A 57,671-nucleotide genomic window follows, 5' to 3' on the forward strand; every position below is an offset into this window, starting at 1 on the left:
TTGTATTTTACTTGTCATTAAAGAATTAATAACTAGAAAATAATGGGAGCAAGATGCTCCCACGAAGAAGAATTTTCCTCTTTTAAGATTAGCGGACAGAAGCGATCGCGTCTTTGGTCATGGCAGCGATCGCGCGATCGGTGGCTTTGGGTAAATGATAGTATTTACCTCCGGCTTGTTTTGCCAATTCTTTCGCAAAGCCCGTAGACACGAACTTATTTTCGGTGTCGATGACTAACATTTGCATTCCTAAAGCCCGAATTCTCGCCGCAATGTCTAACAATTCTCCTTTGATATCCGGTTTCTCTCCTTCTGGGAGCGTGTCAACATCGCCGAGAGAACGAGCTAAGGGAATATTACCGCGTCCATCAGTAATCGCGACAATGACAACTTGACCGATATCTCCCGACATTTGAGCATTTGTCCCGACGTGAACTGCACTGGAAAGTCCGTGTGCGAGAGGTGAACCGCCTCCACAAGGCATTTTTTCCAAACGCGATCGCGCCATTGTAATCGAACGAGTTGGAGGTAACAAAACTTCCGCTTGTTCCCCCCGAAAGGGAATTAACGCCACCATGTCGCGATTTTCGTAAGCTTCGGTAAGTAAGCGCAAAACAGCGCCTTTGGCTGACTGCATCCGATTTAACGCCATCGAACCCGAAGCATCCACCACAAAGATAATCAACGCCCCGGCTTTTCTGGCTAGGCGTTTTGAGCGAATATCACCCGTTTCCACAATCACCTGGCGATTTGGATAACGCTGACGACGTGCTTTCTGATAAGGTGCAGCCGCGCGTAACGTAGCATCCACGGCGATTCGGCGTACTTTGCCTTTCGGTAACATCGGCTTCACGTAACGTCCCCGATCTTCCGAGAAAATAATGCTGCGACTGCCTGATTTTCCTTGGCGTTTCGCCATTTGCGCGAAATACAACACGCTGGGATCGAGAATTACCCCTTCCGAATCAAAGACAAATTCTTCAGGAATTCCCGGCGGTTCTTGTTCCGGCTCCTCATTATTTTCCTCTTCTTGCTCGTCTTGTTCTTGTTCAGACTCATTTTGAGGTTCTTCCTCTTGGGGAGGCGGTGGTGGCGGCGGTGGCGGCTCCTCTGGAGGCGTTTCGATGAGGGTGGAGCGCGGCACGATTACCAATTCTACTGCTCTGCGTAAATCTTCCGCGTTAACGCTGTTGCGTCCTTCTAAAGCTGCGGCTGCTTTCGCTACTCGCACCGCAAATAATTCAGCCCGATGTCCTTGTACGCCACCACGAATGGCTTCTTGGACTAAATAGCTAATTTGTTCTCGGTTAATTTGGACATCTTTGAGCCATTCTCTAGCTAAGATAATTTGGGTTCTCAGGTCGTCAATTTCTTCATCATACTTGCGGAGGAAGTCTTGAGCCGAGGTAGCAAATTCGATCGCTTGCGTCACTGCTTGGACTCGCCGATCTAAAGATAAAATGCCATCAGCCGAGAGGGTAATAGCAATTCTGTCGAGTAAATGTTCTCGCAGGGGACCTTCTTCGGGGTTGTAGGTAGCGATAAGTAAAGGTTTGCAGGGATGTTCGATGCTAATCCCTTCTCTTTCAATACGGTTGCGTCCCTCGGTAAGTACAGTTAGCAATTGATTGGCGATTTGGTCGTCGAGGAGGTTAATTTCATCGACATACAAAACGCCTCGATGGGCTTGGGCTAACAATCCTGGTTGAAAGACCGATTCGCCTTGTTGAACCGATTTTTCGACATCTACGGAACCTAAAAGTCGGTCTTCGGTGACTCCGAGGGGTACTTGGACGAAAGGGGCGGGAATAATTTCCGTGGAGTAAGTTGGTGGTTCGGTAGTAGCGCTAGAACCATTTTGCGTACCATCTCTTGACAACTGCGCCCTTTCCTGTTCCCATTCTGCCACCGAACAGTTAAAAGGCGACTCACAGACAACTTCAATCGGCGGTAACAAAGAATGGATCGCCCGCGCCATTACTGATTTTGCCGTACCGCGACGACCAGCGATCGCTACTCCTCCCAATCCGGGATCGATTGCGGCTAACAACAAAGCGAGTTTGATCGCTTCTTGTCCCACTACAGCCGTCAGGGGAAAACTTGGTTTGGCAGTCAATGTATTTGCAGGCATAGGATTTCGCACTTAGCACCTCAGCTTTCTCAGCTTACCAAAGTTTGTGGTGCGCGCGATCGCCCGCTTCCTCTCGGCAATCTTCATCAAAACTTCATCAAACTAGTCTTTATTTTAAGTTAATTTATATAGTTGTTTGGGTAAATCAGCAAATTTACTGACAAAAATCTGTAAATAGAAAATTTTTTGTGTATTTAATATCTAATTAATAAGCTGTACTTATCTCAAAAAAACGATCTAGGTAAGCAGCAATCAGCTTGTAATTCAGCATTTACCTCGTTTTCGGAGTTCAATATCTATGAGTGTATTTCGCACAGCCAAAAACTTAGTCCAGTTTTCGGTAACTGTCACTGGTTTAACTCTCTTAGGACTAGCAATCTCTGAGTCGGCTCGGGCAGCTAGTTTCACCGTGGGCGGTTATACTTGGGACGAAGCTAATACCGTCACTACCGCAGAAGTAGTTGAAGGTGATTTAGCTTTTGACCTCGGTTTCCGAACTGCATTTAATCCTGGATCTAGCTTCGATCCTAGTAAAAGTATCGGTCAATTGTTAGGATTTGAATCTGGTGGTCCGAGTGCTACTTCTGTACCCTTTCCTGACTCGAATAGCACTGAAGCATTACCAAATGTTGACCGCGCAACCATCGAACTAAGTTGGGGAGGACTACTGTTACCTAACTTCGATGGCGAAGATTTTGTCATTTATGAAGCTGGTAGCGCTACTTCTCCAGAAGGTTTTAGTGTCTCAGTATTTAACACTTTAACTAATGAATGGACGAACAAACGTTACGAATTTTTCGATAGTTTCGATCAACCAAATGGCGTTCTCGCGACAGCTTTCGACTTCGATGATTTTGGCTTGGATAGCGATGCGTTAATTTCCGCTATTCGCATTACTAATTTGTTTAACTCGGAAGCTGCTAATGGTGCAGATAAAGTTGACGATCCTTCCGGAGAAGGTAATGTTTTATTTGCTGGAGATGCGGGTTATGAAGATGGTTTTGCCTTGCTAAATACAGCAAATGGAAGCGAATATCCTACGGGTTCTTTGGATACAGATTTGGTTTACTTAGCAGGTTTACACGATATAATTTCTTCTGAACCAACTGACCCCACTGACCCCACACCAGTTCCCGAACCAACTTCTGTTTTGAGTTTACTCGCTTTTGGTTTGGTTAGTGTTAGTTCATTTTGGCAGCGTAAAAAGTGATCGGTTGTAGAGACGTTGTCAGCAACGTCTCTACTTCGTAGTATGTTCAGGTCTCGTTTGAAAACACTATCAATGGCTGTTTAGACAAATTCTAACTTTTGGCTGTTGTCAGACAAAACCGAGCCATCGGAAACTAAAGTTGAGAGCGATCGATCGCTGTGAGGCGATCGCCAACAGCTAGTGGAAAAGGTGGCAAGTGAAGATTAAAACTATATTTGAGCTACTTAAGGAAACATTTCAAGAGTGGCAGGAAGATAAAACACCGCGACTGGCGGCAGCTTTAGCTTATTATACGGTTTTCTCGTTAGCACCCTTGTTAATTATTGCGATCGCGATCGCGGGCGCAATTTTCGGCGAAGAAGCTGCTAGAGGCGAAATTGTCGGACAAATTCAAGGTTTAGTCGGACAAAATGGCGCAGAAGTAATTCAAACAGCGATCGAAAATGCTAATCAACCCGATTTGCGTAATACGGCTTCTTTAATTAGTATAATCGTGCTTTTGTTTGGTGCTTCTGGTGTTTTTGCTCAACTTCAAGATGCACTTAATACTGTTTGGGAAGTTAAACCTAAACCGGGACGAGGGATAAAGAATTTTATTAGAAAGCGGTTATTATCTTTCTCTGCGGTGCTAGGAATTGGTTTTTTATTAATGGTATCTCTCATAGTTAATGCGGCTTTAGCTGGTTTAAGCACTTATCTGAGCGAATTAGTTCCCGGCATAGATCTTCTCTGGCAAATTCTCAATTTTTTGCTTTCTTTTGCAATTATTACCTTTCTCTTTGCGTTACTTTATAAATATCTTCCCGATGTAAAAATTCAATGGAGTGATGTTTGGATTGGTGCGGCAATCACTTCTTTACTATTTACCATTGGTAAATTTATTTTAGGAGCATATTTAGGTAGAGGTAGTTTTGGCTCAACTTACGGTGCGGCTGGTTCGTTAGTAATTGTTTTAGCTTGGGTTTACTATTCAGCCCAAATTCTCTTTTTCGGTGCAGAATTTACTCAAGTATATGCGAGAAGATATGGTTCGCAAATTGTTCCTGACGAACATTCGATGCGCGTAACTGAAGCAGAAAGGGCAAAACAAGGAATGCACCGCGATCGCTGAAAACTTAGAGCAAATTTTGTGATTGAGCTAAGTGAATCAAATTGGGGAAATTTAACCCGAAAATTAGCTAATTTTTTCGCTCGGAACCAGACAAATTTATCTTAAGAAAATGGGGTGCAATCAAAGTATAGTCAAAAAAGTATAGGGAAAGAATAATGAGTCCAAAAAATATTTTCGGACTATTAAAAGAAGCATTCAGTGAATGGCAAAAAGATAAAGCCTCCAGGCTAGCAGCAGCTTTAGCCTATTATACCGTGTTTTCTCTCGCACCAGTGGTAATTATCGCCGTGGCGATCGCGGGTTCGATTTTTGGTGCAGAAGCCGCTAGAGGCGAAATTGTCGGGCAAATTCAAGGGTTAGTTGGTGAAGCTGGTGCAGAGGTAATTGAAACCGCCATTGAAAATGCTAACCAACCCGATCTTAAAAATGTTGCCTCATTTTTTAGCATTATTTTACTTTTATTTGGTGCTTCAGGCGTATTTGCCGAATTACAAGATTCGCTCAATACTGTTTGGAATGTTAAAGCTAAACCGGGGCGGGGTATTACTAATTTCGTGAGAAAGCGAATTTTGTCTTTTGCAATGGTTTTAGGAATCGGTTTTTTGCTGTTAGTATCTTTGGTGATTAGTGCGGCTATATCTGCTTTGAGTAATTATCCGCAAAGTTTACTAACAGGCTTTGAATTTATGGGGCAATTTATCAATATAATAGTTTCTTTTGGCGTAATTACACTTTTGTTTGCGCTAATTTATAAATACCTACCTGATGTGAAAATTAAATGGAGCGATGTCAGAATTGGTGCAATTATTACTGCTTTGTTATTTACTCTCGGTAAATATATAATTGGTTTGTATTTAGGCAGAGGAAGTTTTGCTTCAACTTACGGTGCGGCTGGTTCGGTAATTATTATTTTGGCTTGGGTGTATTATTCGGCACAAATTCTTTTCTTCGGCGCTGAATTTACCCAAGTTTATGCTCGAAAATATGGTTCGCAAATTATGCCCGATCGCCATTCAGTTTCGGTTACTCGCCCGAAAAGTGCAAGACAAGGGATTGAAAGAAATTAACCTTCAAGATTGCAATAAAGATTGCTATAATTAAATAATAGTCAAAGAAAACTTAATCCCAATTACAAACGCCAATGCGCTAGGCTAGAGATAAGAGCTTGGTAATAGTGAACGTGCTGCTAAATCGATTTTTGATTGTTCGTTTGACTCTGGGAGCAATTGTTTTAGCTTCCTTGAGTAGTTGTAGCGGTGGAGATGCAGAAAAATGGTTTGCTGCCGATCCGCAGTTAAAAGAAAACCAACCAGTTATTGCTAGTTCTCCGGAAACCGATCGACCCACCCAAAGTACAACTAAACTACCGGATGATTTTCCGCAACAAATTCCTCTTTATCCCCAGGCAAAAATACTCAATGTTAAGTCAGAAGATACGTTGGGGAAAGTCCAAATTCTTTGGGCTTCTGCCGCTCCTAGTAACGAAATCGAACAGTTTTATCAAGAACAATTTCAGTCGGATAATTGGGAGATTGTTCAAGAATTTACGGCTGCGAATAATAGCGATGAAAAAACGGCGATCGCGCGTCAGGGTGAGTTACAGGTAAAAGTTGCAGTTGCTTCACCGACAAGTGAATCTTCCTCAGAAGCAGAAGGGGCGACAACTTTTGCGCTGGAGTATCAGCAAGGAACAAATGTGGCAACAGCAGAGACAGAAAATCCGGAACCAGAAGCGGAAAATACCACCACAGAAAGTGAGTTTACTGACTTAGAACAAATCCCCGAAATAACTCAAAAATATATCCAAGATTTAGCTAATTTAGGTGTTTTCGATCTCGACGGAAACTTTGAACCAAATAAAACAATTACGCGCCGCGAATATGTCGAATGGTTAGTTAAAGCTAACAATCTTTTTTATCAGAATAATCCCGGTAAACAAGTGCGTTTGAGTAGTACGGTTAATCAACCTGCATTTGCAGACGTTCCTACCTCAGATCCTGGTTTTCCGGAAATTCAAGGTTTAGCAGAAGCAGGGATTATTCCCTCTCGATTGACGGGAGATGGTGTAGCCGTGCAATTTCGCCCGAATGCACCGCTAACCAGGGAAGCATTGATTGCTTGGAAAGTACCGTTAGATAGTCGTTCCGGCTTACCTACAGCTTCGATAGAGGCAATTGAGAAAACCTGGGGTTTCCAAGATGCAGCGAAAATCGATCCAAAAGTGCAGCGATCGCTACTCGCGGATTTTCAAAATGGCGAACAAGCAAACGTGAGACGGGTGTTTGGTTACACTACTTTGTTTCAACCTCAAAAACCCGTTACTCGTGCCGAAGCTGCTACAGCTTTGTGGTATTTTGGCTATCAAGGTGAGGGAATTTCGGCGGCGGATGTCAGTACAAATTAATAGTACAGTTCGTAGTTGGGTTTTAGCGTTGATTTTTTTAGGAGTGAAATAAATTGAATATTTTTCGGTTTTTTCTGGGATGAAAGAGCGCTAAAGCGCTTACTACGAACGCTGATTTTTGGGGAAATTTCCCGGTTTTTTAGGAGTGAAATGAAAGAGCGCTAAAGCGCTTACTACGAGCGCTGATTTTTTGGGAAATTTCCCGGTTTTTTAGGAGTGAAATGAAAGAGCGCTAAAGCGCTTACTACGAGCGCTGATTTTTTGGGAAATTTCCCGGTTTTTTAGGAGTGAAATGAAAGAGCGCTAAAGCGCTCACTACGAACGCTGATTTTCGGGAAATAGAAAGTAGAAAAATAAATCAGCGAGCAAGATGCTCGCACTCTAAATGTTAAATTACGATCGCCTGTTTGAAACGATAGAAGAATTGGTGCTACATCATTCTCCAAGCGGTGTGGAGAAGGAAATTGACGAGTTACTGCTAAAAAAATTTTCGGCTTTGGGAGTGGAAACTTGGCAGGATCGCGCTGGAAATATCATTGCGAAAATTCCAGGTGAAAGTAGTAATGATGCTGATGCGATCGCGATTACCGGACACAAAGACGAAATTGGTGCTATTGTCAAAAGTATCGACCTTGAAGGCTGTTTATCTATTCGTAAATTAGGCGGTTCTTTTCCCTGGATTTATGGCGAAGGAGTGGTCGATATTCTCGGCGGCAAGCAAACAATTAGCGGCATACTTTCTTTTGGTTCGCGTCACGTTTCCCACGAATCTCCGCAGAAAGAACAACAAGAAGATGTTGCTTTACGTTGGGAAAATGTTTGGGTAGAAACGAAACTTACTCCTGACGAATTAGCCACCGCCGGAGTTCGTCCTGGAAGTCGAGTTGTGGTGGGAAAACATCGGAAAAAACCAATTCGTTTGGGAGATTATATCGGTAGCTATACTTTGGATAATAAAGCTTCCGTGGCAATTTTATTAGCTCTTGCTGAAGCAATTAAACAACCAGCAGTTGATGTTTATTTAGTTGCTTCTGCGAAAGAAGAAGTTGGTGCAATTGGGGCTTTATATTTTACCCAAAATCAACCTTTAGATGCGTTAATTGCTTTAGAAATTTGCCCTTTATCTTCCGAGTATCCAATTCAACCAGGAAGCGAACCAGTGTTATTATCACAAGATAGCTATGGCATTTACGACGAAGGTTTGAATCGAGAATTACAACAAGCAGCAGAAAAAGCCGAGACGGGACTACAATTTGCGGCAATTAGCGGTTTTGGGAGCGATGCTTCCATTGCGATGAAATTCGGTCATGTCGCTCGCGCTGCTTGCTTAAGCTTTCCCACCGAAAACACTCACGGTTACGAAATTGCCCATCTCGGCGCGATCGCTAACTGTATCAGGATTCTGCAAACTTATTGCCAAATGCTGAGGAACTAATAACAAAAATCAATATTGCTACCTCCTGCTCTTTGACCAGAAATCCAACCTCTGCTGGGAGCAGAAATTTGATACCAAGTGCGTCCCTCACCACCTTGTTCAGTAACGCCTGTAATGGTCATTGTTTGACCTGCTTTCACCGAACCTTGGGCGGGAATTGCTCCTTCTAAAGGTTGAGGGCGAACTGCTAAATTAACTAAAGCTACGCGACAGGAATTAACTTGTCTCGGGACGCGATTAGTCTCTCTGGTAGCAATCGGTCTAGTTGTAGTCGTTGCTCTGGGAGTAGGAAAGCTTTGTGCTTGGTTATTATCGCACAAAGTCAGATGTCGGGCGATCGCATAACCTCCCACGGGCGAACTTACTAAAATCCAGCCGTTTGCGCCATTATCTTTGAGAACCACTGTCTCATTCTCTTGCAAAGTGTAGACCACACCACTACTCAACGAGGGAGATAAATAAATATCCGTCACTCTCGTCGCTTGACGACATTGTCCGGCGATTTCTCCTGTTTGGGCGAGTTGCAACTCGTTAGAGACTTTTTCTTCTGTCGTTGAAGCTACTGATATGTCAGCTACCGTGGCTGTTCCACCCACTAAACCACAAATTAACACTGCGAATAAGCGATTCATCTATACTACCCTTGAATCTAAAATACTTTTCCCTAAAGCATATACAGCGCTACTTAATTAATGTCAATCTTTCTTTTGAGCGAGGGAATTATTTCCCCACCTGGGGATAACAATCTCAACATTCGTTCACTTTGAGACAAGCAATTTTCTAGAATAAATCCAGTAACCTACGATTTTATCGCTAAATATGTCTAAATCTGTTGCCGATATAATGACTCCCAATCCTGTTACAGTGCAGCCGCAAACACCTCTGAAGGAAGCAATTAAACTGATTGCCGAAAAACGGATTAGCGGCTTGCCTGTGGTTAATGAAGCTGGTAAATTAGTCGGCGTAATCTCGGAAACTGACTTGATGTGGCAGGAAAAAGGTGTAGATACGCCACCCTATATCATGTTTCTTGATAGTGTAATTTATTTGCAAAATCCTGCCCGTTATGACAAAGATATTCACAAGGCTTTGGGGCAAACTGTTGAGGAAGTGATGAGCGATAAGCCCATTACCATTAAACCAGATAAATCGCTACGAGAAGCTGCTCAATTACTCCATGAGAAAGAAATTCGCCGCTTACCAGTAGTAGATAACGAAGGTAAAGTGGTAGGAATTATCACCCGTGGGGATATTGTCCGAGCGATGGCTAGTGAATGACAATAATAACGGATCGATTGTTTGTCGTTAGTTATTAGTTACTAACGACGATCGACCATAGCCATGAATAAATTACCTGTAATGAATCTTACTCCTGAATCAGTTCAACAATTGCTTAATTCCGATGATTTTGGCGATCGCTTAACTGGAGTTAATCAATTACGTCAACTCGATCGCGCGATCGCTTTTGAGATGATCCAGCCTTTAATCCTTGACAAAAACGCTCGCGTGCGCTACTCAGCCGCGAGTCAAATGGATACATTAGGACAAGAAAATTTAGAGAAATCTTGGCAAATTTTACGCGATCGCCTCTTGAATGATTCGGAACCTGATGTTCAAGCAGCAGCCGCAGATGCGATCGGCGCGCTCAAGCTGACTGAGGCTTTCAACGACTTAAAGCAAGTTTACTATCAATCTTCAGAATGGCTGGTGAAATTCAGTATTATTGCTGCTTTAGGTGAAATGGGCGATCCCCGTGGCTTTGATTTGCTGAAAGAAGCTTTAGAGTCAGACAATAATTTGATTCAAACTTCTGCGATCGGTTCTTTAGGAGAATTAGGCGATCCCCGTGCTATTCCTCTGTTGATTCCTTTTGCTACTGACTCAGATTGGCAAATACGCTATCGTGTAGTCCAAGCCCTCGGTCGTTTAGGCGGTGAAGAAGCGAAATTAGCCCTAGAAAAACTGGCTAAGGACGAAGTTGAACAAGTCGCTGAAGAAGCGAAAAGAATACTCGCAACTTAAGCATAATTCAGTTCGTAGTGAGGACTTTAGTCCTCTCTTCAACTAGCCAAATAACGCCGTAGAAAACCCTTCGTACTCAGGAGTTTAGTCCCCTCTTCAACTAGCCAAATAACGCCGTAGAAAACCGTTCGTAGTGAGGAGTTTAGTCCTCTCTTCAACTAGCCAAATAACGCCGTAGAAAACTTTCTAATGATTCCATCTGAATTTTATAAATCGATTCCAGATTAGCAATTTCTGCTGGCGTGCAAAAAAATTCATTTGCTAATAATGTCCGAAATGTACCTAATTGTTTTTGCGCTTTCGGATTCAAAAATCCTAACCCCGTACGCACACCATCAACTACCAACAGTGGTGGATTGATAATAATTGGTTCTTTGTTGAAGATGCGCGAGAAAATTTGCGGAATGTCTTCCCGTTTGAGAATATCGGGTCCCCCGACTGGGAAAATTTTGTTTTTGGCTTTTTCAATTGTTACTGAATCAACAGTAATTTTTGCTAAATCGTCTGTACTGACGATAGAAGAGCGATTGCGGCGATCGCCAACTAACAAATAAATGCCTGTGTCGCGGAATCTTTCCGCCGCCGAGAGCAAATTATCCGCTAATCCAGAAGGTCGCAGAATTGTATAATTTAAACCACTCTTGCTCAAATATTTTTCTACTTCTCGTTTCGCTTTAAAAGTGGGAGCATCTTCGTAACCTCGATCTGCTCCTAATACAGAAATAAAGACAAAATGCTTAACTTTATTGGCGATCGCGCGATCGATTAACTCAATATTAGCTCTGTAGTCCAGTGCTTGAGCATCTCCATCGGAACCGTGGGCGCTGATGATATACTCAACTCCTTGGGTAGCTTTCTCGATGTCTTTATCTTCGCGCAGATCGCCGATAAAGGTTTGCGCGCCGCGCTCTTCTAATTCCTCGTAACGAGAGCTAAGACGCACAAAAGCTCGTACGGGCAATTCTCGCTCCCGTAACAATCGCACTACTCGTCGTCCAATTGAGCCAGTTGCACCAGTAACTAAATACATAGAACATTTCCTCTTTCTCGGAGCGATCGCTGTTTCTTACCTAATCTGGAGCGAGAAAGCTCGCCCAATAATCGCGTAATTTAGCGGCGAGATGAATCGAGCTTATTTTTCAGCTATTTGGGTCTATTCTGTCCTAGAATAACAAAGAATTTCCCGGAAAGCAATGCTAGTATTTGAAACCTTCCTTGAAGGAGCAAAGGAGCAAGATGAAAAGCTAGATGAAGCAATTCGTCCGACAAGAATTGTTTGCCATTCTTGCCATAAATGTTGGCTGAATAAGTGTAGAATTAGGAAAAAAGAGTTAAGTTCTTATTGTTCTGTTTTAGGTTATGAATCTAAAACCACTGGCTGGAAATTATCCAGTTTTCCCGATCGAGAAACACTTAGTTAACAGGGAAGGTGGTTTCAGCCGAAACCGAGAAAACTGGTTTTTCGTGATTAAAAGCTGGAAACGCGATAAGCTATCAGCTAGTACCAGAGGGCGAGTAGATTAGAAATGACGAGCGCTTATGTCCTGATTGCAGCAGTTTTATTATTGGGAGGCTTACTGGCTGCATTGGGCGATCGCTTGGGGACGAAAGTCGGTAAAGCACGGCTGCGGTTATTTAATCTCCGCCCCAAGCAAACGGCAATTCTGGTGACAATAGTTACTGGAGTATCGATCGCTGCTTCGACTCTAGGGATTTTATTCGCGACAAGTGAGTCTTTACGCAAGGGTGTTTTTCAACTCGACGATATTCTCAAAAAACGTCGTCGCGTGCAACGAGAGTTGGATGAAGTAGAGGCGGAATTAGTAACTGTAAAAGAGCAAAAAGAGCGCGTAGAAGATGAATTAGCCGAAGCAAGAAAGGAGCAAGCTGAAGCTCAACAACGTCTTGATGAAATTAATCTCAAATTTCAGGAAGCTCAAGCTCAATTACAAGAGTTTTCTGCACAAGCTGATGAGTTACGTCAAGAAATTAATTCGCTGTTAACTTCTAAGCAAGAATTAATTGCTCAAAGAAACGAGTTACAACAACAAATTGCTCAGTTGCAAGCGCAGGTGGAAGAACGCGATCGCGAATTGGCTCAGGGACGTGAGATAATTACTGAACAACAACAGCGCATCGAAACTCAACAGCAACAAGTTGCAGCCCAACAGGAGAAACTTGTCGAACAAGAAAGTCGCTTAGCACAAATACAAAGACAACGCAATATTCTGATCGCAGAAATTAATAAACGTGATAATCAAATTGATACCCTCGATCGCGCGATCGCACAACAAAATCAAGCTTTGTCACAACGAGAAACTCGTCTCAAAGAATTAGAAATTGAACTGGAAAAACAGCAAAGTCAGTTACAGAAAGAAATCGATCGACGAGATGAAGCGATCGCGGTACTTGATTTGGCGATCGCGAATCGAGATCGAATTTTGCAAGCGCGTTCCTCCCGCTTAGTTGAGTTAGAAAAACAATTAGCATTGCTACAACAAGAACTAATTGGCTTAGAGGAATATTATGAAAATTATCAAGCACTTCGCGAAGGAAATTTAGCCCTTGTTCGCGGTCAAGTTCTTTCCTATGGTGTCATTACAAATGTTGATGCTTATACAGGAAGAACCGCCTTAGAAAAGCTTTTACGTCAAGCCAATAATACGGCAATTCGCGCCACTAATTTGCCCGAAAATGACCAACGAGTAGTAACAATTACACCTCTCCAAGTCGAACAAGCAATCGCGAAAATTGAAGACGGTCAAAATTATGTCGTGCAAATTGTTTCCGCAGGTAATTATTTAGAAGGAGAAACCCAAGTAAGAGTGTTTGCGGATGTAGTTATTAATCAAAAAATTTTCGATGCTGGTTCAGAAATTGCCACAGTTCCCATCGACCCAATTACAATGACTAAAGAGGAAGTCCAACAGCGAGTAGATTTACTTTTAGCTACCTCTAGCTTTCGCGCTCGTGGTGCAGGTATACTAGGCGATATTCAAGTTGCTGATGGTAGTGTTTCCGAACTGATTACTTTTATCGAGCAAGTGAATAAATATGAAGAACCACTTGATGAGATTAAAGCGATCGCATCGGAACCAACTTACGCTTCTGGTCCATTGAAAATGCGTTTAGTCGCTTTACAAAATGGCGAAATTGTGTTTCAAACTTAATGGGGATTGGGGATTAGGGATTGGGGATTGGGGGTTGGGAGAATTGGGAATAGGAGATCGAAATTGGAGAGAAATAGCGACCAAGATGGTCGCACTACAACTTCGCAATTACCGATATTTTGATTAAAATGCCGAATAGTTTACCCAGTCACCACCTCCCCAGTCCCCAGTCCCCAATCACCAGTCACCACCTCCCCAGTCCCCAGTCCCCAATCACCAGTCCCCAGTCCCCAATCACCAGTCCCCAGTCCCCAATACCCAATTAACCAAAAAATGCTTTTAGGTTTCGATCCAGGAAGAGATAAATGCGGAATTGCAGTGATGGGATTTGACCGTCAACTGTATTACCATGAAGTAGTAACTGCCGAGAGTGCGATCGCGACAATCTTAGCAAAATTAAGAGAATTTCCGATTGAAATCTTAGTCATGGGCGATCGCACAACGGCGAAAAGCTGGAAAAAGCAACTAGAAGCCGAAATTGATCTGGCGATCGCAATGGTAGACGAACATAATAGTACCTTAGAAGCACGCGATCGCTACTGGCAAATGTATCCTCCCGGATTACTCCAACGTCTCATCCCCCAAGGAATGCGGCTACCACCACGCCCCGTAGACGATATTGTCGCTATCCTACTCATCGAACGTTACCTGCAAAGCCAACTCTTCTAGCGCTCCTTTATCATATTTTTCATTAAAAGTCAAGAGTATTGGCGACAATGACAGTATGGGACTGTATTCTGACAGAATCAAATCTTTAAAAGTAGAAATTGAAAAGCTTTCACCTCTCCATCGAATTGCTTTTGCTGCATCTTGTTGCGAGCGGTTACTGCCAAATTGCTATATTTTTACAAGAGAGGAAGGTCAAGGAAACCCATCTCCTCTTAGAACTGCTCTAGATGAAGTTTGGCATATTTTAGAGGGTAAAGTAACTAAAAAAGAAACAATTCAGTTACTACTAACAGATTGTGAAAAAGCGATAGTTCCTAGCGATTACGTTCTAGAATCGCGGTATAGTGCCGAATCACATTTAGCAATAGTAGCGATTTCAAAGACATTAAAAGCTTGTCTTAGTAAGAATAATGTAGAAGATATCTTTAAAGTCATAGAAGTTGTAGGAGATACAATCTTTGGATTTCTCGATATTGACAAAGAAATTACCGATCCAGATTGGTTACAAAAATCCTGGGAAGAGGAAATTGAAGAGATATCAAATCATCCATTTACACTTCGAGAGATAGCAAAGCAGAATGAAGATTTGCAAAAATTAAAAGAGGCAGAAACTTTAGAACCCAAACTTCTAGAATGGCTGCGTACTACTTCTTATAATAACGACAAAAGCTTAATCGACCTATCTTAAAAAAACAGACAAACGCTTCATGAAAACTGCAAATTATCCTCTACAAAACGAGATTCCCGCACTCCCCGAAAAGCAAGTCCAGTGGTTTCGCAGCCAGCTTCAAACCTGGTCTATTGCCAACTTTCGCGACTTTCACTGGCGGCGTACTGCCGACCCCTACGCCATTTTCATCGCCGAACTGCTGCTACAAAAAACTGACGCGACTACTACCGAAAAAATCTACGAAACCTTTCTCGCTCGATATCCTTCCCCAAAAGCGATCGCCACAGCAAAAATAGAAGAAATAGCCAGACTTCTAACCCCTCTGGGTCTTCATTTTCGAGCCGAACGACTCCATCGCGCTTGTCAAATGATTCTCGAAAAGCACGACGGAAAAATCCCGGCTACCGAAGCCGAACTGTTAGAACTTCCCGGAGTAGGCAAATATACAGCCCGTTCCATCTGCACTAATGCCTTCAAACAACCCCTAGCAATCCTCGACACAAATGTTGCCAGAATCATCGAGCGTTTTTTCGGTATCAAAGGAAATCGGGTAAAATCTCGCTGCAAGGTACTTTGGGGAATCGCAGAAATCCTCGCCCCCAAAACAAACGTCGATTCCTGGAATCTAACTTTAATCGACTTCGGGGCAGCAACCTGCACTGCATCTCGCCCTTGCTGTCAGAATTGCCCGTTACAACAACAGTGCAACTATGCCAAAATAAGATTGGTAGAATAACGCGATCGCGCTCAACATTTTCAACGAACTTTAATCAATCTGGGAAAAACAATTTCCGAGACTATCTAAAAATAACTGGAGGCGGAGCCTCTGGATAGCATTCCCCGGCGGAGCCAGGGAACGAGGAATTAGATCATAAATTAGCTCTGAGAGTAAACTCATAATCGCCTCCTGGCTCTAATTGGTAGTCGCACCGCTCCAAAAAACGAGACAAAGGTTCGAGAATCAAAGCACGTCCTAACGAAGGCTGAATCAACAACTGTCCTTGACGGAAACGCCATTGAAATTGCCATTCGTAGGTAGCGGCTCTTACTTCGCCTTCGATTTTCCCGTGATTCCAAGAATGTTGGGTAATGCGAACGTAAGCAGTTGTTTCGGGAAGATATTTAGAACTCACTATCGCCCTGATTTCGATCTGTTCTGTTGGATCACGATAACAAAAATAAGCGTTGTTTGTGTGGTTAACAGCATCATTCACTACCAGAAAATTCCTGTCGCTTCAGTTCCAGGACTACAATTTAATCAAGTTGTGAATTATCTCAATCCCTATCGTGACAACAACATCAACTGCGAACCCAAGTCAAAATGCGTACCCTAAAGTCGGCGCAGCCATCGCATTGCAAGGCGTTTCCTGGCAAACTTATCAAATGTTACTCTCTGATGTTGGTGAAAATCGCGCTTGGAGAATTACCTATGACCAAGGTGTGTTAGAACTGAGAATGCCACTTCCTCAACATGAAGAACCGAAACGACTAATAGAAAGTTTTATTGAAGCTATTGTTGATGAGCTAGAAATAGAACTGAGAAGCTTGGGTGCGTTAACTTTAGAACGAGACGATCTTGCTCGTGCAATTGAGCCAGATTCTTGTTTTTATATTCAAAATGAAGCGCAAGTTAGAGGTAAGCAATCAATTAATTTACTCACCGATCCGCCGCCAGATTTAGCGATAGAATCAGATTATACTAACTCTTCGATTAACAAATTATCTGTTTATGCTGCTTTGGGTGTTCCGGAAGTCTGGCGTTACAACGAAAGTAATTTAGAAGTTTATATTTTAAGTGAAGGTAAGTACGAACTTGCTCAAGAAAGTCTGGCTTTTCCTTTTTTACCAATTGCCGAAATACCTGCTTTAATTGAGCAAAGTCAAAACCTCGGACAAAGAGCGACGGTGCGTTTATTCCGAGCCAGAATTCGCGAAATTATCGCTAGTCAATAATGGTTATTAATTAATTTTTTTACTACAAAGAAAATTAAATTTATTTCTCAATTAAATTGTCTTACTATGGTGACAATAACATCAACTCCGAACCAAAATCAAAACGCCATTCAGTTAAAAGGCGTTTCCTGGCACACTTATAAAATGTTACTCTCTGATGTGGGAGAAAATCGCGCTTGGAGAATTACCTATGACCAAGGTGTATTAGAACTGAGAATGCCAAGTTTACCTCATGAAGTACCCAAAGGACTCCTAGAAAGCTTTATCGAAGCGACAGTAGATGAGTTAGAAATTGAAATTCTTAAAGCTGGTGCGTTAACTTTAGAACGAGACGATCTTGCTCGTGCAATTGAACCAGATTCTTGTTTTTATATTCAAAATGAAGCGCAAGTTAGAGGTAAGCAATCAATTAATTTACTCACCGATCCGCCGCCAGATTTAGCGATAGAATCAGATTATACTAACTCTTCGATTAACAAATTATCTGTTTATGCTGCTTTGGGTGTTCCGGAAGTTTGGCGCTACAACGAAAGTAATTTAGAAGTTTATATTTTAAGTGAAGGTAAGTACGAACTTGCTCAAGAAAGTCTGGCTTTTCCTTTTTTACCAATTGCCGAAATACCTGCTTTAATTGAGCAAAGTCAAAACCTCGGACAAAGAGCGACGGTGCGTTTATTCCGAGCTAGAATTCGCGAAATTCTCGCTAATTAATCATGAATTTGGAGTAATTATCAATGAGTGGCGACCTCTCACGAGAACAAAATCGTGCTATGCTCAAATGGTTTAACAAAAACTACCGTAATTTAAGAGAGTTATATCGAAATCAATATATTGCTTACAATGAAAATGGCTTAATTGCTCATAGTGAAGATTTAAGCTCAGTTTTAGAAATTGCTAAAGCTTCAGGAGAACATTTTGCTATTTATTTTCTTCCTAAATCTACTGCTTCTGTACATATTTTACCAATCAAATTTCGTACAGTTGTTCGCCAGGATTGGATTCCTAATTATCAGGTTAAACTGAAACATAACGAATTTGAAGTTACAGCATCAATGTTAGTAGATTCTGGTGCAGAACTCAGTTTGATTTCTTATAAACTTGGTCAAGAGTTAGGTTATGCTTTAGCTGATGCCGAATCTACTTTATTTGCCGAAACTATTGGGGGAACTGTAGAATATGTGTTACGGAATGTGGAAATGAATATTGATGGATATGATTTTATTGCTCCTGTAGCCTGGTTACAACAAAATTTGGCAGTAGAACAATTACTATTAGGACGGGAAGTTGTCTTCGATCGATTTAATATTGAGTTTAGACAAGCTGATGAAGAAATTATTTTTACTTGGCGTAATAATTCTTAGATAACCTAATAATTTGCTACAAATGAACAAACTTTTGCTTAGAATCGAAAATAAAGGTAGACATCTAGCATCGGAGGTATATCTTTGTCTGATTCTGTAGATTATGAAGGTTGGAACGTCGAAGAGTTCGATCGCGCAATTCTCAGTTTTGAGGAGATCCAAGGTGAGCTAAACTATAAGCAAGCGCAAGATTCGCTGCGGGGTTTGGTTCAGCGTCTTGACCTCTCTTCGAGGGAAAAAGCGGGTTTGGAGATCGAAATTGAGGATCTCGCAGCGATGCTGGATAAGTTGGATAATTCGGTGGTAACGATCGCTGCTTTTGGTATGGTGGGACGGGGTAAGTCTTCGGTTCTGAATGCGCTTTTGGGTCAGGATGTGTTTGAAACGGGTGCTTTACATGGCGTGACTCGCACCATAGATAGCGCTAAATGGCACTTAGCGACGGAAAATGTCGGATCGGGCGATAAGGAGGTTCTGCGCGTTGCTTTGCCTGGAGTGGGCAATTCCCAGATTCAACTGGTGGATACTCCGGGTATTGATGAGGTGGATGGCGAAACTCGCGAAATTTTGGCGCGGCGAATTGCGAAACAAGCAGATTTAATTTTATTTATTATTGCTGGTGACTTGACAAAAGTAGAACATGATGCTTTGTCTCAGTTGCGGGAAGTCGGGAAACCGATGTTACTGATATTTAACAAAATCGACCAATATCCGGAAGCCGATCGCGAGTTAATTTATCGTAAAATTCGCGACGAACGGGTGCGCGAGTTGTTACATCCAGAGGATATTGTCATGGTAGCTGCTTCGCCGTTGGTTTTGCAAGCCCAGAAAAAGGCTGATGGTAGCATTATTCGTCAGCGTCGTCGCGGAAAAGCCCAGGTTGAGGATTTAAAGCTGAAGATTTTGGAGATTTTGCACCGAGAAGGTAAATCTTTGGTGGCTTTGAATACAATGCTTTATGCTGACGAAGTTAATGAAGAGGTGGTAAAAAGGAAGATGAGCATTCGCGATCGCGCAGCGAATGAGTTGATTAATAAAGCGGTGATGACGAAAGCTGTAGTTATTGCGTTGAATCCGGTGACAGCTTTTGACTTGTTTACTGGGGCGATCGTCGATTTGGTAATGATTCTCGGCTTATCCAAATTATATGGCATTCCCATGACCCAACCGGGCGCGATCGCACTTTTGCAAAAAATCGCTTTCAGTATGGGTGGGATTAGTGTCAGCGAACTCTTAGCCAACCTCGGTTTAAGTTCCCTCAAAGGTATTTTAGGCATTTCCGTCCCTGCTACGGTAGGAGTTTCCCTCGCACCCTACATTTCCGTTGCGATTACTCAAGCAGGAGTTGCGGGAGTATCAGCTTACGCGATCGGACAAATAACGAAAACTTATCTCGCCCAAGGCGCATCTTGGGGACCCGACGGACCCAAAGCCGTCGTCAAACGTATCCTTGACTCCCTCGATGAAACCTCAATTCTCAATCGAATTAAACACGAATTAAACGCTAAATTGATCAATTCTTAAATTAATTGTCTAATTGCCAAATCTCTTATTAAATAATGAGCCTATTAATTAAAAAATCCCCGGATATGTGCCTCCGTCAAGCAGCAAATTTTGACCTGTAACATATCCCATCTGGCTACTACACAAAAATGCACAAGCATCTCCAAGTTCTCTCGGAGTCCCAAATCTGCCAGCCGGAATTTGAGCAAAACGTTGGCAGATTTCTTGTTCTGTAGTTACACCTTTTTCCTGAGCAGAAAATTTCATAAACCTCTGGAAACTAGCTGTATTAAAAGAACCAGGTAAAAGATTATTAATCGTCACATTATAACGAATACTTTTGCGAGCAAGATTAGCCACAAAAGCAGTTAAACCTGCTCTCGCTGCACTAGACAAACCCAATCCCTCAAGAGTCATTTTCGTAGCCCTTGAAGTAATATTAACAATCCGACCAAACTTTCGTTCAATCATCCCATCAATAGTTCCTTTAATCATTTCAATTGGACCAATCATATTAATCAGCGCCGCATTAATCCAGTCTTCTTGGTTCCAATCTCGAAAATTCCCCATCGGAGGACAGCTAGTATTGTTAATTAAAATATCTGGAGTAGGACAAGCCGCAAGGAGAGCTTTTTGTCCTTCAGTTGTTGAAACATCCCCAATTACAGGAATTACTAAACTACCTGTTTCTTCCCGAATTTCGGCTGCTGTTTCGTGTAAACTCTTTTGATTACGACCATTAATTATTACTGAAACTCCTTCTCGCGCTAAAGACATTGCACAGGCTTTTCCCAGCCCTCTACTCGATGCACAAACAATTGCTTTCTTACCTTTTAGACCTAAATCCATAACTGACTGAAATCTTTTTAGCTGATTTGAGTGATACCTTAACTATATCAGAGTAGCTTTAAGATTTATTTAACACTTTACTTAAAGTTATGTTTCCAGCAAACTACTTAAAATAGTTGGTTTACATTCCGTTTTCTTGATACTCAACAAGAATCATAATTGCCAAGATTATTTCTGCCATTTTTTCTTCCGAAGCTTTTCTTAATTTACGGATAAATCTTTGACTATCTATTCCTCGTAATTGCAACGTATCGACAGCCGATACTTTCTTTAAACCATTATTAGCATTTGCTTCTATTCTAACGTGCCAGAAATTTCTACCAAAGTAATCTTTCCAGTCTGTAATCGGGGCAATAAGCTTGATCGGCAGTTGACCTGCCGCATCCGAACTTACTATAATTGCAGGGCGTGTTTTTTTAATTTCACTTCCGACAGTAGGATCAAAGTTAACTAGCCAGATTTCACTACGTTTAGGAATAGGAAAACGATTAGTAGTCAATAATGTCACCCAGTAAAAATTCTTTCCATTCTACGTTTTGTTGGTAATGAGTTACCATGTCTGTTGCTTGTTGTGCAAGAATGCGCCGACGTTCTTCCAGAGGAAGTTTGAGGAAATCTTTACGTTGTTCTAGTGAGAGAGAATGTTGATTTGCTTGTCCCAAGTTTTTAACAGAATATTCAATAGTTTGGGGATTAGTAATTCGTTGGGAAGCATTGAGAATTTCTAACTTAACAAGATTACCATCTTTATCGTAATCAAAAATTAGATCGTCTTTTTCTTTTTCACTTCTGAGTGTAAGTAGATCGTTAAACTGAATGCTTAAAACATCTACTTGAGGATCGTAGATTATTTTCATATCTGAGTTTTTGCTAATGATCGGGTTATCTTTAGCTTATCGTAAAAATGGAAAAATCTCCTAACTCCAGGACAAATCCCAACTAATCTTAACAAGATTAATTTGCTTCTTCTAAATCTTCTTCGGAAGTTTCTTCCGGAATTTCTGATTCTTGTTTCCACTCAGATAACTCTCTTTCTACACCGTATTGAAAATCAATCGGGACTAACAAGACTTCTAACTCTTCTTCGGGATTACTTTGCGGATCGGTTTGCGCGTAGAGAAACTTATTATCGAAGTTAGGATTACCTAAAATTATTTGGTGACTTTCGTTATTTTTTAGTTGAATATTCACCGTGGCAAAAGGTCGATCTAGTCCGTAATCTTGGAGTTGATTAGTAGGAACAGAAAAAACTTTTTCGCTTTTCCCTCCAGCGATTAAATCTAATAAAAAAGATACCGCCGCATCAGAAGCAGTAACGTTTTCTGGTTGCTTCATTTGCCAAGGATTTAATTCATCTTCAGTGCGTTCAAATTCAAGCATTTCGCTATTTTTTTCAATAGTAAAACTTTGAATTTGTTCTTTATCGAAAGCAAAAATTCTCTTTTGTTCTTCCTGAATTTCTGCTCGCTTTTCCGCTCCTTTGATTTCATAAAAATAGACAAAACCACCTAAACTTAGGGCGAAAATTAATAAAATCCAAGTAGTTTTTTGTAATTTCATAAGCTCATTTCAGCAAATTAAATGATTTGCAAATTACATTTTTGTACTGCAAGCGTCTCGCTTACTAAGATTTTTTATTGTTAGCTAATTTTTTAATTACCTTCGCTACCTAACTTTCTCAATTAGCTTAACTCCCTAATTGTCTTAACTGCTAACTAATAATTGGTAAATGCGGCTGCTAACTGGTAACTATTCCCTGTTAACTCTTAACTGTTATCGTCGTCTCCACCACATAATTCCCGCAGTAATTAAACCGAGTAAAGGAACAACTACCAAAGCACTCCAAAAGATAATTTCTGCTTTTTCTGGAGTCAAATTAATGCGCCTATTTTCGGGTTGTTTAGGACGAATAGAAAGAGATTTTTCGTCTTGTTTGCTTAACCAATCAACTGAATTAAGAAACAAATCTTGATTGAGTTGTTCGTCCAACCAACCATCAGTAGCAAAAGTCGAATTACCGATCGCAACTAATCTTGCTTCGGGATTATTTTCAGCTTCGTTAGCTGTTTCCTCAGTTTCTAAATCTTCGGCTTCAGTTTCAGTTATTTCTTCATCAGTAGCAGGTGGTGTTTCAGCTTCAGTTTCTGGAGGTGGTGTTGTTTGAGTGGGAGTTGAAGAAACTGGACGAGAAAAAGCAAAACCGAGGTTTAAAGGTCCCGGAACATCACTAGCGGGATTGAACTCTAATTCTTCTGATTCTACATCGCTTTCTGCCCAACTTTGCTCGCTAGTAACAATCAAAGGAGTAGCGGTAATTCCTACTACTTGATTAGTATCGATTCGTCTCGCGAGAGGATAGATAGAGATTCCGTTAGCAAAATCTGCGACAATTGGATGATTACCGTAATCTCTAACTAGAGGTGTAACTGGACCAAAACCGAGAACGCTACCAGTACCAGAAGCATCAATAACTATGCGATTATCGAGGACAATTCCCCATTCTTGGAGTAAGGAATCTAAACCAGGATTAGTATTAGGATCGATGAGTAAAAATGCGCTACCACCATTGTCGAGATAAGTTTGGATTGCGCTAACTTCACCGGGAATTAAAGGACGTTTAGCCCCAGCGATCGCTACTACTCCCGCGTCTTCGGGTACTGCTGCAAGGGAAGCGAGGTTTAGGGGTTCGACTTCGTAGCCGCTTTTTTCTAAGCTAGCTACAGCTTGAGAAAATCCCCCTTGTTCGGCTTCTAAAAGGGGTTCTCCATGTCCTTGAATAAAATAGATTTTGGGGAGAACATCACGCTGTACTTTGGCGATCGCGTTGGTTAATTCAATCTCTGAGATCGGTTCTCCGGGACTTAAACTTTGGACTAGCTGTTTTTTATCTCCATATTCGAGATAAATTTCCCCAATTAAATTAACATCAAATCTTTGGGCTATTCCTACTTCTATTTGCGGATCGACAAATTCATATTCAAAGTTTTCCCCATAGCGACTATATCTGGCTAATAGTTCTTGATCTGCTGGATTTGGAGTTGGTACAAACGCCCATACTTTCAACGGCTGTTCTAAATTTTTGACAATTTCTTGTGACTGTGGGGAGAGAGTAAAAAGTTGATTTTCCGTTAAATCTATTCGTCCCGTATAGCGAACGGCGAGAAAATTTATCAGTCCTAAAATTACTACCAATGCTACACTAGCAACGATAGCATTTGTACCTGCTTGGGTCGAACGACGAGCAAAAAAATTCTTTGCACCGCCAAAAGTAATTAACCCAAAAATAATAATTCCTAGCCCAATTACTAGGAAAATTATTGGTAGTACCGTCCATTCCCCGGTAACTAAGCCTGCTATCAGCCCAGCTACTAATAAACATGGACCTAGCCAAATTAAATATCGCCAATACTTACTTTTTTTGCTCATTGCTCATCCAAGTATTCTTGAGATATTGAATTAAGAATTATTTGCGGTTTTTTATTTCACCAACAATCATTTTGAATTTTACCTGTAAGTTATCCGCGTTGTTTTCAGAAAAATTTTAGCTTCTTGCTTGAGCGAAAACCTGGTTATTAATCTGTTTAATTCTTAATTATCATTAACGCTGGAAACGTAATGCTTCGATAGAGATTGCTGTCAAACAAACTCCTAAAATGATATAACTTGCCAACATTACTATACTACTGGTATCGATAATTCCTTGTACCAAATTATTGTAATGTTGCAGCAAAGAAATGTGATTTAAAACTGCTCCTACTCCGCCACTAACTACATTAGCTACCAGTTCAATCAACCACAAAAACAGACAAAGAGCAAAAGTCATAATTGCTGATAAAATTGTGCTATCTGTTAGGGAAGAAATAAACATTCCTAAAGATAAAATTGCGGCTGCGAGTAAGATTAATCCGAAATGTGCTACTAGGGGAACTGCTAATTTTATGGGTGGATCTGCTGCACTAAAGGCGATCGCTTGATAAAAGATTAAAGGTAGGAGCATAAATGTGAAAAAAGTTACTACCCCCAGGAGTTTTCCTACTGCTACTGACCAATTTGTAAGCGGCGATGTTGCTAATAATTCTAAGGTTCCTCGCTTGCGTTCTTCTGCATAAAGTCCCATTGACAGAATTGGGAGCAAAAATAACACTAAGGAACCTAAAACACCGAGGAAAAAGCGGAGAAATTCGTAAGCAACATCAATTGGCGGTCCGGGAATTCCTAGTTGATCTCTTTGGGCTACTGATTGGATAATTCCTTCTGGTCCGAGTAATGAAGGAACGAAAAAGAAGCCTGCTATTAGCCAGAAGATAACTGCGACAATATAGGCTAAAGGTGAGGCAAAGTAGCCTTGTAATTCTTTACGGAAAATGGCGATAATATTCGCAATAATTACACGCATAAATGCTTGGAATTTTAACTATCATTGAGTTGATTATTTGTCAAGAGAAACCCAAAATTTTTCGCAAAAATAAATTAAGTAATCAATTGGCGATCGCGCGCGTTTTAGCTTTCTTTGTCTGACTCATCTTCAGGAGGAACTTCTCTTGGAGATTCTGGTATTGCTGGGGTAGGAGTGTCAGCGACAGATTCTTGAGTTGTTAATTCTAAAAAGACATCTTCTAGAGTAGGACGAGTACGAATCATTTCGCAAAGTCCCAAACCAGAATTAACGATCGCCGCCGCGATTTCTCGACCTGGTTCAGTACCAACTTCAGAGATAATACTAATCAGCGAGCGAGATTCGGAAGTTTCCGTAAGAGGAGAAACATCCAAGTGAGAAACACCAGGAATATTCCTCAGCGTTGATTGTACTTCAGTTGTGTCCCCAATAACCTCAACTTGATAGCCAGAATTTCCCGTGAGTTGCGCGAGTAAATTTTCCGGAGTATTCGTCGCTACCACCTTACCCTTATTAATAATCGTCACGCGATCGCAAGTCATGCTCACTTCGGGCAAAATATGAGTAGAGAGGATAATCGTATGTTCTCCAGCCAGACTTTTAATTAAATTGCGTACCTCAATAATTTGCCGAGGATCGAGTCCCACCGTAGGCTCATCCAAAATAATAGCAGGTGGGTCGTGAACGATCGCCTGAGCAATACCCACTCTTTGACGATAACCCTTCGACAGTTTGCGAATCAGAACTGGCGACTTCTCCTCCAGATTACAACGCGCGATCGCCGATTTTACCCTTTCCGCGCGAGATCCCGGCGCTACCCCCTTAATTCGCGCGACAAAGTCCAAAAACCCCTCCACCGTCATATCTAAGTACAAAGGCGGGATTTCTGGTAAATAACCAATCCTGCGTCGCACCTCAAGCGAACTTTCGTGAACATCATACCCAGCAACCCGCGCAGTCCCCGTAGTCGCAGGTAAATATCCCGTCAAAATTCGCATTGTCGTCGTTTTTCCCGCCCCATTCGGTCCGAGGAAACCCAAAATTTCTCCTTTCTCCACCGAAAAGGTAACATCTTGAATGGCAGGCGTTGAGCCGTATATTTTACTTAAGTGTTCAACTTCAATCATAGATAGTTGTTAGTTAGCACGTAGGGCGCATTTACCAGTGAACAGTTATCAGTGAACAGTTACCAGTTATCAGTTATCAGTGAACAGTTTATCCCCTAATTCCTCCTTGTCTCCCTTGTCTTCCCCCTCCTCCTTGTCTCCCAATCCCCAATCACCAATCCCCAATCACCAATTCCCAATCACAAAGGACAAAGATCAAATTATGGTTCAATCGACCTTATACGTCAACCCAAAAACAGGCAAAGATAATGCTACAGGTAGTATTAGCGATCCCTTAAAAACGATCGCGCGTGCGTGCGATCGCGCTCAAAATCAAGATACCATTCGCTTAGCAGCCGGAAACTACGACACAGCTAACGGTGAAAAATTTCCGCTTGTCATCCCAGAGGGAGTAACAGTTATCGGAGACGAAGCCAGCAAAGGCAAAAATATTCTCATTATTGGTAGCGGCGAATACGATAGTCTTACTTTCAAAATCCAAAATGTTACCCTCCTCCTCGAAAATAATGCCCAACTCAAAGGTGTAACCGTTACTAACCCAGTAGCAAAAGGTACTGGAATTTGGATTGAATCTACTGCACCAACAATTACTAACTGTACCTTAATTAACTGTCGTCGCGAAGGAATGTTTGTCACGGGTAACGCCAAACCCATTATTTCTGAATGTCTTTTTGCTCAAAATGCTTCTAGTGGCTTATTTTTAGTCCGCAATGCTAAAGGAGAAGTGCGGCGCAATGTCTGTCAAAATACAGGTTATGGTATTGCTGTCAGCGACCAAGCAGCCCCCTTGCTTTCCGACAATCAACTAATGAATAATAAAGCTGGAATTTATCTTTCGCGCCAAGCTAGTCCCGTCCTGCGCCGTAATTTAATCGCCAATAATAGTAACGGTGGCTTAGTAATTACAGGCGAATCTCGTCCCGAATTGGGTAACGCTCAAGATCCCGCAGGTAACATTCTCCGAGATAATAATAATCTCGATCTACGCAACGAAACGACTTTGAGAGTTATTTCCGTCGGTAATCAACTCAACCCTGCCAAAGTTAGCGGAAAAATTGAATTTCCGGCGGCAATTGTCGAAAGTCGTACAGTTGGACCAAGTTTATTTAACGATACTTCCGGTCATTGGGCAGAACCATTTATTAATCAATTAGTCGATCGCAATTTCGTCTCTGGTTTTCCTGATGGTAGTTTTCGCCCCGAAGCTAACTTAACTAGGGCAGAATATGCCGTTTTAATCGCCAATGCCTTTAATTTACCCCGACAAGTAGGCGCAGACTTTGGTACATTCAAAGACGTTCCGGAAAACTTTTGGGCAGCCAGAGGCATCCAAAAAGCAGCAGAAATGGGCTTTATCGCCGGATTTCCCGATGGCACATTTCGCCCCCAAAGTAAACTAACCAGAGTCCAAGCGATCGTCTCCTTAGTCAACGGTTTAGGACTCAGTGGCAGCAATCCCAACCTACTCTTGTTTTATCAAGATCGCGCCCAAATTCCCAGTTATGCGACCGTAGCGATCGCCACTGCCACAGAAAAACGTCTAGTAGTAAACTATCCCCAACCAGACATCCTCGAACCTTTACGAGACATTACCAGAGGCGAAATTATCACTTTAATTTACCAAGCATTAGTAGCCACCAGTCAAGCAGACGCGATCGCCTCTCCCTACATCGTCTCCCCCACCCTCGAACTACCCTCCTTCGTCGATCTCCAACAACATTGGGCAGCAAGTTTTGTCACTTCTCTTGCTAGCATGGATTTAATCAGTGGCTTCGCTGATGGCACATTTAAACCAGATACACCCATCACTCGCGCTCAATTTGCCGCCTTAGTCGTCAAAGTCTTTAACCCCTCGCCAATTCGCCCCGCAACCCAATTTCTCGACATTCCCGTGGATTTTTGGGCAAAAGACGCGATTCAACAAGCCTATCAAGCAGGCTTTTTCTCCGGCTTTCCCGATCGCACTTTCCACCCCGAACAACATCTGCGACGCATTCACCTCATTGTCTCCCTCGCAAGCGGTTTAGCTTTCCCCACCACCGATGAAAACCTACTCAATATTTACGAAGATCGAGCCGAAATTCCCACTTATGCTCGTTCCGCCGTCGCTGCTGCTACCCAAGCAAATATTATCGTATCTCACCCCCAACCCAACAAGCTAAAACCTTTACACTCAGCCACACGCGCTGACGCTGCTGCTTTTGTCTATCAAGCAATGGTTTATCGAGGACGAGTCAGCAACCTCGACTCGCCTTATATTGTAAAGATTGGAGAGTAATTATCCCACCCAACTACAACTTTATCTAACTTTCATGACCGATCCGCTCAACCAATCAAAAATTGCTCAAGCTGTGGCTTTACTCAGCCATTACTGTTTTGAAATGAAAGGCTACACTGCTGAAGAATTAGTTTTTCAATGGTTAGAAAATTATTCAGCCACTTGGATACGTTTAGCAATCATCGAAGCTTTATATCAAGGACGCTACAAAGCAATTTCGGTTGAGCAAATCCTCAATTTTTGGGAACGGCGAGAACAACCTACCTATCATTTCAACCACGAATTTGAACGTTTAATTTGTCGCAAAATTCCCCGCGATTTACTCGCTCCCCCAGAAGATTTGCCAGAAAATATTGCCGAAGAGGAATGGTATTTTACCGAACCCGAACCATCTGCAACTCAAACCAAGAATACTGAAATTGAAACTATTTTACAAAAAACCAATTTACCAGATTATTCCTTCCCTACTTCTGCGAACACATTAGAGTCAGAAAGACAATTTCGTTCTCGCGAACCCACTCCAGAAACTGAAAGCCAACCAGAAATTGAAGTTGATACGAACAAGCCTTCTTCCCAACCTAGTTGGACAAGGGTAGAAGTGGTACAAAGTCCCATTCATCAATTTACTCCCTCTGACGAAGCTTCGGAATTTTTGCTCAAACTAAAAGCTGTCGCGCAAGGTAATGAACGACGCAGAAATCACGATAGATAGTTAGTAGTAAATTATCTAATAATTTATAGTTAGTAGTGAGCGCTAAAGCGCTCTCCTAAAGCGAAATAAAGAAGCGTTAAAGCCCTAAGTACGAACATTCATTTTCCTCCTCTTTCGGTTGTTGTTTTTTCTTTTCTATCGCCGCAATAAAAGTTAGTAGTGAGCGCTGAAGCGCTCTCTTAATCAAAGCCAATAGTCAACAAAATTAGGCAATTTTGTCCCCAATTATAAGGCGGACAAATAGATGAATTTTCTCTAACTTTTTCCTCAGCCCTAAAGCGAAAGAAAGAAGCGCTAAAGCGCTAACTACGAACATTAATTTTCCTCCTCTTTTTCTGATTCTTTTTTCTTTTCTATCGCCGCAATAAAAGTTAGTAGTGAGTGCTGAAGCGCTCTCTTAATCAAAGCCAATAGTCAATAAATCAGGCAATTTTCTCCCCAATTATAAGGCGGACAAATAGATGAATTTTCTCTAACTTTTTCCTCAGCCCTAAAGCGAAAGAAAGAAGCGCTAAAGCGCTAACTACGAACATTAATTTTCCTCCTCTTTTTCTGATTCTTTTTTCTTTTCTATCGCCGCAATAAAAGTTAGTAGTGAGCGCTGAAGCGCTCTCTTAATCAAAGCCAATAGTCAACAAATCAGGCAATTTTCTCCCCAATTATAAGGCGGACAAATAGATGAATTTTCTCTAACTTTTTCCTCAGCCCTAGAGCGAAAGAAAGAAGCGCTAAAGCGCTAACTACGAACATTCATTTTCCTCCTCTTTTTCTGATTCTTTTTTCTTTTCTATCGCCGCAATACGTTCGCGAATTGCTGTTTCCATAATTTGGATATTTTCCGGAATTGGTTCGCCTTCAGGAGTGCAAGGTGGCGGATAAAAAGTTGCTTCTGAGTCGGGAGTGCGACGACTGTATAAAACTCGCAAAGGTTCTAAATCTTCTCGATGTGTAAGTGCATATTGGATAAGTTCTTTGTTAGTCATTTTTTCAAATTTCGGTTGCATCTAAAAACCTCCAAAGTCCATTAGGATAAACAGTAATTTGTAGTTCTTCACCTGCAAAAATAAATATCACTCTTGTTTGCTCGTCAAATCTGAATAGTTGAATGTCTCGATAACCATTAGACAACATCTGGCAAACTCTGACGCAGGCTTGTGCTTGTTCGTCGGTGGGATTAATAGCTAATTCCTCAATTATTACACAAAGCTTAAATTATCATCTTTTTGTTGAGGAGAATTAGAAAAAATCGGTCTTTATTATTCTGAGGCTCTAGACTAACCGATGAGGGTTTGCATAAGCTTTTTTATCGACGATTTTAATTATAAGAAAATGAGCGCTTTAGCGCTCACTACGAACGTTTATTATTGAGAGGTGACGCGTCTTATTTCTGAATAAAAAGCAGCTTGATTGAAGCCTGTGTTATCTTTAACTAAGCTCATCCGCATCCGCAAGTTTTCGCTGGCAAACCATTGTCTTTCTTCGGCGTAAATGTTGCTATCTTCGACAATTAAGGTTAAAGATTCGTCACTATTAATCAGATAACGACCTGTTTGGAGCGTTGGGGAATTGTTACTTCCTTGACGTAATAATTTCCCTGTTTGCGGATTTTTTTCGTCGGGAATGAGAACAATAAAAGTAGCACCTTTTTGTTTGGCTTGACCCCATTCTCCTGAATTGTCCCAACTGATTTTTGCACCTACAGATGTAGGAGTTAGTTGACAATTATTTGCTTGACAAATTTGCCCTAGTTGTGCATTACTAGGAGCGAGAATTTCAATCCCAATTTCTGATTTATTATGCTGGGTTTCGGCGGGATTTAATTCATAGTTGCTTCGCTGAGAAAGCCATTTACCTGCACTTAAGTCAAAAAATTTTTTGATGTCCATTATCTAAGTTGCTCTGCTGATGTTTACTTGAAATCAAATAGTCAGGGATGGGAATTCCTGACTATCAGCTAAAGTTCTCGTATTTGATTTTAGGCGATCGCATCGCATCCCACCCCATCCCATCCCACTCAGGTGTTTAAGTTTCTCTAGCTGCTTTGGCTAAACGCTGGAGGGAGATAGTAGCGGCTTGACTAACTTGGGTATGGCTGTCTTTTTGCAAGAATTTCAGCGCGGAAAGGCTTTTATCGGTGTTGAGGTTGCCGAGGGCTTCTGCTACTCTTTGTCTGATCAGCCAGTCGTCTGAGTCAACGAAGCGTAAGATTTCCTCAACAGTATCTTCTGCTTTAATTTCTCCTAAAGCGGCGATCGCGGCTTGTTCTAAGACGGTTTCGCCACTATTCAATGCTTGCAGCAAGACTTGTTTCGCCCTCGGATCTTTTAAATTTCCCAAGGATACGGCTGCACTAAAACGCACTAGCCATTCGGTATCTTCGTAAAATGCTCTGACTAAGGCTTCAAAGGCTCTTTCGTCTTCTAAATAACCTAAAGCACCTGCGGCATCGGCGCGAATTCCGTAATCGGGATCTGTCTCTAATAACTTCACTAGAATCGGGTAGCATTCCTCTGTGGGTTTCACTCCCAAGGCAAATACTGCCATCGATCGCACTTGCAGGTTATCGTCGTCTAAAACTTTCTTAATTAAAGGTACTGCTTCTTCGGCGGGTACATTTCGCAACCCCGCAAGGGCGACCATGCGATCGCGCGAGTTCTCGCTTTCGAGTTGACTAGATAAATGTTCTAAATTTGGTTTGTTCATTCGATTTTTTATAATTTACTCTTCACTTATTCGCTGCTGGAAACGTTCAATCACTTTCGGACTTAACTCTTCTTCTGGCTCAACCATTTCCCTTGATTTTAAAATCTCTTTAGCTTCTGCCACAGAAACATTACCTAAACTTTGCAATAAACTCTCAAAAGACGATCTTTGTTTCTCAACTTTATCTTTAGATACTTGACGTAATGAAGATGTTAGAGTAACTTGACGAGTCAGAGCATAAACAATGTACTGATTAAGAGAAATCCCCTCTTGTTGGGCAAGACTCGCTAATTCTTGATGAAGTGTTTCGGGTAATCTTAAGGTAAGACGGCTCATTATTTCCTCCTATCCTGCTAAAAGAATAACTAATTCTTGTGGAGTCATAACTTGCAAGTTCAATGTTTCCTTTGCCTTTTGAAAGTCTCGAAGATATGTAATGGGAGAAGAAGGTCGCCAAGAATAATAAATGGTTGTGAAATTAGCAAGGGCAAGAAGAGTTCCCAAAACAGGTTGAAGTTTCTCCCATCGCTCCCTTGAAAGCTTACGAGATAAGACATCTGCGTATTCGTATGCTATTGCATCGGACACCTATACCTCTAAGTAGCCGACAAGCCAAGCGTCCACAATTAACCCTGCGGCACTTCTTTGTTTGGTCAAACCCTCAAAGACAACATTAGTATCAATGACAACACGAGGTTTAGATCGGGCAAGCATGACACTATAATAGCATTATCGGCGGTGTCGCTATGCTGTGCGAACTTGCACTACGCCCATTGGAGATGTTTTCTCAACTTTGGTTTCCTGAAATAAAAGCTATTTCACTCGAAAATGACCGAAATGTTCCTCTCCTTGACGAGAGGGAACTGAATTAGTTACAGGTTTGAGGGTGAGAATTTCAAACTTAGTTGCAAATAACTCTTTAATTTCTTGAACAGTGGAACCAAAGGGAGGTCCGCCGGGACGATTATGAGTGAAAAATATGCCGATCAATTCTCCTTCAGGTTTGAGGATCGAACTGACTACTTCTAGATATTCAAGGCGTTTTTCGGGGTAAATGGCACAAAAACAGGTATGTTCGACAACGTAATTGAAATAGCTCGGAAATTCTTTAGGTAAGGCGAAAATGTCGCCCAAAAGAAACTGGGCTGGTACTTGTTGCTGTTTAGCTAAAGAAGTTGCTGCGGCGATCGCACTGGGAGCAAAATCAAAGCCGATCGCCGCAAACCCATGACGAGCGAATAAAATTGTGTCATAGCCTCGCCCACAACCCAAAACGGCTGTCTTACCTGGTTTCGGCGCGTCGGGACTAGCAAGAAAACTTGCCAGTGGTGGGGTTGCTCCCCCCAAATCCCAGCGAGTTGTACCTTCTTGATAGCGAGATTCCCAAAAATCTGAATTGTCGCGATCGTTCATATTTTCTGCTGTCGTGGAAACAGACGTTCTAAACTTACTTGCAGGTTATTATGAGGATAAATATCTGCTTTTTTACTCCAAATATATTCTAGCGTTTCTTGATAGCTCAGATGACTATTTTTCCAAAAATAATAAGCAATACTTACCGAGCCACTTCTGCCAATTCCGGCTCGACAGTTAACTAATACTTTCTTTCCTTGCTCAATTTGTGACTCGATCCAGTTTACTGCTGCTAACAATCCTTCGTCAGCAATGGGATTATGCGCTCCATCCCGAAACCCCATTTTCTGATAAAAGATTTTCCCATTAACTGGAAAAGTTAAAGTTAGTTCTTCAGCTAAATTCAGCACCGCATCAAAACCTAATTCTTCAGCTTGAGAAGCAGCAATAAAGTTACCTACATATACCCCTGGTGAAAATTCAATATAACTCGCTCCTGTCGTCCAATTCATCCCTGGTTTTGGCGCTGCTAACTTCAGACAACCATTTTCTTGAAATTGTCCCACCCATTGCCAAATATCTCGCTCTTCATCTAAACCAATGCGATAAGTAAATTCATATTCCCCGACACTTGTCGGCAGAAAAGAACCTTGAAAAATAAACGTTTTTTCCCCTACTTGAGTTTGATTTTCTAAATCAATGGCGTGCCACTTTCCTTCACTATTAAACTTAGTTAAAGTATTTGTCCAAAGCTGAACTTTTAATTTTTCTCCTGGATAATCGCTCGTTAGTTTCACGCTTGCGCCGAAACGCTCCAGCATATAAAGTTTGAGATGAGATTTTAAACCCGGATTGCATTCTTCGATGCGAGCAAAGTTAAATTCTGATTTGCTAGTCATGCTAGAAATACTCAATCAGTTCCGTTTCCATTCTAACGCACAATTAAGATTGATTTCACCGCTCGCTCGACTGGCTCTCCTGCCGCAGATATTTTCCCATAATAACTATTACCTTGGTAATAAATTGTTGCCGAACTGCCTCCATCCAAATTCATCGCTTTTTCTGCACCCAAGGATTGCATTAAATTTGCTAATTCTGGTAAAGAAACTCCCGAAGCGTGGCTAAGATTTGGTTTCTGTGCAGCCATTACTAAGAGTAAATCGCCTTTTTTAGTAATTCCGATCGCGCTGCGGGCGTTGCGTCGATCGCTTCCTAAAGCATCTCTTTTGTTAGTATAATCTACAAATGCTTCTTGCTCTAAATTTAGCTTTGGTAGTAAACTCGGACCTGCACCCAAAGCATCAATTAATTGACATTCTGGGGGGATGATTTCTTGACGTAAAGCAATTGTATAATGTCTGGTTTCACCGCATTGATAGCGTCGCCATTCGCTGCGGTTGAAAATGCGTTCTAAATAAGTAGTTAAATTAGGATTATTGATTAATCTTTCGTTGTTTTGCGGATTGGCAACAATCTCTCCATTTTTAATAATATAAGAGGTGGTTTTTTGATTATGGGGGTCAAAAAATCCGCCGTTAATCGCCGCGATCGCGTTTTCTTGATTTGCTAAATTTCTTACTGTGTCTCCTTTTGAGGAAACTACTGGCGTGACTTGATATTGACTTTCGACAGGAATTAACAGGACATAAATTAAACTATCAGGTAAATCAAGCTGGCGAAATTGCATTTCTGTTTCTACAGGGGCGAGATTTTTAGTTTGGGAAGAAGATAAACTTTTCAGGGAAAAAATGCCAGCCGATAACAAGATTAGTAAACTAATTATAGTGAAATTAATTTGCCCAAATATTTTTCTCATCTTTAGCTGCTGGCATTAATTCGTTAGTTGTAATCTGGGCTAGCAACATCTAACCCATTCCAGCACATTTTATCTTAATTTGAACTAAAAGAGAAAAAAAATAGGGGCAACCAAGCTTACCCTAACCCTCTGCTGGAAGCAGAGGGGAGAATTTTTATAGTTATTAATATCTTAAATTATTAATTACTCCCCTTTCCTACAAAGTTAGGGGGGCAACCACGGGGGGTTGCCCCTACTTTTTCGTTTGGTGCAGCAGGAAAATTTTCGCTTCTCAGCTTAGGTTAATTCAGGGCTAAACGGCTATTTACGAGCAGATTGCTGTTTTTTCTCAAAATACTGCTGATGGCTTTCATCGGCTAAATAATAGTCTTTCGCGGGCTGTATTTGCGTAACAATTTCTTGGTCAAATTTGCCGGAATTTTGCAGTTGACGTTTTGATAATCTCGCTACTTTTTCTTGCTCGTCATTGTGATAAAAAATAACCGATCTGTATTGTTCGCCTCGATCTGAACCTTGACGATTAAGCTGTGTGGGGTCGTGTATTGACCAAAATATTTCTAATAATTCTTCGTAGCTAATAATTTCTGGATTGTACTCGATTTGAGTTACTTCTGCGTGACCTGTAATTCTCGATAAAACATCTAAGTAACTGGGGTTAGGAAAATCTCCGCCCATATAACCGACAGAAGTTGAAATTACTCCTTTAACTTGACTAAATGCTGCTTCTACACCCCAAAAACAGCCTGCACCAAATGTTGCTTTTGCCATGTTTGCGCGCAATCCTGTGACGATAAAATGCAAATAACCTCAGTTGACTGCTGAGGCTTTGCTGATGAGTTAGGGAATTATTAACAATCGATTTTTAGCTAACAGCGAAGCTAACGAAAATTAAGGTGCTAACTAATAAAGCAGCAAAGACACCTTGGATAGCATAGCGACGCTGCTGTTGCTGGGAAGGATCTTTCGCGTAATAAGGTTTGGTTTCTTTGGCGAAGTTGTTGATTAGTCCTTGTTCGTCAGTGGTGCTGTACATCTAGGTTTCTCCGGTTTTGTTACGTTCTGTAAACCATTATGTAACAATATGTAAAATTTTGTCAAGTGGTAGAGGGAATTATGGTAGAGAAAATTTTGAGACAAAAGTCTCGAGGAGTTTTGTAGCTTAATCTAATGTGGTCTTTGGGCAGAGCGTTGTTGGAGTTGCAAGCGAATTTGGGTATGAAATTCACGAGTGATGGGATACAAATAAGTGAAAACCAAGCCAGCAATTAAAGCTAAAGTAGGAAGAGGACCGATCGCGAGACGAATAGCGAGTAAAGCGCTTTCTGGTTGAGTAGGAAGCGGTTGTCCAGAAACAGACTCGACGAAACCAGCCCATTCTAAAGCTACACCGACGACAAACAAGGCGATCGCCAAACCTAATTTTTGCAGCAAGACCATAAAACCATAGAAAATACCTTCGCGACGCTGACCAGTTCTTAACTCATCAAGTTCGATCACATCAGGAACCATCGACCAAGGAATTAAATAAGCCACAGAAACGCCAAAACCTGCCAGAATAGCCAAAAAGTACATTAAACCTGTTTGACCTGGTTGCAGCAAAAATAAACCCGCCTGAGCGATAATCCACAGCCCAGTTCCCAGAAAATAAACTGCTTTTTTGCCAACTTTTTCGCTCACTTGTTTCCAGACAAAAAGCATGACTAAAGCAGTTCCTTGTACAGCTAAAGCAACTATCGTCGATTGTGCTTCAGACAGCCCCATCCAAATCACCACAAAATAAATCAAAATCGAAGCTGTTAACTGGACAGCCAACCAGGAACTCAGGTAAATGCCAATCACGCATAAAAAAGCTTTGTTACTAAAAACAATCCGCAGTTGTTCTTGAAAAGATAAAGATTCTGTGGGTTCAGTTCGCTCAGTTAAAGAAGTATCATCTCTCAAATAAGCTTCGGGGCGATAAAATAACAGCGTCAAGCCAAAAACTCCAGTTAGCAAACCGAGAAGAATAGCGACAATACCATTCAAAGCTACTTCGGCGGTAATCACGCTGGTAATTCCGTAAAGATCGGCACAAGCAGCGATCGCCAACAGCACAAAACCAAGGATCTTTTTTTGTTGCTGGTTTAAAATCGCTTTTGCACCTCGTTCTTGCAAAATAGAAACGCACCAAAAAATCGGAATTATTCCCAGTATGCTCGTAATCACACCCAATACTAAATATTGCTGTTTACCATCGTTAGGAAAAGCGGCAAAAACTAAACCTGCCAAAACCAAAGATAAAATCGAAGCACCGATCGAAAAAGCAAAGCGAAAACTATTCAAACTGGTGCGTTCGTTGTAATCTTGAGTTAATTCTGGAGTTAGGGCGGTGTAAGGTAAATTAACTGCGGTATAAGCGAGATTGAAAAGAATAGCAATCAAAACATAATAACCAAACAGCCACCAATCGTTAACTGCATCGTTATTGCTAAAGCGAGGGACAACCCACTGCAAGAAAAAGAGTATACCAAAAGGAATTGCCCCAAACAGCATCCAAGGAAGACGACGACCCCAACGAGAACGAGTGCGATCGCTCATTACCCCAATTATTGGATCGTTAATTGCATCAGAAATCTTGCCAATTGTGAGAATGCTACCCGCTAAACCCGCAGGTAAACCCGCTACATTGGTAAAAAAAGGTAAGAGAAAAAATACTAAGACGTTAGCAGTAATAGCTGCACCCATATCTCCAGCACCAAAAGCTAATTTCGTAATAAAATTAAGTTTTTCTTGCTGGGGCTGCTTGTCTAAAATAACATCGTGAGAATTTGCCGGATCGTTCATAATTTAAATTGAGATTAGTTGAGGTTAGAGGAATGTCAGCTTTTCAGTTGTGAGTTTTATTGCAACTGATAAACTTTGAAACCAGAGCGATCGCCACGCGATCGTCTATCTGTAGCTAGTTGTAACATTCTTCCTTACCTAAGCTGCGAGCTTACTGTGCCAAAATTTTAATCATAACATCTTGAGCCATTCAACAGAACTTGAAAATAGCGATCGGGTGGGTTAAACGAGTAATCATTTCAATTCCGGACGAAAAGTTGAGATTTTTTGCTTTTCTCACCTCTTGAAAAGAGCAAATAAAATCAGTTATAATTCAACTAAAAAGATTAATCACAACTTAGAAAAAGGTGGCTGGAAACATGAGATTTATTAGCCCAAAAACTGACTTTGCTTTCAAAAAAATCTTTGGTTCCGATCAAAGCAAAGATATTTTAATTTCTTTTCTTAATGCGATGATTTACTCAGGCGATTCGATAATCCAAGATTTAGAAATTATCGATCCCTATAACGCTGGTGATGTCGTCGATTTAAAAGACAGTTATCTCGATGTTAAGGCAGTATTACAAGATCGAACTACTGTGATTATTGAAATGCAAGTTTGGAATGTAGAAGCTTTCCAGAAACGAGTAGTTTATAACTTATGTAAAACCTATGCTAATCAGCTTAAGTCAGGACAAGGATATTTTTATCTCAATCCAGTAATTGCTCTAACTATTACCGATTTTAAGTTGTTTTCCTCAACAGAAAAAATAATTAACCGTTTTTTCTTCCAAGAAGAAGAAGAACACTTTTCCTATCAAGAAAATGAGTTAAAAATGGTTTTTGTTGAACTTCCTAAATTCAACAAAAAACTTGAAGATTTGGAAGATGTAGTGGATAAGTGGATTTACTTTATTAAAGAGGCTCCTAGCTTGGAAGTAATTCCTCCGAAAATGAGTGAAGTCCCCCAAATAGAAAAGGCACTAAATATCGCTAATAAAGCTAGTTTAAGCGTTGAAGAATTGGAGAAGTTACACAAACAAGAACTATATTGGGAAGATAAACGAGGTGCAATTACTTTCGCTCAAAGAGAAGCCAGAGAAGTAGGAAGAGAAGAAGGTAGAGTTGAAGGTAGAGTTGAAGGCGAAAGAAACTTAATCTTACGTCAAATTGAGCGTCGTTTTGGCGAAGTAAGTTCCTCGACAAGAGAGTTAATTGAAGCTTTGAATTTACAAGATTTGGAACGTCTTGGAGAAGCAATGTGGGATTTTAATACGAATGAAGATTTACTCACTTGGCTGCAAGAAAATTCTCCCTAATTATTACTAGATTACTACTTACCAAATTTCTGCTAATTCAAGGGCATAATTCGTTGTGGAGGCCAATATATTTTGTAAGCTTTACCAATAATAGATTTAGCTGGGAGAAAACCCCAAACATGAGAATCAAAACTATGATTGCGATTATCGCCGAGAACAAAATAAGTCCCGTCTGGTACTGTTTGGGGTCCCCATTGATAAAAGATATCTTCAGTGAGATAATCTTCTTGTAAGGCGCGATCGTTAATATAAACTTGACCATTATTAATGTTAATTTTTTGCCCTGGCGTAGCAATAATTCGCTTAATATAATATTCTTGTTTTTCGTTTCCTGATTGGGTGTCTAATTCAGCAGCTTTTGGTGGTTCTTTAAAAACGATTAAATCTCCTGTTTGTGGTAAATAATTTTTAGCTTTGTGGACAAGAATTTTGTCTCCCACTTGCAGGGTGGGATACATAGATAAACTAGGAATTTGAAAGCGTTCGATTCTTGTTTCTAGCCAAACAAAAGAGTATTTACTAGCAACTCCGCTTATCAGCACTAATACTGCGAAGATCGCCACGATCGCGCGCCCTGCAACTTTTTTCTCTTTGGGGAAAGTAGTATAAGCATGATAGGTAGCTATTGCGCCGATTATCGGCGTCAACATCCCTAAAGTCAAGAAAACATCATCCGCGATCGCCAAAAATATCGTTACTGATAAAAATAAAATAGCAGCGAGCGATTGGTGATTGTAAAGTTGACCTAAACCTGGTAAAATTCGCGTTAGGAAAACTGCAAACCAAGGATTTTTATTATTTCTCGGTATTTTCTCCTCTCGAAAATTATCTTGGAAAACTGAAGCATGAGCATCAAAAATATTGACTAAGTAAAGAGTCGCGATCGCCAATAATAAGCCAATGCCTGTTAGTGTGTTTCCTCTAGCATCTAAAAATGACCACAAGGCAAAACTAACTAAGATTAACTGACTCAATAAAAAGAAGATTCCTTTTGTGTCTTTTCGAGCATAAAATTGTCCCAGTCCCGGAAAAAACATCGAAAGATTAACTGCTAACCACGAATCTTTTTTCTTCATTTTTTTTACCAGTTAGTTAGCCAGAAAATTATTTACCAAATGAAGGGAATTAAGCGCGCTGTTTTTTCTTGATAATCGGTGTAATCAGGATATTTTTTTGCCATTGAATCTTCCTTTTGAGAGATGCGTTGAAGGTAGAGAAGCAAAATTACTGCCGGAACTAAATATGCCCACAGAGAACCTGCGACAATGCTAAAACTAAGATAACGTAATAAATCGCCGAAGTAGTTGATATGGCGAGCAAAACGCCAAATATTATCGACAATTAAATCAGCGCCATATTGCTTAGCAGTTAGCTTTTGCACGTCCGCGATCGCGTTAATTAAACTCCCGAAAATGAATAAAGGTAAAGCGAAGCTACACGCTATAAATCCCAAAGGTTCCGGGTTGGTAAAAGCTAAATAACCTGGTAAACTGTAAAAAACTCCGACAAATAACACTATGGAAATAAATACCTTAGTATCCGCAGGTTCATTAAAAATTATTTCTCGGCGCTGAGGATAAATCCCTTGTTCGATTAACCACCACAAACAGTAACTGATGTGCAAGCACAAATAAACTACTTGACGCCAATCTCGTACGCCAAAAATAATGCTTAAGGTAATCAAAATCAAAATTGTCAGGATTTTAGCCACATTAATCGCTGTAAGTTGAGTTATTGGTTGAATACTAACTGAGTTGGTATTTTCCATTTCCATACCTGCATGACTAAATTCGCTACAGATTAATTTTAGTTTAAATTTCTCATAGCCAGGCAATGCGATCGGTTAGTTGCTAAAATCCAAAGATAATTTTCGAGATTGAGCCTTACCTGAGAGAATCCTAATCCCCGCGATCGCTATGCGAGCCAAGTCTGCTAGATTTGTTTTGACTGTAATTGAGGGGTCTTACCCCTAGGATAAATAAGGGCAATCTATTATAAACTAATGAAATGAAAAAATTATTTAATTATAGCAGATTTATGTTCTCAACATCCCACATTTTGACCGGGCTGAAATTATTAATAATTATGGTAAATAACTGTCAGTTTTTTTGTGTCCTAGACAACAAACGAAACTCCTAGTTTGTTCTAAGATAAAATTTTAGATACGATTAGGGTTATGACTAAGAAAACTCGAAGGCTACAAAAAGCGATTATCGCTGGATCGGCTCTCGGTTTATTAGCGCTAGGCACAACGATTGCCCTAGTTAGCCTTAAACCCTTATACAAATATCTTAAGCAAGAAGAAGAAAGAAAATTACTGGTTAGCGCTAAAAACTATTCTCTAGCAATCGAACAGTGGTTCGATCGTGCTAGAGATGTAAGCTTTCAAATATCGAGACGGAGCAAACTGCGCAAAAGTTTATCAGCTTATAATAACAACCAAATAACTCTTAGCGAATACGAATATTTAAATAAAGCTCAGTTAGCAGATGCACTAAATGAATCAGTAGTTGGTATTAGCCGTTTTGATGCTAAAGGTAACTTAGTAGTACAGGTAGGAATACCAATTCCCCAATCATCTTGGCAACTTCCTACTGGGGAAGATGAGAAATCTTTAATTACAGGTCCGCTACAAATTGGCGAAGAATTTTATTTAGTAGTTAGTACCTCAATAGTTGACGAAAAACGTCAAGGGACAAATATAATTTTATTTCGACTCTCAAATTGGCAAGAAACGATCCTCGAAAATTCAGAGTCAGGTAAGTCGAGAAAAATAATTTTTGGCAAAGTAGAAGCAAATAATACCGATTTGTTCGTTCCTTTTGCCGAGCGAAAAATAAAGATAACCGTCCAAGAATTGCGGCAAACTACAGCAGTTCATCAAGCACTATTAAAAGCAAGTCAAGGCAAAGAAGGGACTTTGTGGTGCGATATTGGCAAGTATTTTATTGCCTACAGTCCGATAAATCAAAGTAATTGGGACATTATCGTCGCTCAAGAAAAAAACGAGTTATACGCTCCAGTTTACAAGCAAATTTTCAACGTGGGCTGTTCGATTGTAATTTTAATTACTATTGGAATAACGAGTATTGTCTTTATTCTCCGTTCCCTAACAGGCAGAATGCAAAACGAAATTAAAGAACGCCTCAAAGTAACAGCAGCTTTACGGAAAGAAAGAGATTTTACCAAAACTTTATTTGAAGCAAATCCGGCTTTTTTTGTTGCCCTCGATGCCAAAGGCAAAGTTATTTTAATGAATCCAGCAATTCTCAATGCTCTAGAATATAGATTAGACGAAGTAACAGGAAAAGATTACTTATCTACCTTTGTTCCCCAAGAAGAACAAAGATCGGTGAAAACAAATTTCAAAAAAGTAATTCAAGAAAAAAAATCGAGTTGCCAAGAAAACCATTTATTAAAAAAATCGGGAAGTAAAATTTTAGTAGAATGGCACGGACGAGCAATTTTCAATTCTGAAACTAACGAACAAGAATTCTTTTTTGGTGTGGGAACCGATATAACAGAACGCAAACGAGTTGAAGAAGAAATTAGGCTTTTGCAAAGAATTACTCAAGCAGTTTTATACGCAGAAGATTTTAATTCAGCTTTAGAATTAGCACTATTTATGCTTTGCGATGCTGCTGGTTGGGCATTAGGAGAAGCCTGGATTCCTAACGATGAAAAAACCCAGCTTGAATGCAGTCCAGTATGGTATTCTCCTCATTTAAGTCTGAAACAATTTCGCCACATAAGCGAAAATTTAGAGTTTCCACCGGAAGTGGGTTTGCCAGGAAGAGTATTTTCTGCTCAGAAACCAGAGTGGATAGAAGACGTTTCTCACGAGTCGAAGAAAATTTTTCTTCGCGCTCAGATCGCCGGAGAATGCGGATTGAAAGCAGGTTTGGGAGTGCCAATTATTTCTCACCAAAAAGTGCTAGCGGTACTGGTATTTTTTATGTTTACCGCTCAAACCGAAGACCAACGTTTAGTGAAAGTAGTTTCTTCAGTAGCGATGCAGTTAGGTTCAGTATTCGAGCGCAAACAAGCAGAAGAAAAGTACCGTCGCTTGTTTGAAAATTCAATTGAAGGTATTTTCCAAATTACTCCGAAAGGAGGCTGGTTGAATATAAATACTGCGTTGGCAAAAATGTTAGGTTATGCTTCACCAGCAGAAATTAAATCGAAGCTAACTAATATTGAAGAGCAATTATATGTGGAGCCAAATTGCTATCTTGAGTTTCAACGTTTAATGAAAGAAGAAGGGATTGTATCCAGCTTTGAAGCGCAGTTTTATCGCCAAGATGGAAATCTGATTTGGGTACTGATGAACGCTCGTGCAGTTTATAACGATCGCGGCAAAATTAGCTATTATGAAGGCTCGATTATCAATATCAGCGATCGCAAAGAAAAAGAAGAACACCTGCGCTACCATGCTTCTCACGATGGTTTGACGCAATTGTGGAGTCGTAGCTTTTTCCTCGAACGAGTAGAACAAGCAATTGCCTGTGTACACCAGCAGCAAGACTATCGCTTTGCAGTGCTTTTTCTCGATGTCGATGGTTTTAAATTAGTTAATGATAGTTTAGGACATATCGTCGGCGATCGGTTGCTGGTGGCGATCGCGCAACGATTGCGCCAATGCTTGCGAGGTGGCGATACCTTAGCCAGACTGGGAGGCGATGAATTTACTATTTTAGTCGCTCGACTCCAAGATCTTAACGATGCGATCGCGATCGCAAGACGAGTAAAAGCCGCGTTTCAGCCTCCGTTTGCGATCGCGGGTCAGGAAATCTATGCTGGAGTTAGTATTGGCATCGTTGAGGGTAATTCCAACTACCAAAAGCCCCAAGAACTACTGCGCGATGCTGATACCGCCATGTATCGAGCTAAACGACAAGGTAAAGGAGGTTACGCCATCTTCGATGCTACCATGCGCGTTGAGGCGATCGAACGCTTGGAGTTAGAAACAGATTTACGACGAGCGCTAGAAAGAAATGAGCTAGAGGTTTATTATCAACCGATTGTCAGTGTCTCGACTGGTAAAATTACCGGATTTGAAGCCTTGCTACGCTGGCATCATCCTCAACGAGGTATGATTTCTCCAGGACAATTTATTCCTGTAGCAGAAGAAGCTGGTTTAATTAGTTTAATTGGTGAATGGGTACTGCGGGAAGCTTGCAGACAAACTGCTTTGTGGAATCAACGATTTTGCGCTCGTGGTAATCACAGCCAAAGCAAATCTGCGTCTTTACAAATGAGTGTCAACCTTTCCGTGCAACAATTTACCAGCGACTTAAGCAAAATCGTTGCCGACATACTCGCCGAAACAGGTGTAACCGGACGAGATGTAAAGTTAGAAATTACTGAAACAGCACTAATGGCAGATCCCAATTCCGCGATCGCCATTTTACGAAAATTAAAAGAGCAAGAAATCTTACTTTGTCTCGATGATTTCGGTACGGGTTACTGCTCTTTAAGTTATCTCCACACTTTTCCGATCGATATCTTAAAAATTGACCGCTCCTTCGTCAGCAGAATTCACAATAATGGCGAAATCGTGCGGACGATCGTTAGTTTAGCCCACAATCTTAACCTCGATGTCATTGCTGAAGGAGTTGAATCAATCGAGCAACTGCAACAGTTACAACTTCTCAATTGCAAATACGCTCAAGGTTACTTTTTTTCCAAACCACTGAACAAAGATGCTGCTACAGTCTTATTAGCCCAGCAAAAAATGAGCGAAGCTGGAGCTAGGTAATTAGATTATCGAGGTGGGAACGCGAAATCAAACTTATTTTTCGGGAACGGGAACGCGATCGCTTTTTCGCAGCAAAAGTACCATACCTCCAATCGCGAGAAAGCCAATTCCCCACCAAAGAGAATTACCAGGCAGAATTTTGAGCAAAAGTGTGACTATTCCTGATGTAATCAGCGACGAAGCAATTGTGGTTCGATATTTCATTGTTAATAAAACTTTTTCGATGTCTATCCTCTGTTGTGACTAAATTCTAGTTAGGAAATTAACCCATCACCTCCATCGAGAGAGATAATACCCAACAGAGCCGGGGCAGCCATAGGCGGCAGCCCCTACGAAAAAAATTAGCGTTGCGGAAGATCCCTCGCCGCAGTATTACCCACCACGTGCAAACGTTGAGAAACAATTGTCATCCCATCACCGCGAATTAAAATCGCCGAAACCCAGCGATCGCCAGGTTTATCGGTAATCCTGCCCACCTTGAAAATACCTCCAGCCGGAAGCAAATCTAACTCCAACTCCGTAGGTTCGAGATAGCGATCGCTACTCACTTGTTCTTCGATCGCCGTTCCCATCAATAAATCATCTGCCAAAGGTTCAGTAACGATCGCATCAAAATTAAAAGGCTCGCCCAAACGCACTTGCTCTGGTAAATTCAATGTCACCTGGGGTGGATTATTGCCCGCAGTAACCTTCGTTGTTTCCGCCAAAATTTCCTGAGCAACAATTTCCTCGTTTTGAAAACGCTGGCGCGAGCGCAAAATAGATTCTATCCTCACCATTCTGCCATCTCGCATTACCGAACCATTCACATAAGTAATCGTTTCTGCAACAATTGCCTCACCTTCCCGCTCCCAAGACACCAATTCCGTGCGATAGTTTAATCTCGGATACTGTTCCCACAGTTTTTTCAGAGTTGCCATTAACTCTTGACGATTCAACTCATCAGAATTAGTGAAACTCGAACTGTAAAACTCCTCGATCCTTTCCAAATCGCGATCGTTTGCCGCCGCTTCAATTTCACTAATTGCCTCGCGGAGTTCGGGTGGCGCACTTGCCGCATCCGCCGCCACACTCACAGTCCCCAAACCCAAACTGAGGAGAACCGAAATTGACGAAGTTATCGCAGCTTTCGTCATTGCACGACGAAAGCACGATGACCATTGCCCAGATTTGTTAGTCAAAAAAATTTGCTGAAGAGTTCCAAAATTGCCCATCGGTGATAGTTTGAATAATTGAACAATACTCATTAATCATTGTCTCGATTGTAGTCAAAGACAAACTAAAAAATACAGATGACAAAAACACCTATTCCCTTGCTCATTGCTGCTAGCGGAACTGGAGGACATCTATTTCCCGCCCTAGCAGTAGCAGAAAAACTCACAGATTATCAGATTGAGTGGCTTGGCGTTCCCGATCGCCTAGAAACCAGACTCGTTCCCGAATCATATCCTCTACATACCATCGCTGTCGAGGGATTTCAAGAACGTTTTGGCTTGAATACCCTCCGCATTTTCCAACGCCTTGCTGGTTCAATTCGTCAAGTACGCAGGCTTCTCAAAGAGCGTCAGATTGAACTTGTCTTTACCACGGGCGGTTACATTGCTAGTCCGACAATTCTCGCTGCTCGTTCCCTGGGTTTGCCAGTTATTCTCCACGAATCTAATGCTCTCCCTGGAAAGGTAACTCGTTGGTTTGCTCCCTTTTGTACTTCTGTCGCTCTCGGTTTTTCAGAAGCAGCCCAATATTTACCCCGCAGCCGCACTGTCTGGGTAGGAACTCCCGTGCGTTCGATTTTTCTTACTCCTCAACAACTAGATTTACCTATTCCTGAATCTGCCTTTCTTATCGTCGTTGTTGGCGGTTCCCAAGGAGCAGTAGCAGTTAATCAAATGGTACGTGAATGCGCCCCAGCGTGGTTTGCGGCTGGTGCCTATCTCATTCACTTAACTGGAGATCGAGATCCTGACGTTCATCTTCTCGAACATCCCCAATATTTATCGCTGCCTTTTTATGAGAATATGGCAGCACTCTTACAAAGAGCAAATTTAGCAATTAGTCGCGCCGGAGCGGGAACTCTGACTGAATTAGCCGTATCGAAAACGCCAGCAATTTTAATTCCTTATCCCTACGCGGCTGAAGATCATCAAGCTTACAATGCAGCAGTTTTTCAAAGTGCTGGGGCGGCTTTAGTTTACCCTCAAGCACAACTCACACCAGAAATCTTAAAAACCCAGGTTTTAGAGTTAATTGCTAATCCTGCACAACTGGCACAGATGGCTCAACAAGCTACTGATTTGGCTGTCACCGATAGTAGCGATCGCCTAGCTAAACTCCTGCGGTTAACCTTGTCTGTTCAGGTGGTTAAAAAGTAATTAGTTTTGCCCTGATGACTGCTAATTTCTACTCGCTCGGAGTTATTAGTTAATTTTTTCTTTTTTGCTTTACCCAGTTAATTTAACTAGCAAATATTCCTTCCGTTTCCCTTTGAAAAATGTAGTCGTAATCAAAAATCAAATGTTTAATATTACGCCCAATTGAAAATCCCAGTTCGCAAACAGCTTCCGTGGTAAATGTTACCAGAATTAATTCAATTAATTTTTTCGCTCCAATTTCGGGTTTTTGCACAAAATAATCTCGTTTGGCAAAAAATACTCGCTCATCTTTAGGCACAATAATCCCATTTAGTCGGTGAGCGTTCTGAATTCGCTTGATGTATTTGTTGTAAAATTCTTCCTGATTGATTTGAATGCGATACAGACGTTCGTGTTGTTGCCAACTCATTTGAAACATCATTTTGATGATTTCAAAGCCTAAAATATAGTTGAGGACATGACTTTGTTCTTCTGAATTAACTACTAACCGTAAAGCTGACTCTAAATATTTATCTGGTTGGCGACTAACATCTTGAGCCGAATGAATGTAAAATTGCCTGATATATTTTCTCAGAACTGAACCAGTTAGCTTAGTATCGATCCGAAACAATCTTAAATAAAACTGAACTCTTTCTTGGGCATCTTGGTCTTGTAAAATTTTAGCAATTAAACCATCAGCCGTATAATCGTCCAGAAATTGTGCTTGCATTTCTGGAGATGCCGCACATAAAAGATGACATAAAGATAAAACGTAGCGGCGCTCTTTCCAGGGTAAACCTTCTGCCCATTTTTTGACTTCAACTGGTAATCTTTCTAGCATTTTGTCTGCCTTCGACCCTTCTTGTAGAACGGCGATTTTGTCTTTTAACTGTGTAATCATTTTTGATAATTTCCAAGCTACATCACATCATGTTAGTTTAGAAATAACCAGAGATAGGTAGCTGTAAATCCCTGGAAACTTTTTTTAGACAACTACAGCAACAGTTAGTTCTTTTTTTATTATTCCCGATTAAATTCAGGAAATATCACTTTGCTGCACAAAATTTTACTTAACTCTATCGCTGAAACTTTGGCAGCGCTCGCTCGCCTAGCCCAACCTAGGAAACAGTAATAGTTGCTACTATAATTATTATCCTGTTAACTCGAAACTGACTGGCGGACATTCAAATTTTTAAACTGTCACAGGAAGTTTTTTCCCTTGCCACCAGGAGAGTATAGTGAAAGAGAAGATTTGGATGTTGTATCCGTAGATTCTCGGATAATACATAATTGATTAATCTTGTTATAGTAAAATAGCGATCGCTGAATTCCTCGGTCAAGTTAGTTGATAGTTGAAAATACCGATCTTGACTCTCTTTTAAGGTTAAAGCTAAACGATTCAATCTTCCCTCGAAAGAGCAATTCCCTTTGACTGCGGCAATTATTCTTTTCCGAGAAAACTAACTGGTGAAGTTTAGCAAAAACCTAAAAAAAAGTATTAAATAATACAGAAAGTTAGAAAAAATAGTGTATTTATTCGACTAAGTTATCTACCAGAAAAACTGCTCGATCTAGTGATTGTGGCTAGGAACGGCAGAAAGCAGCCAAAAACCCCAGCAGTGGTGTACTGTAAAATTGAGTAATCAGAACAATTTCTCCTGTCTATCCCTGCTTATGGTTGAAATTCCCCAATCTACCGCCGAACTGGCTGCGATCCTGGAAACGCCAGTAGACCTGAATTTCGAGCTTCCCGATCCCGAAGACGAAGCAATTCAGGAAAACGAATTTAACGATCGCATCGAATACGCATGGAAAGTTTGCGATCGCTTCGATCTGCAAACCGATATTTGGCGGGGACGGATTATGCGAGCAGTGCGCGATCGCGAAAAAAAAGGCGGCGATGGACGCGGGACGGGTTTTCTCAATTGGCTCAAAAGCAGAGAAATTACCAAAAGTCAAGCTTATGCTTTAATTCAATTAGCCAATAGTGCTGATACTCTCCTCGAAGCAGGACAACTCGATCCCGAAACAATTAATAACTTTAGCAAACGGGCATTTGTCGAAACTGCGAAATCGGCTCCAGAAGTGCAAAAATTAGTTAGCGAAGCTGCCCAAAATGGTTCTCGCATCACTCGTCGGGAAGTCAAGCAACTCGCTGACGAATGGACAGCCATGAATTCGGAATTGCTGCCCGAAGAAGTAAAATCAAAAGCAGCAGAAGGCACTTTACCTCCCCGTCACCTCGCACCTTTAGTGAAAGAGTTAGAAAAATTACCGAACTCGCACCTGAGTCAAATACAACGAGAAGTAGCCGAAAGTCCTGATGTAGATACAGTTAAACAACTAACCACCGATGCTCGAAGTTTAGCAAAATATCTCGATGCAGCAGCCCAAGTGCAAACTCTGCGCAACTCATCGATTGACATGGAAATGGCACTGGATGAAGCTTTACGTCTCGACTGTTTAAATACGGCGGCTGACTTAGTCAAACAAGCTACCCAACTCGAACAAACCGTCGCCAAATTGTATACTACTTGGAAACGTCTCGGTAGTCTCAGCGATCGCCTCTACGTCGATACCGGAGCAAGTAACCCTCATCTGCGATCGTTACTTACCTGTCTAGAAACCCTCACCAATGAAGTTATCGAAGTGCATTTAGATGACGCGGGCGAACGAACGGTTCGCTTAAAAGTTATTGACTCTTGAGCAATTTAGTGCTTCCTCATTATTAAAGTCGTTCGCTCATGATTAATCACTTTGATTGCATCAACAACCTGTTGAATAGCAGTAGCTTGTTCTTGAGTAGATAAAGAAATTTCTTGGGAACGAGCTACCACTTGCGAAACCACATCGCGAAAACTATCGAACACCAGTTCCGTTTCTTGAGCAATTTGCACGCTCTGGGCTACTGTTTTTATTCCTTCATTAGTTGCTATCACCGTCGAATGAATTAATTTTTCGATCTCTGCTAATACAGACGTAATTCGAGCCGTCGAATTACGACTTTGGTCTGCTAATTTACGAATTTCCGCCGCAACCACCGCAAAACCTTTTCCTTGTTCTCCAGCCCGAACTGCTTCTACGGCGGCATTTAAAGCCAACATATTCGTTTGATTAGCAACTTCACTCACTAACAAGATAATTTTGCCGATCTCCTGGGTACTCTGACTCAGAGATGTAGTTTGTTTGGCGATCGCGCGAACATTTTCTTTCAACATATTCATTCCTTCCAGAGTACGACTAACTGCGGCTGTTCCTCCTTCAACCAAATTCAACATTTTTTTCGCACTATTTCCTGCCACCAAACCTGCTTCAGCAACTTGTCGGGAGGAAGCATTCAACTCATCCATTTGTTGCAAAACTTGTTCCACCAAAATCCGCCGATTTTGTTCGAGTTCTAAAGCGGTTGTTTTCTCTGTCAATAACCTTTCTTTTTCCTCAACTTCTCGTTCTAACTCATCAGTTTTAATTATTGCCTGACCCGCCAAAGGACGCAACAATAATACCATTCCGACCGTTCCCAACAAGCTTAAAATTACGACAATTGCTGCTATTTTCACGATTTCTTGATTTACCGAGGCATACAGTTCATTAGGATTCATTTTCACAATAATGCCCCAATTACTCTCAGTAATTGCTCCAAACGCAATTACATTTTCTTCAGTACCCCTATTTTCATCTTTTAATAAACCCGTATCGCCTGCTACCGTTTTTTCAAAAGTATTTTTTAGGAGATCGCTAGGAGTTTGAGTAGAATCTCTCAAGGGAAAAAATAAAACAGCTTCACCATTATCTACTGCTCCTAAAATAGTTTCTCCTGTCTCTCCCAAACCAAGATAATCTTTAACAATTCGCTGTAAACTAAAAGTTGTCAATAAAACTAGATCTGTGCCTACTCGCTCTCCATTGGAATTAATAATCGGCGCTCCCACAACTAAATATTGTTCGCCATCTAATTGAATTGGACGACCGACAATAGCCTCATTTGTATTTAATTTAGGTATTTCCCCTAAAAAAGGCGGAATTCTTTTTCCTACTTGAATTGCCAAGTTACTATTGGCATCTAAACGACTAATTCCCACTAAATCTTTTGATTGATTTAAAGCATCTTCGATAATTGGCGTACTAGCAGCAATGAACTCTTCTTTATTTATTTCCCCTTGATTATAGGAGATTAATAAATTACGCGCGCGAGTCCTACTGGCAATTTGTAAAGCCATATCTTTTGCACCTGCTAAAAATTCATCAACTACTAATGTTCGCAGCAACACAGCAGATTGTAAATTTCTTTCTTCTCTTTCTTTTAAACGATTATATAAAGGACTAACGCTGGCAAATGCCACTATTGTACTAATAATCAAAATTCCTCCGGCTGAATACAATATTAAGGAATTTTGTAGTTTTTTAGTATTAGTTGTTTTTCTGAATTGCGCCTTACTCATGTTGTCTTTGAACTAGAAAAACGCTATTTTTTTTATTAGTTAAACAAAATCGCTAATTTCCTAATTAATTTGGTATTTAGATCGTATTTCAGCGAGATATTCGAGACTTGATGACAATTTCCAGAATTAGCGAGCGGCAATTATTAATTATCAATTTATTTTCCAATTCACCTAATTTAACCAATCGCAATTCCTTAATTTTTAATTGACAATACGACGTCTTAACTTCCTAGCTAATTGCTAATTTTTAATTCCTGTGGTACCAATACCGCGAATAAACTGTCGCTGACCGATTAAAAATAACAAAATCACCGGGATTGTCGCAATAACCACAGCCGCCATCAACAAAGACCAATTATTAGTAAACTGTTCTTGAAACTCAGCTAAAGCAAGCTGTACCGTTCTTAACTCTGGTCGTGTCGTAAAAATTAAAGGCTTAAATAAATCGTTCCACTCACCAATAAAAGTAAACAAAAACAAAGTTACCAAAGCTGGACGAGATAAAGGTAACATAATTCGCCAGAGAATTGCCAAGCGATTAGCTCCATCTAAAGCCGCAGCTTCCTCCAACTCCACAGGTACAGTGCTAAAATATTGTCGCATCAAAAAAATGCCAAAACCATTAGCTGCCGTAGGCAAAATCAACGCCGCATAAGTATTAATCAAATGTCCCCACTTCAACACTAAAAAAATTGGAATTACCAAAATTTGAAAAGGAATCACCAACGTAGCCAAAATGAGCAATAAAATTGCTTGACGACCGCGAAACTTCAGTCTTGCTAAAGCATAACCAGCCAAAGCCGAAGTGAGCAATTGAAAACCCGTAACAGCTAAAGCAACAAAAGTAGAATTAGCAAACGCCAGCAGAAAATCGCCTCGCGCCCAAGCCGAGCGATAATTAGCAAAAGTGAGAGAATCAAGAGGAATAGCTTCGCCAGCAGCAGTACCAGCAGGACTTAAAGAAGTGAAGAAAACTACCCCCAGAGGTAGTAAAATCAAACCCACTCCCAATAGTAAAAGTAGTAGAATCCAGAAAGTGCTGTTAGTAGCAATAGACTTGAACCAATATTTTCCAGCCATTGATAAGTATTTATACCGATATTAGTATAATCTGATAAGTTATTCTCGGCTTTGGGAACTATTTAAACACACAAAAGTACAATTCTAGGCAAAAGACGAGTAATTGAGGAAAGCCCAAATGCAGCAAGCAGCAATTCTAGAAGCATTTGCTGACTTACCAGATCCACGCAGAAAAGCAGGACAAAGACATAGTATTTCTTTGTGTCTAGCTCTATTTACCTTAGCGATCGCCGCAGGGAATAGAGGATTTTTAGCGATCGGCGATTGGATAGACGCTTACCAAAGCGAATTAATTGAATTACTTGGCGTAGATCAGCAAAGACTACCATCATACAGCACAATTCGTCGGGTACTACTCCAACTCGACTACCAAAAATATGCTCAGTGTATCGTCAAGTTTCTGGGCTTACAAAATGTCAACGAAGAAAGAATCGCTGTTTACAGCAAAGCTTTGCAGAAGTATACTCAACCGGATAGTAGCAACTTTAACTTAGAACCTCATCCCGCTATTAACCTAGTTAGTTCATTCCTCGCAGAACGTGGCTTAATGTTAGAGACAAGCGAAGTAGATGCCAAACCCTACGGAATCAAAGGATTACCCGAAACAATCAAAACAATGGCACTCAAAGGTGTAACCTTTGCTCTTGATGCAATTAGGGCGCAACCGAAAACCAGCCCAGACAGTTAAGGAAAAAGCAATTAGCACAGAAACCGCTATTTTGGCTGAGTTTAGGTGAACGCAAGGAAATTTTTAGAATGAAATAGTCCGATCGCGGGGACTGTCGATAACATAAGGAGTGGTTAAGAAAAAACTTGCAAAACTTGGAACTCAAGCAAACGAGTTCAGCCACTCAATACTGTTAAAGATAAAACCATAGGAGACAATCAACCTATGCAAGAGCTTGCAGTCAGCCCAAAGCTAGACTTCAACAGCGAAACTTACAAAGATGCCTACAGCCGGATTAACGCGATCGTTATTGAAGGCGAACAAGAAGCTTACGAAAATTACGTTCAACTAGCTCAACTGCTGCCAGAACACGAGCAGGAATTGATTCGCCTCTCGAAAATGGAAAGCCGTCATAAAAAAGGATTTCAAGCTTGTGGACGGAATTTAAATGTCACTCCCGATCTGGACTTTGCCAAGGAGTATTTTGCTCAACTGCACGGTAATTTCCAAAAGGCACTTTCTGAAGGCAAAGTAGTTACTTGCTTACTAATTCAAGCGCTGATTATCGAAGCGTTTGCAATCTCAGCTTACAACATCTATATTCCTGTTGCCGATCCTTTTGCGCGTAAAATCACCGAAGGTGTCGTCAAAGATGAGTACAGTCACTTGAACTTTGGCGAAGTTTGGCTCAAAGAACATTTTGCCGAGTCTAAGGCGGAACTAGAAGAAGCAAATCGCCAAAATCTGCCTATTGTTTGGAAAATGCTCAATCAGGTAGAAGATGATGCTCGCACTCTGGCGATGGAGAAAGAAGCTTTAGTCGAAGACTTCATGATTAGCTATGGCGAAGCTTTGAGCAATATTGGCTTTACCACTCGCGAAATTATGCGGATGAGTGCTTACGGTCTTGCTGCGGCTTAGTCTACTGTTGGCTTAGGTGTCATTTGTCTTTGATGACTAATGACAAGAGCAGCTTTTTTCGACAGCCGCTCGACAAGAGCGGCAAATTTGTGTCTTATCTTGAAAACTTAATATTTTCTTAGCCTTACCTTAATAGTTGCCCCATTTAAGCTAAATAACAGCGAACAATTCATGTTTGGTCTTATCGGTCATCTTACCAGTTTGGAACACGCCCAAGCGGTTGCTCAAGAATTAGGCTATTCTGAATATGCCAATGAAGGGTTAGATTTTTGGTGTTCGGCACCATCTCTAATTGTTGACGACTTTACTGTTACCAGTATTACTGGTCAAGTTATTCAAGGTCGCTATGTAGAATCTTGTTTTCTCCCAGAAATGCTCGCTAATCGGCGGATTAAAGCTGCGATCCGGAAAATTTTGAATGCCATGGCGACTGCTCAAAAGTCTGGTTTAGATATTACGGCTTTAGGTGGTTTTTCGTCGATTATCTTTGAAAACTTTAATCTGAAGCAACATACGCGGGTACGAAACGTAGAGTTGGACTTTGAGCGTTTTACTACTGGTAATACCCATACAGCTTATATTATTTGCCGTCAGGTTGAGCAGGCATCAGCCAAGCTGGGAATAGATTTGTCACGCGCAACAGTGGCAGTTTGTGGAGCGACCGGAGATATTGGTAGTGCAGTGTGTCGCTGGCTTGATGCGAAAACTGATGTGGCAGATTTGTTACTGATTGCTCGCAATCAAGAACGTTTGATCTCGCTACAAGCTGAGTTAGGACGCGGGAAAATTCTCGGATTGGAAGAGGCATTACCTCTGGCTGATATCATCGTTTGGGTAGCGAGTATGCCTAAAGGTGTGGAAATTGATGCTACGGTATTGCCCAAACCTTGTTTACTGATCGATGGTGGCTATCCGAAAAATTTAGATAGTAAAATTCAACATCCTGATGTTCGCGTTCTTAAGGGTGGAATTGTCGAGCATTCCCTCGATATTGACTGGAAAATCATGGAAATTGTCGAAATGGATGTTCCAGATCGCCAATTATTTGCTTGTTTTGCCGAAGCGATACTCTTGGAATTTGAACAGTGGCATACTAACTTTTCTTGGGGACGCAATCAAATTACTGTCGCCAAAATGGAACAAATCGGTCAAGCTTCTCTTAAACACGGCTTTAAACCCCTGTTGACCTGGTAGGTTAGTAGTTATTAGCTATTTTTAGGCTTTTAAAGGCTCAAAAAATGGGAGGATATTTTTAGTTACCTCTGAAACAAGTTGCTGTTTACCACATTAATCAGTAATCGTCAACTTTTGGACAAGAAGGTGACTAATTTTTCCTACCCATTAGCCTTTATTAACTACTAATTTCCAGTCTCAAATCACTAATTATGGCAACGACTGAGCGAAAAACCTTTCTTCTTGATTTTGAAAAACCCCTGTCGGAATTGGAGTCGCGGATTAACCAAATTCGGGAACTAGCAGCCGAAAATAATGTCGATGTATCGGAGCAAATTCACCAGCTAGAGGCAAAAGCGGTGCAGCTTCGCAAAGAAATTTACAGTACTTTAACTCCGGCTCAACGCCTACAAATGGCACGTCATCCCAGACGACCTTCTACATTAGATTATATTCAGGCGATCAGCGATGAATGGTTCGAGTTACACGGATCTCGCGCTGGAAGTGACGATCCGGCTTTGGTAGGAGGAGTTGCTAGTTTAGCAGGTCGTCCGGTGGTCATGCTGGGACATCAAAAGGGTCGGGATACGAAAGATAATGTGGCTCGTAATTTTGGTATGGCTTCCCCAGGTGGCTATCGTAAAGCGATGCGCTTGATGGAACACGCTAATCGTTTTGCTATGCCAATTTTGACGTTTATTGACACTCCTGGTGCTTGGGCTGGGGTAGAAGCGGAAAAACTCGGTCAGGGTGAAGCGATCGCTTACAATCTACGCGAAATGTTTAGTCTCGATGTACCGATTATCTGTACGGTAATTGGTGAAGGTGGTTCTGGTGGCGCTTTAGGGATTGGTGTTGGCGATCGCGTTTTAATGTTGGAACACGCAGTTTATACTGTCGCTACTCCCGAAGCTTGTGCGGCTATTCTCTGGAAAGATGCCAAAAAAGCCGATCGAGCCGCCGCCGCTTTGAAAATAACCAGTTGGGATCTCAAAGAGTTGGGTATTATCGATGAACTACTCCCGGAACCCACCGGGGGCGCTCACTCAGATCCCTTAGCCGCCGCCTCTCTTCTCAAACAAGCACTTCTTAAAAACCTCGAAGAATTATCGCTGATGACTAATCAACAACGTCGTGACTTGCGCTACCAAAAGTTTCGCCAAGTTGGGGTTTTTCTCGAACTCTCGGCTGAAGTCAGTTAAACGTAATTAAAAATTACAAATACTTGCTAAAAACTGATTTTTATGCTAAGAAAATATATTTTGTGGTTTCTGCAAGGTGATTCTGAGAATGATATAATTCAGAAGTAACAAAAGTTTACCTTGAACTAAAAATCAATTTTCCCTTGGCATCCGATCGTTAACTTAAATCTGAGGATGTCAGTGCTTTGCTCTTAATTTATCCAGTTCTTACACAGCATGGTTAAGAAAAGGATTTTTCAGGTAAATGAATGGCTTGCAATCAGTTTGACTAGGTGACCAATAGTTAGGAATTACTTACGTGCTTCTGCCTAGCTTGATAAGTTCAAGCTCAGATAAAAAACCTAGAAACTACTAGCAAAAGATTAGAGTTTCTAACTAATTTAAGCTTAGTCGTTGATTGATTTTTTGTGCATTAAGATTAAAAAGCAATAGCTCTTTAAAACATTTTCTTTGTTGGTAAAGAGCAGTTAACAGAAAACAACAAAACCCAAAATCGCTATGACTTCTTCTCCAACTAAACAACGTGCCATAATCACAGGGGCAAGTAGTGGAATTGGGAAAGCAACAGCTTTGCAATTTGCTAAAGCAGGAATTGACTTAGCCTTAATTTCTCGTTCAGAAGAAAAATTAGCAGCAGTAGCTCGAGCTGCTCAAGAAGCAGGAGTAGAAGCAAAAACTTACAGTTTAGATTTAAAGAAAATCGAGCAAGTCAAAGAAAAAATTGCCGAGCTTGCTGCCGATTTTGGTTCTATTGACATATTGGTCAATAATGCTGGCATGGGCTACACAGGCAATCTTAGCGAAACACCTCTCGGTGATTGGCAGCAAGTAATAAATTTGAACCTGACGAGTGTTTTTCAATGTATTTTAGGTATTTTACCGATAATGCGCGATCGCCAGAAGGGTACAATTATTAATGTTGCTTCAGTTGCGGCGGCTAATCCCTTTCCTGGTTGGGGTGCATACAGTGTTAGTAAAGCAGGACTAGTTGCTTTGTCTAAAACCCTTGCCGCAGAAGAAAGAGCTAATGGAATTCGCGTCGTCGTTATTTCTCCTGGTGCTGTTAATACACCTATTTGGGAT

The 57,671-nt window shown here is 41.1% G+C and carries 58 protein-coding genes (1 of these 58 running past the window's edge); 27 read left to right on the plus strand and 31 right to left on the minus strand.

Translation table 11 applies throughout. From position 1 onward, the window contains the following. Positions 1-88 precede the first annotated feature (88 nt). A complete protein-coding gene (bchD, locus tag G3T18_RS10610; RefSeq protein ID WP_224410528.1) occupies positions 89-2,131 on the minus strand; it encodes a magnesium chelatase ATPase subunit D in 2,043 nt (680 codons plus the stop codon). A 298-nt stretch (positions 2,132-2,429) separates the two neighbouring features. Here bchD and G3T18_RS10615 point away from each other — a divergent pair, with 298 nt between their 5' ends. The 5 genes from G3T18_RS10615 to G3T18_RS10635 all read left to right on the plus strand — a co-directional run bounded on the left by G3T18_RS10615 (position 2,430) and on the right by G3T18_RS10635 (position 8,291). Beyond that, entirely contained in the window at positions 2,430-3,341 is a 912-nt protein-coding gene (locus G3T18_RS10615) for a hypothetical protein (RefSeq protein WP_224410529.1), read from the plus strand. 196 nt (positions 3,342-3,537) lie between these two features. Next, complete coding sequence (locus G3T18_RS10620) at positions 3,538-4,452, plus strand: YihY/virulence factor BrkB family protein (RefSeq protein WP_224410530.1); 915 nt, start codon at positions 3,538-3,540, stop codon at positions 4,450-4,452. 155 nt (positions 4,453-4,607) lie between these two features. After that, complete coding sequence (locus tag G3T18_RS10625; RefSeq protein ID WP_224410531.1) at positions 4,608-5,519, plus strand: YihY/virulence factor BrkB family protein; 912 nt, start codon at positions 4,608-4,610, stop codon at positions 5,517-5,519. Between the two features lie 107 nt (positions 5,520-5,626). Then, positions 5,627-6,856 carry an S-layer homology domain-containing protein gene (locus G3T18_RS10630; RefSeq protein WP_224410532.1) on the plus strand — a complete coding sequence of 410 codons (1,230 nt, stop codon included), beginning with the start codon at positions 5,627-5,629 and terminating at the stop codon, positions 6,854-6,856. Positions 6,857-7,241: 385 nt separating this feature from the next. Beyond that, positions 7,242-8,291, plus strand: coding sequence for a M42 family metallopeptidase (locus G3T18_RS10635; RefSeq protein ID WP_224410533.1), 1,050 nt, complete (start codon positions 7,242-7,244; stop codon positions 8,289-8,291). Here G3T18_RS10635 and G3T18_RS10640 read toward each other — a convergent pair. Next, positions 8,288-8,923, minus strand: coding sequence for a hypothetical protein (locus G3T18_RS10640; RefSeq protein ID WP_224410534.1), 636 nt, complete (start codon positions 8,921-8,923; stop codon positions 8,288-8,290). The two genes, G3T18_RS10635 and G3T18_RS10640, sit on opposite strands and share 4 nt — an antisense overlap. A gap of 187 nt (positions 8,924-9,110) precedes the next feature. Between G3T18_RS10640 and G3T18_RS10645 the strand changes: the two genes are divergently transcribed. After that, entirely contained in the window at positions 9,111-9,569 is a 459-nt protein-coding gene (locus G3T18_RS10645; protein WP_224410535.1) for a CBS domain-containing protein, read from the plus strand. 81 nt (positions 9,570-9,650) lie between these two features. Then, positions 9,651-10,313, plus strand: coding sequence for a phycobilisome degradation protein NblB (gene nblB / locus G3T18_RS10650; protein WP_224410588.1), 663 nt, complete (start codon positions 9,651-9,653; stop codon positions 10,311-10,313). 154 nt (positions 10,314-10,467) lie between these two features. On the opposite strand, the gene G3T18_RS10655 is transcribed toward nblB, so the two are convergent. After that, entirely contained in the window at positions 10,468-11,343 is an 876-nt protein-coding gene (locus tag G3T18_RS10655; protein ID WP_224410536.1) for an SDR family oxidoreductase, read from the minus strand. A 163-nt stretch (positions 11,344-11,506) separates the two neighbouring features. On the opposite strand from G3T18_RS10655, the gene G3T18_RS10660 reads away from it, so the two are divergent. From G3T18_RS10660 to G3T18_RS10680, 5 genes are all read left to right on the plus strand, one after another. Further along, the gene (locus G3T18_RS10660) at positions 11,507-11,734 is read left to right on the plus strand and encodes a hypothetical protein (RefSeq protein ID WP_224410537.1); all 228 of its coding nucleotides are present in this window, start codon (positions 11,507-11,509) and stop codon (positions 11,732-11,734) included. A gap of 105 nt (positions 11,735-11,839) precedes the next feature. After that, a complete protein-coding gene (locus G3T18_RS10665) occupies positions 11,840-13,483 on the plus strand; it encodes a DUF3084 domain-containing protein (RefSeq protein WP_224410538.1) in 1,644 nt (547 codons plus the stop codon). A 273-nt stretch (positions 13,484-13,756) separates the two neighbouring features. Next, positions 13,757-14,152: a RuvC family protein gene (locus tag G3T18_RS10670; protein ID WP_224410539.1), complete on the plus strand. Its 396-nt coding sequence runs from the start codon at positions 13,757-13,759 to the stop codon at positions 14,150-14,152. Then, complete coding sequence (locus tag G3T18_RS10675) at positions 14,103-14,840, plus strand: DUF416 family protein (RefSeq protein WP_224410540.1); 738 nt, start codon at positions 14,103-14,105, stop codon at positions 14,838-14,840. The genes G3T18_RS10670 and G3T18_RS10675 overlap by 50 nt, the downstream gene beginning before the upstream one ends. A 19-nt stretch (positions 14,841-14,859) precedes the next feature. Further along, positions 14,860-15,558 (plus strand): HhH-GPD family protein, encoded by a 699-nt coding sequence (locus G3T18_RS10680; protein ID WP_224410541.1) that lies wholly within the window; start codon positions 14,860-14,862, stop codon positions 15,556-15,558. Between the two features lie 133 nt (positions 15,559-15,691). On the opposite strand, the gene G3T18_RS10685 is transcribed toward G3T18_RS10680, so the two are convergent. Continuing rightward, a complete protein-coding gene (locus G3T18_RS10685) occupies positions 15,692-15,955 on the minus strand; it encodes a DUF3146 family protein (RefSeq protein WP_224410542.1) in 264 nt (87 codons plus the stop codon). A gap of 154 nt (positions 15,956-16,109) precedes the next feature. Between G3T18_RS10685 and G3T18_RS10690 the strand changes: the two genes are divergently transcribed. The 4 genes from G3T18_RS10690 (at position 16,110) to G3T18_RS10705 (ending at position 19,660) form a co-directional block, all read left to right on the plus strand. Continuing rightward, positions 16,110-16,775, plus strand: coding sequence for a Uma2 family endonuclease (locus G3T18_RS10690; protein ID WP_224410543.1), 666 nt, complete (start codon positions 16,110-16,112; stop codon positions 16,773-16,775). Positions 16,776-16,841: 66 nt separating this feature from the next. Beyond that, positions 16,842-17,486 carry a Uma2 family endonuclease gene (locus G3T18_RS10695; protein WP_224410544.1) on the plus strand — a complete coding sequence of 215 codons (645 nt, stop codon included), beginning with the start codon at positions 16,842-16,844 and terminating at the stop codon, positions 17,484-17,486. Between the two features lie 23 nt (positions 17,487-17,509). Continuing rightward, positions 17,510-18,136, plus strand: a complete 627-nt coding sequence (locus G3T18_RS10700; RefSeq protein ID WP_224410545.1) for a retropepsin-like domain-containing protein — start codon at positions 17,510-17,512, stop codon at positions 18,134-18,136. Positions 18,137-18,220: 84 nt separating this feature from the next. Further along, complete coding sequence (locus tag G3T18_RS10705) at positions 18,221-19,660, plus strand: GTP-binding protein (RefSeq protein ID WP_224410546.1); 1,440 nt, start codon at positions 18,221-18,223, stop codon at positions 19,658-19,660. Positions 19,661-19,708: 48 nt separating this feature from the next. Here G3T18_RS10705 and G3T18_RS10710 read toward each other — a convergent pair whose 3' ends face one another. The 7 genes from G3T18_RS10710 to G3T18_RS10740 all read right to left on the minus strand — a co-directional run bounded on the left by G3T18_RS10710 (position 19,709) and on the right by G3T18_RS10740 (position 26,011). Then, positions 19,709-20,488 carry an SDR family oxidoreductase gene (locus G3T18_RS10710; protein WP_224410547.1) on the minus strand — a complete coding sequence of 260 codons (780 nt, stop codon included), beginning with the start codon at positions 20,486-20,488 and terminating at the stop codon, positions 19,709-19,711. A gap of 121 nt (positions 20,489-20,609) precedes the next feature. Further along, entirely contained in the window at positions 20,610-20,987 is a 378-nt protein-coding gene (locus G3T18_RS10715; protein WP_224410548.1) for a type II toxin-antitoxin system PemK/MazF family toxin, read from the minus strand. Beyond that, the gene (locus tag G3T18_RS10720; RefSeq protein WP_224410549.1) at positions 20,977-21,345 is read right to left on the minus strand and encodes a DUF2283 domain-containing protein; all 369 of its coding nucleotides are present in this window, start codon (positions 21,343-21,345) and stop codon (positions 20,977-20,979) included. The genes G3T18_RS10715 and G3T18_RS10720 overlap by 11 nt, the downstream gene beginning before the upstream one ends. A 97-nt stretch (positions 21,346-21,442) precedes the next feature. Continuing rightward, on the minus strand, positions 21,443-22,048 hold the full coding sequence (locus G3T18_RS10725) for a DUF4340 domain-containing protein (protein ID WP_224410550.1): 606 nt from the start codon (positions 22,046-22,048) through the stop codon (positions 21,443-21,445). A 213-nt stretch (positions 22,049-22,261) separates the two neighbouring features. After that, complete coding sequence (locus G3T18_RS10730) at positions 22,262-23,914, minus strand: GldG family protein (protein ID WP_224410551.1); 1,653 nt, start codon at positions 23,912-23,914, stop codon at positions 22,262-22,264. A gap of 172 nt (positions 23,915-24,086) precedes the next feature. After that, entirely contained in the window at positions 24,087-24,884 is a 798-nt protein-coding gene (locus G3T18_RS10735) for an ABC transporter permease (RefSeq protein WP_224410552.1), read from the minus strand. Between the two features lie 104 nt (positions 24,885-24,988). Beyond that, entirely contained in the window at positions 24,989-26,011 is a 1,023-nt protein-coding gene (locus tag G3T18_RS10740; RefSeq protein WP_224410553.1) for an ABC transporter ATP-binding protein, read from the minus strand. Between the two features lie 202 nt (positions 26,012-26,213). Here G3T18_RS10740 and G3T18_RS10745 point away from each other — a divergent pair, with 202 nt between their 5' ends. Further along, positions 26,214-28,289, plus strand: coding sequence for an S-layer homology domain-containing protein (locus G3T18_RS10745; RefSeq protein WP_224410554.1), 2,076 nt, complete (start codon positions 26,214-26,216; stop codon positions 28,287-28,289). 34 nt (positions 28,290-28,323) lie between these two features. Next, positions 28,324-29,001 carry a hypothetical protein gene (locus G3T18_RS10750; RefSeq protein ID WP_224410555.1) on the plus strand — a complete coding sequence of 226 codons (678 nt, stop codon included), beginning with the start codon at positions 28,324-28,326 and terminating at the stop codon, positions 28,999-29,001. A gap of 740 nt (positions 29,002-29,741) precedes the next feature. Here the strand turns inward: G3T18_RS10750 and G3T18_RS10755 are convergent. From G3T18_RS10755 to G3T18_RS10805, 13 genes are all read right to left on the minus strand, one after another. Further along, the gene (locus G3T18_RS10755; protein ID WP_224410556.1) at positions 29,742-30,005 is read right to left on the minus strand and encodes a DUF6887 family protein; all 264 of its coding nucleotides are present in this window, start codon (positions 30,003-30,005) and stop codon (positions 29,742-29,744) included. Continuing rightward, positions 29,989-30,198, minus strand: coding sequence for a DUF6888 family protein (locus tag G3T18_RS25885; RefSeq protein WP_397333935.1), 210 nt, complete (start codon positions 30,196-30,198; stop codon positions 29,989-29,991). The genes G3T18_RS10755 and G3T18_RS25885 overlap by 17 nt, the downstream gene beginning before the upstream one ends. A 164-nt stretch (positions 30,199-30,362) precedes the next feature. Further along, positions 30,363-30,887 carry a phycobiliprotein lyase gene (locus G3T18_RS10760; RefSeq protein WP_224410557.1) on the minus strand — a complete coding sequence of 175 codons (525 nt, stop codon included), beginning with the start codon at positions 30,885-30,887 and terminating at the stop codon, positions 30,363-30,365. A gap of 136 nt (positions 30,888-31,023) precedes the next feature. After that, complete coding sequence (locus G3T18_RS10765) at positions 31,024-31,704, minus strand: HEAT repeat domain-containing protein (protein WP_224410558.1); 681 nt, start codon at positions 31,702-31,704, stop codon at positions 31,024-31,026. Between the two features lie 15 nt (positions 31,705-31,719). After that, a complete protein-coding gene (locus G3T18_RS10770; protein WP_224410559.1) occupies positions 31,720-32,040 on the minus strand; it encodes a toxin-antitoxin system HicB family antitoxin in 321 nt (106 codons plus the stop codon). Positions 32,041-32,049: 9 nt separating this feature from the next. Then, the gene (locus G3T18_RS10775) at positions 32,050-32,292 is read right to left on the minus strand and encodes a hypothetical protein (protein WP_224410560.1); all 243 of its coding nucleotides are present in this window, start codon (positions 32,290-32,292) and stop codon (positions 32,050-32,052) included. Then, the gene (locus G3T18_RS25525; protein ID WP_263480348.1) at positions 32,293-32,418 is read right to left on the minus strand and encodes a PIN domain-containing protein; all 126 of its coding nucleotides are present in this window, start codon (positions 32,416-32,418) and stop codon (positions 32,293-32,295) included. It lies immediately after the preceding gene. A gap of 99 nt (positions 32,419-32,517) precedes the next feature. Continuing rightward, positions 32,518-33,117, minus strand: coding sequence for a methyltransferase domain-containing protein (locus G3T18_RS10780; RefSeq protein ID WP_224410561.1), 600 nt, complete (start codon positions 33,115-33,117; stop codon positions 32,518-32,520). Beyond that, a complete protein-coding gene (locus G3T18_RS10785; RefSeq protein WP_224410562.1) occupies positions 33,114-33,956 on the minus strand; it encodes a dual specificity protein phosphatase family protein in 843 nt (280 codons plus the stop codon). Before G3T18_RS10785 ends, G3T18_RS10780 begins: the two co-directional genes overlap by 4 nt. A 32-nt stretch (positions 33,957-33,988) precedes the next feature. Then, positions 33,989-34,873, minus strand: coding sequence for a phosphodiester glycosidase family protein (locus tag G3T18_RS10790; RefSeq protein ID WP_224410563.1), 885 nt, complete (start codon positions 34,871-34,873; stop codon positions 33,989-33,991). A 300-nt stretch (positions 34,874-35,173) separates the two neighbouring features. Continuing rightward, the gene (gene msrA, locus G3T18_RS10795; RefSeq protein WP_224410564.1) at positions 35,174-35,641 is read right to left on the minus strand and encodes a peptide-methionine (S)-S-oxide reductase MsrA; all 468 of its coding nucleotides are present in this window, start codon (positions 35,639-35,641) and stop codon (positions 35,174-35,176) included. Between the two features lie 94 nt (positions 35,642-35,735). Then, positions 35,736-35,906, minus strand: coding sequence for a photosystem II assembly protein Psb34 (psb34, locus tag G3T18_RS10800; RefSeq protein WP_224410565.1), 171 nt, complete (start codon positions 35,904-35,906; stop codon positions 35,736-35,738). A gap of 131 nt (positions 35,907-36,037) precedes the next feature. After that, positions 36,038-37,696 (minus strand): MFS transporter, encoded by a 1,659-nt coding sequence (locus G3T18_RS10805; RefSeq protein ID WP_224410566.1) that lies wholly within the window; start codon positions 37,694-37,696, stop codon positions 36,038-36,040. A gap of 359 nt (positions 37,697-38,055) precedes the next feature. On the opposite strand from G3T18_RS10805, the gene G3T18_RS10810 reads away from it, so the two are divergent. Continuing rightward, on the plus strand, positions 38,056-38,994 hold the full coding sequence (locus tag G3T18_RS10810; protein WP_224410567.1) for an Rpn family recombination-promoting nuclease/putative transposase: 939 nt from the start codon (positions 38,056-38,058) through the stop codon (positions 38,992-38,994). A gap of 32 nt (positions 38,995-39,026) precedes the next feature. On the opposite strand, the gene lepB is transcribed toward G3T18_RS10810, so the two are convergent. Next, complete coding sequence (lepB, locus tag G3T18_RS10815) at positions 39,027-40,070, minus strand: signal peptidase I (RefSeq protein WP_224410568.1); 1,044 nt, start codon at positions 40,068-40,070, stop codon at positions 39,027-39,029. Positions 40,071-40,102: 32 nt separating this feature from the next. Next, positions 40,103-40,828, minus strand: a complete 726-nt coding sequence (locus G3T18_RS10820) for a DUF1295 domain-containing protein (RefSeq protein WP_224410569.1) — start codon at positions 40,826-40,828, stop codon at positions 40,103-40,105. A 342-nt stretch (positions 40,829-41,170) separates the two neighbouring features. On the opposite strand from G3T18_RS10820, the gene G3T18_RS10825 reads away from it, so the two are divergent. Continuing rightward, a complete protein-coding gene (locus tag G3T18_RS10825) occupies positions 41,171-44,752 on the plus strand; it encodes an EAL domain-containing protein (RefSeq protein ID WP_224410570.1) in 3,582 nt (1,193 codons plus the stop codon). Positions 44,753-44,785: 33 nt separating this feature from the next. Here G3T18_RS10825 and G3T18_RS10830 read toward each other — a convergent pair whose 3' ends face one another. Both G3T18_RS10830 and G3T18_RS10835 read right to left on the minus strand, forming a co-directional pair. Further along, a complete protein-coding gene (locus tag G3T18_RS10830; protein ID WP_224410571.1) occupies positions 44,786-44,956 on the minus strand; it encodes a hypothetical protein in 171 nt (56 codons plus the stop codon). A gap of 137 nt (positions 44,957-45,093) precedes the next feature. Further along, positions 45,094-45,999, minus strand: a complete 906-nt coding sequence (locus G3T18_RS10835) for a nuclear transport factor 2 family protein (protein WP_224410572.1) — start codon at positions 45,997-45,999, stop codon at positions 45,094-45,096. 45 nt (positions 46,000-46,044) lie between these two features. On the opposite strand from G3T18_RS10835, the gene murG reads away from it, so the two are divergent. Beyond that, positions 46,045-47,124 (plus strand): undecaprenyldiphospho-muramoylpentapeptide beta-N-acetylglucosaminyltransferase, encoded by a 1,080-nt coding sequence (murG, locus tag G3T18_RS10840; RefSeq protein ID WP_224410573.1) that lies wholly within the window; start codon positions 46,045-46,047, stop codon positions 47,122-47,124. An 82-nt stretch (positions 47,125-47,206) separates the two neighbouring features. Here murG and G3T18_RS10845 read toward each other — a convergent pair whose 3' ends face one another. Continuing rightward, on the minus strand, positions 47,207-48,004 hold the full coding sequence (locus G3T18_RS10845; RefSeq protein ID WP_224410574.1) for a cobyrinic acid a,c-diamide synthase: 798 nt from the start codon (positions 48,002-48,004) through the stop codon (positions 47,207-47,209). 773 nt (positions 48,005-48,777) lie between these two features. Here G3T18_RS10845 and G3T18_RS10850 point away from each other — a divergent pair. Beyond that, positions 48,778-49,809 carry a hypothetical protein gene (locus G3T18_RS10850; protein WP_224410575.1) on the plus strand — a complete coding sequence of 344 codons (1,032 nt, stop codon included), beginning with the start codon at positions 48,778-48,780 and terminating at the stop codon, positions 49,807-49,809. A 5-nt stretch (positions 49,810-49,814) separates the two neighbouring features. Here the strand turns inward: G3T18_RS10850 and G3T18_RS25755 are convergent, their stop codons facing one another. After that, positions 49,815-51,446 (minus strand): methyl-accepting chemotaxis protein, encoded by a 1,632-nt coding sequence (locus G3T18_RS25755; protein ID WP_224410576.1) that lies wholly within the window; start codon positions 51,444-51,446, stop codon positions 49,815-49,817. Between the two features lie 339 nt (positions 51,447-51,785). Further along, complete coding sequence (locus tag G3T18_RS10860) at positions 51,786-52,625, minus strand: carbohydrate ABC transporter permease (RefSeq protein WP_224410577.1); 840 nt, start codon at positions 52,623-52,625, stop codon at positions 51,786-51,788. A 118-nt stretch (positions 52,626-52,743) separates the two neighbouring features. On the opposite strand from G3T18_RS10860, the gene G3T18_RS10865 reads away from it, so the two are divergent. The 5 genes from G3T18_RS10865 to G3T18_RS10885 form a co-directional block, all read left to right on the plus strand. Further along, a complete protein-coding gene (locus tag G3T18_RS10865) occupies positions 52,744-53,313 on the plus strand; it encodes a transposase family protein (protein WP_224410578.1) in 570 nt (189 codons plus the stop codon). A 204-nt stretch (positions 53,314-53,517) separates the two neighbouring features. Then, entirely contained in the window at positions 53,518-54,213 is a 696-nt protein-coding gene (locus G3T18_RS10870; RefSeq protein WP_224410579.1) for an aldehyde oxygenase (deformylating), read from the plus strand. Between the two features lie 171 nt (positions 54,214-54,384). Further along, positions 54,385-55,407, plus strand: a complete 1,023-nt coding sequence (locus tag G3T18_RS10875; RefSeq protein WP_224410580.1) for a long-chain acyl-[acyl-carrier-protein] reductase — start codon at positions 54,385-54,387, stop codon at positions 55,405-55,407. A gap of 191 nt (positions 55,408-55,598) precedes the next feature. Further along, positions 55,599-56,588, plus strand: coding sequence for an acetyl-CoA carboxylase carboxyl transferase subunit alpha (gene accA / locus G3T18_RS10880; protein ID WP_224410581.1), 990 nt, complete (start codon positions 55,599-55,601; stop codon positions 56,586-56,588). Positions 56,589-57,086: 498 nt separating this feature from the next. After that, on the plus strand, positions 57,087-57,671 hold the 5' portion of the coding sequence (locus G3T18_RS10885; RefSeq protein ID WP_224410582.1) for an SDR family oxidoreductase. The gene runs 144 nt beyond the window's last position; the window shows 585 of its 729 coding nt (coding positions 1-585); it begins with the start codon at positions 57,087-57,089; the stop codon falls past the right edge of the window.

It is taken from the genome of Oscillatoria salina IIICB1, from assembly GCF_020144665.1.
In the GTDB taxonomy this organism is placed as follows: domain Bacteria; phylum Cyanobacteriota; class Cyanobacteriia; order Cyanobacteriales; family SIO1D9; genus IIICB1.

Excerpts from the sequence above, each read along its gene's own strand:
- G3T18_RS10780 (WP_224410561.1), bottom strand. The coding sequence starts at position 33,117 with ATGAACGATCGCGACAATTCAGATTTTTGGGAATCTCGCTATCAAGAA.
- lepB (WP_224410568.1), bottom strand. The coding sequence starts at position 40,070 with ATGAAGAAAAAAGATTCGTGGTTAGCAGTTAATCTTTCGATGTTTTTT.
- murG (WP_224410573.1), top strand. The coding sequence starts at position 46,045 with ATGACAAAAACACCTATTCCCTTGCTCATTGCTGCTAGCGGAACTGGA.
- G3T18_RS10760 (WP_224410557.1), bottom strand. The coding sequence starts at position 30,887 with ATGGACATCAAAAAATTTTTTGACTTAAGTGCAGGTAAATGGCTTTCT.
- G3T18_RS10725 (WP_224410550.1), bottom strand. The coding sequence starts at position 22,048 with ATGAAATTACAAAAAACTACTTGGATTTTATTAATTTTCGCCCTAAGT.
- G3T18_RS10640 (WP_224410534.1), bottom strand. The coding sequence starts at position 8,923 with ATGAATCGCTTATTCGCAGTGTTAATTTGTGGTTTAGTGGGTGGAACA.
- G3T18_RS10625 (WP_224410531.1), top strand. The coding sequence starts at position 4,608 with ATGAGTCCAAAAAATATTTTCGGACTATTAAAAGAAGCATTCAGTGAA.
- G3T18_RS10745 (WP_224410554.1), top strand. The coding sequence starts at position 26,214 with ATGGTTCAATCGACCTTATACGTCAACCCAAAAACAGGCAAAGATAAT.
- psb34 (WP_224410565.1), bottom strand. The coding sequence starts at position 35,906 with ATGTACAGCACCACTGACGAACAAGGACTAATCAACAACTTCGCCAAA.
- G3T18_RS10765 (WP_224410558.1), bottom strand. The coding sequence starts at position 31,704 with ATGAACAAACCAAATTTAGAACATTTATCTAGTCAACTCGAAAGCGAG.
- G3T18_RS10655 (WP_224410536.1), bottom strand. The coding sequence starts at position 11,343 with ATGTATTTAGTTACTGGTGCAACTGGCTCAATTGGACGACGAGTAGTG.
- G3T18_RS10845 (WP_224410574.1), bottom strand. The coding sequence starts at position 48,004 with ATGATTACACAGTTAAAAGACAAAATCGCCGTTCTACAAGAAGGGTCG.
- G3T18_RS10860 (WP_224410577.1), bottom strand. The coding sequence starts at position 52,625 with ATGGCTGGAAAATATTGGTTCAAGTCTATTGCTACTAACAGCACTTTC.
- G3T18_RS10750 (WP_224410555.1), top strand. The coding sequence starts at position 28,324 with ATGACCGATCCGCTCAACCAATCAAAAATTGCTCAAGCTGTGGCTTTA.
- G3T18_RS10680 (WP_224410541.1), top strand. The coding sequence starts at position 14,860 with ATGAAAACTGCAAATTATCCTCTACAAAACGAGATTCCCGCACTCCCC.
- G3T18_RS10735 (WP_224410552.1), bottom strand. The coding sequence starts at position 24,884 with ATGCGTGTAATTATTGCGAATATTATCGCCATTTTCCGTAAAGAATTA.
- G3T18_RS10875 (WP_224410580.1), top strand. The coding sequence starts at position 54,385 with ATGTTTGGTCTTATCGGTCATCTTACCAGTTTGGAACACGCCCAAGCG.
- G3T18_RS10710 (WP_224410547.1), bottom strand. The coding sequence starts at position 20,488 with ATGGATTTAGGTCTAAAAGGTAAGAAAGCAATTGTTTGTGCATCGAGT.
- G3T18_RS10635 (WP_224410533.1), top strand. The coding sequence starts at position 7,242 with ATGTTAAATTACGATCGCCTGTTTGAAACGATAGAAGAATTGGTGCTA.
- G3T18_RS10870 (WP_224410579.1), top strand. The coding sequence starts at position 53,518 with ATGCAAGAGCTTGCAGTCAGCCCAAAGCTAGACTTCAACAGCGAAACT.
- G3T18_RS10805 (WP_224410566.1), bottom strand. The coding sequence starts at position 37,696 with ATGAACGATCCGGCAAATTCTCACGATGTTATTTTAGACAAGCAGCCC.
- bchD (WP_224410528.1), bottom strand. The coding sequence starts at position 2,131 with ATGCCTGCAAATACATTGACTGCCAAACCAAGTTTTCCCCTGACGGCT.
- G3T18_RS10740 (WP_224410553.1), bottom strand. The coding sequence starts at position 26,011 with ATGATTGAAGTTGAACACTTAAGTAAAATATACGGCTCAACGCCTGCC.
- G3T18_RS10720 (WP_224410549.1), bottom strand. The coding sequence starts at position 21,345 with ATGAAAATAATCTACGATCCTCAAGTAGATGTTTTAAGCATTCAGTTT.
- nblB (WP_224410588.1), top strand. The coding sequence starts at position 9,651 with ATGAATCTTACTCCTGAATCAGTTCAACAATTGCTTAATTCCGATGAT.
- G3T18_RS10660 (WP_224410537.1), top strand. The coding sequence starts at position 11,507 with ATGCTAGTATTTGAAACCTTCCTTGAAGGAGCAAAGGAGCAAGATGAA.
- G3T18_RS10830 (WP_224410571.1), bottom strand. The coding sequence starts at position 44,956 with ATGAAATATCGAACCACAATTGCTTCGTCGCTGATTACATCAGGAATA.
- G3T18_RS10665 (WP_224410538.1), top strand. The coding sequence starts at position 11,840 with ATGACGAGCGCTTATGTCCTGATTGCAGCAGTTTTATTATTGGGAGGC.
- G3T18_RS10645 (WP_224410535.1), top strand. The coding sequence starts at position 9,111 with ATGTCTAAATCTGTTGCCGATATAATGACTCCCAATCCTGTTACAGTG.
- G3T18_RS10785 (WP_224410562.1), bottom strand. The coding sequence starts at position 33,956 with ATGACTAGCAAATCAGAATTTAACTTTGCTCGCATCGAAGAATGCAAT.
- G3T18_RS10825 (WP_224410570.1), top strand. The coding sequence starts at position 41,171 with ATGACTAAGAAAACTCGAAGGCTACAAAAAGCGATTATCGCTGGATCG.
- G3T18_RS10670 (WP_224410539.1), top strand. The coding sequence starts at position 13,757 with ATGCTTTTAGGTTTCGATCCAGGAAGAGATAAATGCGGAATTGCAGTG.
- G3T18_RS10730 (WP_224410551.1), bottom strand. The coding sequence starts at position 23,914 with ATGAGCAAAAAAAGTAAGTATTGGCGATATTTAATTTGGCTAGGTCCA.
- G3T18_RS10615 (WP_224410529.1), top strand. The coding sequence starts at position 2,430 with ATGAGTGTATTTCGCACAGCCAAAAACTTAGTCCAGTTTTCGGTAACT.
- G3T18_RS10865 (WP_224410578.1), top strand. The coding sequence starts at position 52,744 with ATGCAGCAAGCAGCAATTCTAGAAGCATTTGCTGACTTACCAGATCCA.
- accA (WP_224410581.1), top strand. The coding sequence starts at position 55,599 with ATGGCAACGACTGAGCGAAAAACCTTTCTTCTTGATTTTGAAAAACCC.
- G3T18_RS10835 (WP_224410572.1), bottom strand. The coding sequence starts at position 45,999 with ATGAGTATTGTTCAATTATTCAAACTATCACCGATGGGCAATTTTGGA.
- G3T18_RS10810 (WP_224410567.1), top strand. The coding sequence starts at position 38,056 with ATGAGATTTATTAGCCCAAAAACTGACTTTGCTTTCAAAAAAATCTTT.
- G3T18_RS10755 (WP_224410556.1), bottom strand. The coding sequence starts at position 30,005 with ATGCAACCGAAATTTGAAAAAATGACTAACAAAGAACTTATCCAATAT.
- G3T18_RS25525 (WP_263480348.1), bottom strand. The coding sequence starts at position 32,418 with ATGCTTGCCCGATCTAAACCTCGTGTTGTCATTGATACTAATGTTGTC.
- G3T18_RS10695 (WP_224410544.1), top strand. The coding sequence starts at position 16,842 with ATGGTGACAATAACATCAACTCCGAACCAAAATCAAAACGCCATTCAG.
- msrA (WP_224410564.1), bottom strand. The coding sequence starts at position 35,641 with ATGGCAAAAGCAACATTTGGTGCAGGCTGTTTTTGGGGTGTAGAAGCA.
- G3T18_RS10850 (WP_224410575.1), top strand. The coding sequence starts at position 48,778 with ATGGTTGAAATTCCCCAATCTACCGCCGAACTGGCTGCGATCCTGGAA.
- G3T18_RS10790 (WP_224410563.1), bottom strand. The coding sequence starts at position 34,873 with ATGAGAAAAATATTTGGGCAAATTAATTTCACTATAATTAGTTTACTA.
- G3T18_RS10700 (WP_224410545.1), top strand. The coding sequence starts at position 17,510 with ATGAGTGGCGACCTCTCACGAGAACAAAATCGTGCTATGCTCAAATGG.
- G3T18_RS10770 (WP_224410559.1), bottom strand. The coding sequence starts at position 32,040 with ATGAGCCGTCTTACCTTAAGATTACCCGAAACACTTCATCAAGAATTA.